This window comes from Rhodoferax sp. LS1P39 (assembly GCF_056521425.1).
Map to the genome: position 1 here is coordinate 55,366 of NZ_JBWMAV010000003.1, position 56,375 is coordinate 111,740.

At 64.0% G+C, this 56,375-nt stretch carries 52 protein-coding genes and 6 tRNA genes (2 of these 58 only partly in view); 22 read left to right on the top strand and 36 right to left on the bottom strand.

Features of this window, described 5'->3' with window-relative positions:
• The 12 genes from AC097O_RS07125 to prfB form a co-directional block, all read right to left on the bottom strand.
• On the bottom strand, positions 1-554 hold the 5' portion of the coding sequence (locus AC097O_RS07125; protein WP_479592152.1) for a tryptophan--tRNA ligase. The gene continues 745 nt to the left of window position 1, outside the view; the window shows 554 of its 1,299 coding nt (coding positions 1-554); the start codon lies at positions 552-554; its stop codon lies off the left edge, out of view.
• Between the two features lie 6 nt (positions 555-560).
• The gene (locus AC097O_RS07130) at positions 561-1,229 is read right to left on the bottom strand and encodes a site-2 protease family protein (RefSeq protein WP_479592153.1); all 669 of its coding nucleotides are present in this window, start codon (positions 1,227-1,229) and stop codon (positions 561-563) included.
• Positions 1,230-1,247: 18 nt separating this feature from the next.
• Complete coding sequence (locus tag AC097O_RS07135) at positions 1,248-1,883, bottom strand: L-threonylcarbamoyladenylate synthase (RefSeq protein WP_479592154.1); 636 nt, start codon at positions 1,881-1,883, stop codon at positions 1,248-1,250.
• A gap of 12 nt (positions 1,884-1,895) precedes the next feature.
• Positions 1,896-2,786, bottom strand: coding sequence for a DMT family transporter (locus AC097O_RS07140; protein ID WP_479592155.1), 891 nt, complete (start codon positions 2,784-2,786; stop codon positions 1,896-1,898).
• On the bottom strand, positions 2,783-3,637 hold the full coding sequence (locus tag AC097O_RS07145) for a 3',5'-nucleoside bisphosphate phosphatase (RefSeq protein WP_479592156.1): 855 nt from the start codon (positions 3,635-3,637) through the stop codon (positions 2,783-2,785). The genes AC097O_RS07140 and AC097O_RS07145 overlap by 4 nt, the downstream gene beginning before the upstream one ends.
• 115 nt (positions 3,638-3,752) lie before the next feature.
• Positions 3,753-3,923: a 50S ribosomal protein L33 gene (gene rpmG, locus AC097O_RS07150; RefSeq protein ID WP_076198758.1), complete on the bottom strand. Its 171-nt coding sequence runs from the start codon at positions 3,921-3,923 to the stop codon at positions 3,753-3,755.
• A gap of 11 nt (positions 3,924-3,934) precedes the next feature.
• Complete coding sequence (rpmB, locus tag AC097O_RS07155) at positions 3,935-4,168, bottom strand: 50S ribosomal protein L28 (RefSeq protein ID WP_295958977.1); 234 nt, start codon at positions 4,166-4,168, stop codon at positions 3,935-3,937.
• A 241-nt stretch (positions 4,169-4,409) separates the two neighbouring features.
• Positions 4,410-4,485 (bottom strand) — tRNA-Thr (locus tag AC097O_RS07160).
• A 14-nt stretch (positions 4,486-4,499) separates the two neighbouring features.
• On the bottom strand, positions 4,500-5,507 hold the full coding sequence (locus AC097O_RS07165) for a class 1 fructose-bisphosphatase (RefSeq protein WP_479592157.1): 1,008 nt from the start codon (positions 5,505-5,507) through the stop codon (positions 4,500-4,502).
• 14 nt (positions 5,508-5,521) lie between these two features.
• Positions 5,522-8,209 (bottom strand): aminopeptidase N, encoded by a 2,688-nt coding sequence (pepN, locus tag AC097O_RS07170; RefSeq protein ID WP_479592158.1) that lies wholly within the window; start codon positions 8,207-8,209, stop codon positions 5,522-5,524.
• Positions 8,199-8,888, bottom strand: a complete 690-nt coding sequence (locus AC097O_RS07175) for an HAD family hydrolase (protein WP_479592159.1) — start codon at positions 8,886-8,888, stop codon at positions 8,199-8,201. Before AC097O_RS07175 ends, pepN begins: the two co-directional genes overlap by 11 nt.
• A protein-coding gene (prfB, locus tag AC097O_RS07180; RefSeq protein ID WP_479592160.1) for a peptide chain release factor 2 occupies positions 8,888-9,992 on the bottom strand; the annotation gives its coding sequence in 2 pieces (ribosomal slippage) (positions 8,888-9,910 and positions 9,912-9,992; 1,104 coding nt in all). Before prfB ends, AC097O_RS07175 begins: the two co-directional genes overlap by 1 nt.
• Before the next feature lie 306 nt (positions 9,993-10,298).
• Between prfB and AC097O_RS07185 the strand changes: the two genes are divergently transcribed.
• Entirely contained in the window at positions 10,299-13,235 is a 2,937-nt protein-coding gene (locus AC097O_RS07185) for a bifunctional diguanylate cyclase/phosphodiesterase (protein WP_479592161.1), read from the top strand.
• Here AC097O_RS07185 and AC097O_RS07190 read toward each other — a convergent pair.
• Together AC097O_RS07190 and AC097O_RS07195 are read right to left on the bottom strand one after the other, a co-directional pair.
• Positions 13,232-14,800, bottom strand: a complete 1,569-nt coding sequence (locus AC097O_RS07190) for a methyl-accepting chemotaxis protein (protein WP_479592162.1) — start codon at positions 14,798-14,800, stop codon at positions 13,232-13,234. The genes AC097O_RS07185 and AC097O_RS07190 overlap by 4 nt on opposite strands.
• 143 nt (positions 14,801-14,943) lie before the next feature.
• A complete protein-coding gene (locus AC097O_RS07195; RefSeq protein WP_479592163.1) occupies positions 14,944-15,858 on the bottom strand; it encodes an alpha/beta fold hydrolase in 915 nt (304 codons plus the stop codon).
• A 71-nt stretch (positions 15,859-15,929) separates the two neighbouring features.
• Between AC097O_RS07195 and AC097O_RS07200 the strand changes: the two genes are divergently transcribed.
• The 3 genes from AC097O_RS07200 to plsY all read left to right on the top strand — a co-directional run bounded on the left by AC097O_RS07200 (position 15,930) and on the right by plsY (position 18,247).
• Positions 15,930-17,003 carry an aldo/keto reductase gene (locus AC097O_RS07200; RefSeq protein ID WP_479592164.1) on the top strand — a complete coding sequence of 358 codons (1,074 nt, stop codon included), beginning with the start codon at positions 15,930-15,932 and terminating at the stop codon, positions 17,001-17,003.
• Positions 17,004-17,081: 78 nt separating this feature from the next.
• Positions 17,082-17,573 (top strand): aminoacyl-tRNA deacylase, encoded by a 492-nt coding sequence (locus AC097O_RS07205; protein ID WP_479592165.1) that lies wholly within the window; start codon positions 17,082-17,084, stop codon positions 17,571-17,573.
• 38 nt (positions 17,574-17,611) lie between these two features.
• Positions 17,612-18,247 carry a glycerol-3-phosphate 1-O-acyltransferase PlsY gene (gene plsY, locus AC097O_RS07210; protein WP_479592166.1) on the top strand — a complete coding sequence of 212 codons (636 nt, stop codon included), beginning with the start codon at positions 17,612-17,614 and terminating at the stop codon, positions 18,245-18,247.
• Between the two features lie 137 nt (positions 18,248-18,384).
• Here plsY and AC097O_RS07215 read toward each other — a convergent pair whose 3' ends face one another.
• From AC097O_RS07215 to AC097O_RS07225, 3 genes are all read right to left on the bottom strand, one after another.
• Positions 18,385-19,362 (bottom strand): HD-GYP domain-containing protein, encoded by a 978-nt coding sequence (locus AC097O_RS07215; protein ID WP_479592167.1) that lies wholly within the window; start codon positions 19,360-19,362, stop codon positions 18,385-18,387.
• A gap of 62 nt (positions 19,363-19,424) precedes the next feature.
• The gene (locus tag AC097O_RS07220; RefSeq protein WP_479589267.1) at positions 19,425-20,066 is read right to left on the bottom strand and encodes a retropepsin-like aspartic protease family protein; all 642 of its coding nucleotides are present in this window, start codon (positions 20,064-20,066) and stop codon (positions 19,425-19,427) included.
• On the bottom strand, positions 20,066-20,551 hold the full coding sequence (locus AC097O_RS07225) for a YajQ family cyclic di-GMP-binding protein (RefSeq protein ID WP_315202446.1): 486 nt from the start codon (positions 20,549-20,551) through the stop codon (positions 20,066-20,068). The genes AC097O_RS07220 and AC097O_RS07225 overlap by 1 nt, the downstream gene beginning before the upstream one ends.
• Positions 20,552-20,625: 74 nt before the next feature.
• Between AC097O_RS07225 and murB the strand changes: the two genes are divergently transcribed.
• Together murB and AC097O_RS07235 are read left to right on the top strand one after the other, a co-directional pair.
• Positions 20,626-21,666, top strand: a complete 1,041-nt coding sequence (gene murB, locus AC097O_RS07230; protein WP_479592168.1) for a UDP-N-acetylmuramate dehydrogenase — start codon at positions 20,626-20,628, stop codon at positions 21,664-21,666.
• A gap of 14 nt (positions 21,667-21,680) precedes the next feature.
• The gene (locus AC097O_RS07235; protein WP_479592169.1) at positions 21,681-22,100 is read left to right on the top strand and encodes a 5-carboxymethyl-2-hydroxymuconate isomerase; all 420 of its coding nucleotides are present in this window, start codon (positions 21,681-21,683) and stop codon (positions 22,098-22,100) included.
• A gap of 12 nt (positions 22,101-22,112) precedes the next feature.
• Here the strand turns inward: AC097O_RS07235 and ppnP are convergent, their stop codons facing one another.
• Positions 22,113-22,430: a pyrimidine/purine nucleoside phosphorylase gene (ppnP, locus tag AC097O_RS07240; protein WP_479592170.1), complete on the bottom strand. Its 318-nt coding sequence runs from the start codon at positions 22,428-22,430 to the stop codon at positions 22,113-22,115.
• 94 nt (positions 22,431-22,524) lie between these two features.
• Complete coding sequence (locus tag AC097O_RS07245; RefSeq protein WP_479592171.1) at positions 22,525-22,875, bottom strand: ArsC family reductase; 351 nt, start codon at positions 22,873-22,875, stop codon at positions 22,525-22,527.
• 215 nt (positions 22,876-23,090) lie between these two features.
• Here AC097O_RS07245 and folC point away from each other — a divergent pair, with 215 nt between their 5' ends.
• From folC to rlmD, 9 genes are all read left to right on the top strand, one after another.
• Positions 23,091-24,380: a bifunctional tetrahydrofolate synthase/dihydrofolate synthase gene (gene folC, locus AC097O_RS07250; protein ID WP_479592172.1), complete on the top strand. Its 1,290-nt coding sequence runs from the start codon at positions 23,091-23,093 to the stop codon at positions 24,378-24,380.
• A gap of 8 nt (positions 24,381-24,388) precedes the next feature.
• Positions 24,389-25,120, top strand: coding sequence for an SPOR domain-containing protein (locus AC097O_RS07255; protein WP_479592173.1), 732 nt, complete (start codon positions 24,389-24,391; stop codon positions 25,118-25,120).
• Between the two features lie 12 nt (positions 25,121-25,132).
• Positions 25,133-25,618, top strand: coding sequence for a CvpA family protein (locus tag AC097O_RS07260; RefSeq protein WP_315191765.1), 486 nt, complete (start codon positions 25,133-25,135; stop codon positions 25,616-25,618).
• Positions 25,619-25,645: 27 nt separating this feature from the next.
• On the top strand, positions 25,646-27,172 hold the full coding sequence (purF, locus tag AC097O_RS07265; protein ID WP_479592174.1) for an amidophosphoribosyltransferase: 1,527 nt from the start codon (positions 25,646-25,648) through the stop codon (positions 27,170-27,172).
• Between the two features lie 14 nt (positions 27,173-27,186).
• Positions 27,187-28,569 carry a glutamate--tRNA ligase gene (gene gltX, locus AC097O_RS07270; protein ID WP_479592175.1) on the top strand — a complete coding sequence of 461 codons (1,383 nt, stop codon included), beginning with the start codon at positions 27,187-27,189 and terminating at the stop codon, positions 28,567-28,569.
• 81 nt (positions 28,570-28,650) lie between these two features.
• Positions 28,651-28,726: transfer RNA gene (locus AC097O_RS07275), tRNA-Ala, on the top strand.
• A gap of 49 nt (positions 28,727-28,775) precedes the next feature.
• Positions 28,776-28,851 (top strand) — tRNA-Glu (locus AC097O_RS07280).
• 57 nt (positions 28,852-28,908) lie between these two features.
• Positions 28,909-28,985, top strand: a tRNA-Asp gene (locus AC097O_RS07285).
• 84 nt (positions 28,986-29,069) lie between these two features.
• Positions 29,070-30,497, top strand: coding sequence for a 23S rRNA (uracil(1939)-C(5))-methyltransferase RlmD (rlmD, locus tag AC097O_RS07290; protein WP_479592176.1), 1,428 nt, complete (start codon positions 29,070-29,072; stop codon positions 30,495-30,497).
• Here rlmD and AC097O_RS07295 read toward each other — a convergent pair.
• The gene (locus AC097O_RS07295; protein WP_479592177.1) at positions 30,494-30,874 is read right to left on the bottom strand and encodes a hypothetical protein; all 381 of its coding nucleotides are present in this window, start codon (positions 30,872-30,874) and stop codon (positions 30,494-30,496) included. The genes rlmD and AC097O_RS07295 overlap by 4 nt on opposite strands.
• A 116-nt stretch (positions 30,875-30,990) precedes the next feature.
• Positions 30,991-31,692: a Bax inhibitor-1/YccA family protein gene (locus tag AC097O_RS07300; protein WP_479592178.1), complete on the bottom strand. Its 702-nt coding sequence runs from the start codon at positions 31,690-31,692 to the stop codon at positions 30,991-30,993.
• Between the two features lie 210 nt (positions 31,693-31,902).
• Here AC097O_RS07300 and AC097O_RS07305 point away from each other — a divergent pair, with 210 nt between their 5' ends.
• Positions 31,903-32,310, top strand: a complete 408-nt coding sequence (locus AC097O_RS07305) for a GlcG/HbpS family heme-binding protein (RefSeq protein ID WP_479592179.1) — start codon at positions 31,903-31,905, stop codon at positions 32,308-32,310.
• A gap of 42 nt (positions 32,311-32,352) precedes the next feature.
• Here the strand turns inward: AC097O_RS07305 and AC097O_RS07310 are convergent, their stop codons facing one another.
• The gene (locus tag AC097O_RS07310; protein WP_479592180.1) at positions 32,353-33,297 is read right to left on the bottom strand and encodes a choline sulfate utilization transcriptional regulator; all 945 of its coding nucleotides are present in this window, start codon (positions 33,295-33,297) and stop codon (positions 32,353-32,355) included.
• 108 nt (positions 33,298-33,405) lie between these two features.
• On the opposite strand from AC097O_RS07310, the gene betC reads away from it, so the two are divergent.
• A complete protein-coding gene (gene betC / locus AC097O_RS07315; protein ID WP_479592181.1) occupies positions 33,406-34,926 on the top strand; it encodes a choline-sulfatase in 1,521 nt (506 codons plus the stop codon).
• A gap of 195 nt (positions 34,927-35,121) precedes the next feature.
• On the opposite strand, the gene hemP is transcribed toward betC, so the two are convergent.
• Positions 35,122-35,346, bottom strand: coding sequence for a hemin uptake protein HemP (hemP, locus tag AC097O_RS07320; protein ID WP_479592182.1), 225 nt, complete (start codon positions 35,344-35,346; stop codon positions 35,122-35,124).
• 316 nt (positions 35,347-35,662) lie between these two features.
• On the opposite strand from hemP, the gene AC097O_RS07325 reads away from it, so the two are divergent.
• The 3 genes from AC097O_RS07325 to AC097O_RS07335 all read left to right on the top strand — a co-directional run bounded on the left by AC097O_RS07325 (position 35,663) and on the right by AC097O_RS07335 (position 42,182).
• Entirely contained in the window at positions 35,663-35,980 is a 318-nt protein-coding gene (locus tag AC097O_RS07325; protein ID WP_479592183.1) for a hypothetical protein, read from the top strand.
• Positions 35,977-36,567, top strand: a complete 591-nt coding sequence (locus tag AC097O_RS07330; protein WP_479592184.1) for an SCO family protein — start codon at positions 35,977-35,979, stop codon at positions 36,565-36,567. The genes AC097O_RS07325 and AC097O_RS07330 overlap by 4 nt, the downstream gene beginning before the upstream one ends.
• 122 nt (positions 36,568-36,689) lie before the next feature.
• On the top strand, positions 36,690-42,182 hold the full coding sequence (locus AC097O_RS07335; RefSeq protein WP_479592185.1) for a discoidin domain-containing protein: 5,493 nt from the start codon (positions 36,690-36,692) through the stop codon (positions 42,180-42,182).
• Between the two features lie 71 nt (positions 42,183-42,253).
• Here the strand turns inward: AC097O_RS07335 and AC097O_RS07340 are convergent, their stop codons facing one another.
• From AC097O_RS07340 to AC097O_RS07400, 13 genes are all read right to left on the bottom strand, one after another.
• Positions 42,254-42,667: an ExbD/TolR family protein gene (locus AC097O_RS07340; RefSeq protein ID WP_479592186.1), complete on the bottom strand. Its 414-nt coding sequence runs from the start codon at positions 42,665-42,667 to the stop codon at positions 42,254-42,256.
• Positions 42,668-42,670: 3 nt separating this feature from the next.
• Positions 42,671-43,387 (bottom strand): MotA/TolQ/ExbB proton channel family protein, encoded by a 717-nt coding sequence (locus AC097O_RS07345; protein ID WP_479592187.1) that lies wholly within the window; start codon positions 43,385-43,387, stop codon positions 42,671-42,673.
• A 43-nt stretch (positions 43,388-43,430) separates the two neighbouring features.
• Positions 43,431-44,126, bottom strand: coding sequence for an energy transducer TonB (locus tag AC097O_RS07350; RefSeq protein WP_479592188.1), 696 nt, complete (start codon positions 44,124-44,126; stop codon positions 43,431-43,433).
• A 122-nt stretch (positions 44,127-44,248) separates the two neighbouring features.
• Positions 44,249-44,518: a (2Fe-2S)-binding protein gene (locus tag AC097O_RS07355; protein ID WP_479592189.1), complete on the bottom strand. Its 270-nt coding sequence runs from the start codon at positions 44,516-44,518 to the stop codon at positions 44,249-44,251.
• An 83-nt stretch (positions 44,519-44,601) separates the two neighbouring features.
• A complete protein-coding gene (locus AC097O_RS07360) occupies positions 44,602-45,714 on the bottom strand; it encodes an alpha-hydroxy acid oxidase (RefSeq protein ID WP_479592190.1) in 1,113 nt (370 codons plus the stop codon).
• Positions 45,711-46,394, bottom strand: a complete 684-nt coding sequence (locus tag AC097O_RS07365) for a Fe2+-dependent dioxygenase (protein WP_479592191.1) — start codon at positions 46,392-46,394, stop codon at positions 45,711-45,713. Before AC097O_RS07365 ends, AC097O_RS07360 begins: the two co-directional genes overlap by 4 nt.
• 89 nt (positions 46,395-46,483) lie before the next feature.
• Positions 46,484-48,760, bottom strand: coding sequence for a TonB-dependent receptor (locus tag AC097O_RS07370; RefSeq protein WP_479592192.1), 2,277 nt, complete (start codon positions 48,758-48,760; stop codon positions 46,484-46,486).
• A gap of 304 nt (positions 48,761-49,064) precedes the next feature.
• The gene (locus AC097O_RS07375; RefSeq protein WP_479592193.1) at positions 49,065-50,159 is read right to left on the bottom strand and encodes a DUF1513 domain-containing protein; all 1,095 of its coding nucleotides are present in this window, start codon (positions 50,157-50,159) and stop codon (positions 49,065-49,067) included.
• Positions 50,149-51,156: an imelysin family protein gene (locus tag AC097O_RS07380; RefSeq protein WP_479592194.1), complete on the bottom strand. Its 1,008-nt coding sequence runs from the start codon at positions 51,154-51,156 to the stop codon at positions 50,149-50,151. The genes AC097O_RS07375 and AC097O_RS07380 overlap by 11 nt, the downstream gene beginning before the upstream one ends.
• Before the next feature lie 10 nt (positions 51,157-51,166).
• Entirely contained in the window at positions 51,167-52,603 is a 1,437-nt protein-coding gene (locus tag AC097O_RS07385) for a di-heme oxidoreductase family protein (RefSeq protein WP_479592195.1), read from the bottom strand.
• A 4-nt stretch (positions 52,604-52,607) separates the two neighbouring features.
• Entirely contained in the window at positions 52,608-53,756 is a 1,149-nt protein-coding gene (locus AC097O_RS07390) for an imelysin family protein (RefSeq protein WP_479592196.1), read from the bottom strand.
• Positions 53,757-53,871: 115 nt separating this feature from the next.
• Positions 53,872-54,804: an exopolyphosphatase gene (locus AC097O_RS07395; RefSeq protein WP_479592197.1), complete on the bottom strand. Its 933-nt coding sequence runs from the start codon at positions 54,802-54,804 to the stop codon at positions 53,872-53,874.
• 76 nt (positions 54,805-54,880) lie between these two features.
• Positions 54,881-56,029 (bottom strand): alpha-hydroxy acid oxidase, encoded by a 1,149-nt coding sequence (locus AC097O_RS07400; protein WP_479592198.1) that lies wholly within the window; start codon positions 56,027-56,029, stop codon positions 54,881-54,883.
• Between the two features lie 131 nt (positions 56,030-56,160).
• Between AC097O_RS07400 and AC097O_RS07405 the strand changes: the two genes are divergently transcribed.
• Both AC097O_RS07405 and AC097O_RS07410 read left to right on the top strand, forming a co-directional pair.
• A tRNA-Arg gene (locus tag AC097O_RS07405) sits at positions 56,161-56,237 on the top strand.
• 90 nt (positions 56,238-56,327) lie between these two features.
• A tRNA-Arg gene (locus AC097O_RS07410) sits at positions 56,328-56,375 on the top strand; it runs 29 nt beyond the window's last position.

Consider the following 56,375-nt stretch of genomic DNA (forward strand, 5'->3'; position numbering starts at 1 on the left):
TAGTCACCCTTGTAGGCGTGGTTGAAGCGCTGGGCGATGTCGCGGGCCATCTCGATGTGCTGGATCTGGTCACGGCCCACCGGCACCTTGTGCGCGTTGAACATCACGATGTCGGCGGCCATCAGCACCGGGTACATGAACAGCCCGGCGTTGATCTCGGCATCGGGGTCGGCCTGGGCAGCAACGTTCTTGTCCACCGAGGCCTTGTAGGCATGGGCGCGGTTGAGCAGGCCCTTGGCCGTCATGCAGGTCAGCAGCCAGGTGAGCTCGGGGATCTCGGGGATGTCGGACTGGCGGTAGAAAGCCACGCGGTTCGGGTCCAGTCCGGCGGCCAGCCAGCTGGCGGCAATCTCCAGGGTGGAACGCTGGATGCGCGCCGGGTCGTCGGTCTTGATCAGCGCGTGGTAGTCGGCCAGAAAGTAGAAGCTCTCGACACCGGTGGCCAGGCTGGCGCGCACCGACGGGCGGATGGAGCCCACGTAGTTGCCCAAATGGGGTGTGCCGGAGGTGGTGATGCCGGTCAGGACGCGGGTGATCTCAGGGGAGGTAGTCATAAACAATTAGCGGATCAGGAAGGACAGCGGGCTCAGCAAAATCTCCAGCAGGCCAAAGGTCAGGCCCATCACCGGCTGCATCCACAGCGTGCTGACGATGCCCGCAATCACCAGGCCCATGACGATGAAAAAGCCCCAGGGCTCGATGCGCGACACCAGTACCGCCTGGCGGTAGGGCAGCAGCCCCACCAGAATGCGGCCCCCGTCCAGTGGCGGCAGCGGGAACAGGTTGAAGGCGAACATCACCACATTGACCAGCATGCCCGCCTTGCACATCTTCAGGAAAAACGGTTCGGTAGTGCCGGTGGCCACCAGCAGATACATCAGCACGCCCCACAAAAAGGCCTGGATCAGATTGGCCCCCGGGCCCGCCAAGGCCACCCACACCATGTCGCGCTTGGGGTTGCGCAGGTTGCCAAAGTTGACCGGCACCGGCTTGGCGTAGCCAAACAGAAAGGTGCCCGAGGTGGCGAAGTACAGCATCAGCGGCATCAGGATGGTGCCGACCGGGTCGATGTGCGACACCGGGTTGAGGGTGATGCGGCCCAGCCGCGCGGCGGTGTTGTCGCCAAAGTAGCGGGCCACATAGCCGTGGGCGGCTTCGTGTGCCGTGATGGCAAACAGCACGGGCAGGGCGTAGACCATGACGGTCTGGATCAGGTTGGCAATATCCACGGGGTTTTCTTTAAAAAATTACAGGCCGATGGCGGCCAGGTCACCGCGCCCTTGGCGGACCAGCACCGGGTCGCCGCCAGTGCCCATCTCGGTCAGGTCGATCACGGTGGTGGGCTCCAGCGGGCAGGCACCGGCATCCAGTACGGCGGCAATCTGGTGTTCGAACAGGTCGCGGATGGCGTGCGCGTCGTTCAGCGGCTCGGTCTCGCCCGGCGGAATCAGCGTGGTGGCCAGCAGCGGCGCACCGTGCAACTCCAGCAGGGCCTGCAGGGTTTTGTGGTCGGGCACGCGCAGGCCGATGGTCTTGCGCGAGGGGTGGCTCAGGCGGCGCGGCACTTCCTTGCTGGCTTCCAGAATGAAGGTGTAGGGGCCGGGCGTGGCGGCCTTGAGCAGGCGGTATTGCTTGTTGTCTACCCGTGCGTAGTTGGCCAGCTCGCTGAGGTCGCGGCACAGCAGGGTCAGGTGGTGCTTGTCGTCCACACCGCGGGTGCGGCGCAGCAGGTCCGCGGCGGCCTTGTCGTCCAGGTGGCACACCAGCGCGTAGCTGGAGTCGGTGGGCACCGCCACCAGTTTGCCCTGGCCCAGCAGGGCCACGGTTTGCTTGAGCAGGCGGATCTGCGGGTTGTCGGGGTGGATTTCGAAGTGCTGGGCCATAGGGTTGTGATTTTAAGATTCGGTGGGTAGCACGGTGATGCGGCTTTCCCGCACCGTGAGCCAGGCCCCGGCGGCACCGCACACGGCCACCAAAATGATGCCCAGCGTGGCCCACAGGTCGGGCACGTGGTCAAACACCAGCCAGCCGCCCAGCATGGCAAAGCCGATCTGCACATACAAAAACGGCATCAGCGTGGCCGCCGGGCTGCGGGTGTAGGCCAGGATCAGCAGCAGGTGGCCCACGCTGGCGGTTACGCCCATCACCACCATACCTAGCCACAAATGCCAGTCGGTGATGGTTTCCCAAAAGAAGGGCACGGCCAGCGAGGCCACCAGGGTGCCAATCCAGCCGGTGTAGAAATGCATGGTCAAGGGGTCTTCGGTGCGGGCCAGGCGGCTGGTCAGCACCTGGAACCAGGCATTGCAGGCCACCACCGCCAGCGGCAGCAGCATGGCCCAGGCAAAGGTGTCGCCGCCGGGCCGGATGATCACCATCGTGCCCACAAAGCCGCCCGCCACCAGCATCCAGCGCAGGCCCGACACGCGCTCGCCCAGCACTGCGGCTATCAGGGTAATGACCAGCGGGGTGATCATCACGATGGCGGTGAACTCGCCGACCGGCATGAATTTCAGGCTCAGAAACGCAAACACGCTGGTCAATAGCAGCAGCACGCCGCGCAGAAGCTGAAATTTGGGGTGGGCAGTGCGCAACAGGGCCTGCCCGCGCAGGGGCAGCATGGTGGCGCTGGTCACCACGGCCTGGAAGGCGTAGCGGAACCACAGCGCCATCAGCAAGGGCACGCTGGCGGTGGTCCATTTGGTGGTGGTGTCCAGCACGGCAAAACACGCCACCGCCGCTACCACCAGCGCAATGCCGGCCAGCGCAGAGCCGGGGCGGCTCACTGGATGCGGTCCGCCAGCAGTTCCCACACGGGTGTGAGATCGCCTGGCAGGTAGGGCAGGGTGCCCAGGTCGGTGTGGCTTTCCAGTGGGCTGTGGAAGTCGCTGCCGCGCGAGGCGGCCAGGCCGAATTCACGGGCCACGTCGGCGTATTCGGTGTATTCGGCCACCGTGTGGCTGCCGGTGACCACCTCTACGCCCTGGCCGCCGTGGGCCTTGAATTCGCTGAACAGCGCGTACTCTTCATTGGCGGTAAATTTGTAGCGGCCTGGGTGGGCAATCACGGCGATGCCGCCGGTCTGGGTGATCCAGCTGACAGCATCCTTCAGCGCCGCCCAGCGGTGCGGTACATAGCCGGGTTTGCCTTCGGTGAGGTATTTGCGAAACACCTCGTAGGTGTCGGTGCAGGCACCCGACTCCACCAGAAAGCGGGCGAAATGGGTACGCGAAATCAGCTCGGGGTTACCAACGAACTTGAGCGCGCCCTCAAAAGCGTTGGGAATGCCCACAGCCGCCAGGCCCGCCGCCATTTCCATGGCGCGCGGCCCCCGGCCATTGCGCGTGGCCAGCAGGCCCTGGCGCATCAGCGGGCTGTCAGCATCAAAACCCAGCCCGACGATGTGCACGGTTTCACGCGCAAAGGTCACCGAAATCTCGGCCCCGGTCAGGTACTTCATGCCATGGGCCTTGGCGGCTGCGGCGGCACGCTGCTGGCCGCCCACCTCGTCGTGGTCGGTCAGGGCCCACAGCTCGACGCCGTTGGCGCTGGCGCGGGCCGCGAGTTGTTCGGGAGTGAGCGTGCCGTCGGAGACGACCGAGTGGCAATGGAGGTCGGCGTTGAGTATGGAGGTCACGGATCGATTTTAGGCGGTATGGGTTTTCCCTGCCCCTGGGTGGCCATTCGGCCGCGCATAAAAAAACCCGCCGGATGAGGGCGGGTTTTTTGGAGGGTACAAAGACCCGTCTGAATTACTTCAGCTTGATTTCTTTGTAGTCCACATGCTTGCGAGCTTTGGGATCAAACTTGCTGATCAACATTTTCTCGGGCATGGTTTTCTTGTTTTTGGTCGTGGTGTAGAAGTGACCAGTTCCGGCTGTAGATTCCAGCTTGATTTTTTCGCGTCCGCCTTTGGTTGCCATGATTCAGCTCCTTATGCTTGGCCACGTGCGCGCAGATCGGCGAGCACAGAGTCGATACCGTTTTTGTCGATCAAACGCAGACCGGCGTTGGAGATGCGCAAGCGGATCCAACGGTTTTCTGTTTCGACCCAGAAGCGGCGGTATTGCAGGTTCGGCAGGAACCGACGTTTGGTTTTGTTGTTGGCGTGGGAGACATTGTTCCCCGTCATCGGGCCTTTGCCCGTTACTTCGCATACGCGTGCCATGAGGACACTCCAATCAGAGCCGGGGCAGCAGACAAGCCATCCCAGCCAATTAACGGCAGAAGCCGCACCTCGCCATCCATGAAGGTGGCGGTAATGTAATTTACCGAGCCGTGCCGCTTTTTGACGAGCAACAAAATTCAGTAAAGCCCGCGATTATAGCCTTATATCTAATTTAGACGTTAGATGGACCATAGACATGAAAAAGCCCGCTGCTTTTGACAGCAGCGGGCTTTTGGGTATGTGGTGCCGGAGAGATGAATCGAACACCCGACCTTCTCATTACGAATGAGCTGCTCTACCGACTGAGCTACACCGGCACATTAGCCTCGAATTATAGCTTGCCGAAATAGGCCTCTGCCTGGGCGACTTCATTTTTGGAGCCCAGCACCACGCTCACGCGCTCGTGGAGCTTTTGCGGCACGATGTCGAGGATGCGCTGGGTGCCGGTGCTGGCGGCACCACCGGCCTGCTCGACCAGCCAGCCCATGGGGTTGGCTTCGTACATCAGGCGCAGCTTGCCGGGCTTGCCGGGCTCGCGCTTGTCCCAGGGGTAGAGGAAGATGCCGCCGCGCGTCAAGATGCGGTGCACGTCGGTAACCATGCTGGCAATCCAGCGCATGTTGAAGTCTTTGCCGCGCGGGCCTTCCGCGCCTTGCAGGCAGTCATCGATGTAGCGTTTCACTGGCGCGTCCCAGTGGCGCATATTGCTCATGTTGATGGCAAATTCTTGCGTGTCTGCCGGGATCTGGACGTTTTCGTGGGTCAGGAAGAACGAGCCCTGTTCGCGGTCCAGGGTGAACATGGCGACACCGTTGCCCACCGTCAGCACCAGCGTGGTTTGCGGGCCGTAGAGGCAGTAGCCTGCGGCGACCTGGTTCTTGCCGGGCTGGAAGAAGTCTTGCTCGACCACGGCTTCATCGCCCTTGGGCTTTTTCAGCACGCTGAAGATGGTGCCGATGCTGACGTTCACGTCGATGTTGCTGGAGCCGTCCAGGGGGTCGAAGAGCAGCAGGTATTCGCCCTGTGGGTAGCCGTTGGGCACGGCGTGGATTTCTTCCATTTCTTCCGAGGCCATGGCTGCCAGGTGGCCGCCCCATTCGTTGGCTTCGATGAGTACTTCGTTGGCGATGATGTCCAGCTTTTTCTGGATTTCGCCCTGCACGTTTTCCGATTCGGCCGAGCCCAGCACGCCGCCGAGCGCGCCTTTGTTGACGGCGTGGCTGATGCCTTTGCAGGCGCGGGCCACGACTTCGATCAGCAGGCGCAGCTGCGACGGGATCAGCCCGTCCACGCGTTGCTGTTCAACCAGGTAGCGGGTGAGAGAGATGTGTTGCGACATGGGATTCCTTATGTTTAGTCGGCGATTGCGCGGGAAACCACCTCGCGCACGTCGTTGCTGAGATCGGCCTTGGCGGCCACGCGGCCCAGCGCTTCGCGGGCGGCGGTGCGGTAGGGTTCGGCCAGGTTTTTCCAGCGGTCCAGGGCGCGCGCCAGGCGGGCTGCCACTTGCGGATTGATGCCGTCGAGCTCGATGACGCGCTCGCTCCAGAATACATAGCCTGCCGCATCCTTGCGGTGGAAAGCCCCGGGGTTGGCGCTGCAGTAGCTGAACACCACGCTGCGGGCGCGATTCGGGTTGCGCAGGCTGAAGTCGGGGTGCTTGAGCAACTGGCGCACGGCGGGCAGGATGTCGCCATTGCGGTCGGTAGCACCGGCTTGCAGGGCAAACCATTTGTCCAGCACCAGCGGCTCGTCCTTAAACAGGGCGTGGAAGCGGGGCAGGGCCTGCGCCGCCAGCGGGTGGCCGCTGGAGACCAGGGCGCTGAGCGCGTTGAAGCGGTCGGTCATATTGCCCGCGTCTTTGAAGCGCTGCAGCGATTTGCCGGGCCAGACCGCGTCGCCGCTGGCCTGTGCGGCCAGGCACAGCTGGCTCAGGGCCATGCCGGTCAGGGCGCGGCGGCCGCTGGACAGCGGGTCGGGCGAGTAGGCCCCGGTATCGCTGTAGGTGGCGTAGACCCAGGCCCAGTCTTCTGCCAGGGCCTGCGCCAGCTGGCTGCGCATGGCTTCGCGCACTGCGTGGATGCGCTGCGGATCGACCACGTCCAGCTGCTCGGCCAGGTAGGTTTCGGACGGCAGGGTCAGCACCAGTTCCTTGAAGGCGGCATCCAGATCGGGGTGGCGCAACACGCTGCGCATGGCCTCGATATAGGCATCGTTTAGGGGTTTAGCGCTTGTATTATCTGCGCTTCCAGCTATTAATGTAATAGCAGATCGCACAGCCAGGCGTTGCCCGGCTTCCCAGCGGTTAAAGGCATCGGTGTCATGCGCCAGCAGGGTGAGCAGTTGTGCGTCGGTGTAGTCGAACGCCAGCACCACCGGGGCCGAGAAGCCGCGCAGGATGCTGGGCACGGGCTCGGCATCCAGGTTGACGAAGGTCAGCGTTTCCTCGGCCTGCGACATCACGAAGGTGTAGGGCGCGGCAAGCGTGGAGCCGTCGGCGCTGTGCAGCGCGAGTTCGGTGCCGTCTTGCGCCAGCAGGCCCAGGCCAATCGGGAGCACGAACGGCTCTTTGGCAGCCTGGCCTGGGGTGGGTGCGCAGCTTTGCGCCAAGGTAAGCGTGTAGCTGCGCGAGGCTGCGTCATACACGCCAGAGGCCTGCACGCGCGGCGTACCGGCCTGGCTGTACCAGCGCTTGAACTGGGGCAGCAGGCGCGCCAGGTCGGACTGCGGGTTGGCATCGGCAATCGCCTGGGCGAAATCGTCGCAGGTTACGGCCTGGCCGTCGAAGCGCTCGAAGTACAGGGTCATGCCCTTGGCGAAGCCGTCACGCCCCACCAAGGTTTGCATCATGCGCACCACCTCGGCACCTTTTTCGTAGATGGTGACGGTGTAGAAGTTGTTGATCTCGATGTAGCTGTCGGGCCGCACCGGGTGGGCCATGGGGCCTGCATCTTCGGGGAACTGGGCGGTGCGCAGCACGCGCACGTCTTCGATGCGCTTGACGGCCTTGGCGGACGGGTCGCGGCACAGGTCCAGGCTGAATTCCTGGTCGCGGAAGACCGTCAGGCCCTCTTTGAGGCTCAGCTGGAACCAGTCGCGGCAGGTGACGCGGTTGCCGCTCCAGTTGTGGAAGTACTCGTGGCCCACCACTGACTCGATGTTGGCGAAGTCGGTGTCCGTGGCGGTGGCCTGGTTGGCCAGCACGTACTTGGTGTTGAAGATGTTCAGGCCCTTGTTTTCCATCGCGCCCATGTTGAAGTCGCTGGTGGCGACGATCATGAAGCGTTCCAGGTCCAGCGGCAGGTTGAAGCGGGCTTCGTCCCAGGCAATGGAGGCCATCAGCGAATGCATGGCGTGCTCGGTCTTGTCCAGGTCGCCGGGGCGCACAAACACCTGCAGCAGGTGATCTTTGCCGTTGCGCGCGGTGATGCGCTGCTCACGGCTCACCAGTTGGCCAGCCACCAGCGCAAACAGGTAGCAGGGCTTGCGGAACGGGTCTTCCCACTTGGCGAAGTGGCGGCCATCGTCCAAGGGGCCCTGGTCTACCAGGTTGCCGTTGCTCAGCAGCACGGGGTACTTGGCCCGGTCGGCGCGCAGCACCACGGTGTAGGTGGCCATCACGTCCGGGCGGTCCAGGAAGTAGGTGATGCGGCGAAAGCCCTCGGCCTCGCACTGGGTGAAAAAGGTGTCGTTGCTGACGAACAGGCCCATCAGCTTGGTGTTCTTGATGGGGGCGCAGGTGGTGAAGATTTCCAGGTCGAAGCTGCCGTCCTCGGGCAGGTTTTCTAGCACCAACTGGCTACCCTCCAGCTTGAACGAGGCCCCGCCGCCATTGACCAGCACGCGGGCCAGGTTCAGCTCTTCGCCGTCCAGACGCAGCGCCTGTGCGGGCACATCGGGGTTGCGGCGCATGCGCATCTTGTTGAGCACGCGCGTCTTGGCCGGGTCCAGGTCAAAGCACAGCTCCACCGTGTCGATCCAGAAAGCAGGCGCGGTGTAGTCGGCCCGGTGGATGGCTGTCGCCTGTCCTTCACGGTACATGGAGGGTCTCCAAAAAATTCGATTGCAAAAGTTCTTCGTAATTGTGCACAGTGGCGATGACGTGCGGCCCGGCCAGCTCTTCGGGCGTGTTGCTGGTGCAGATGCCCACGGCCCGCATCCCGGCGCGGCGTGCAGCTTCTATGCCAAAGGGTGCGTCTTCGAACACGATGCAGTGCTCGGGCGCAATGCCCAAGCGCTGTGCTGCTGCTAAAAAGATAGCAGGCGTAGGCTTGCCACTGAGGCCCTCGTCACCGCGCGCAGTCGCATCGGGCGGCGGGTTCATCTGCAAATGGCCCAGGGCAAATTCCACATTGTGGATGTCGCCCGCCGTGCCCACCGCCACTTTCAGGCCACGCGCCCGGGTGGCCTGGTAGAAGGCGGTGAAGCCCGGCACTTCCTTGAAAATCGGCCCAAAGATGTCGCGGTAGAGCTGCTCTTTCTCGTGCACCAGGGCCCAGGCCTGGGCCTCATCCATGTCGGGCTGGTCGAGGATCAGGCGCACACACTCCAGGCCGGTACGGCCCGTGGTGCGGCGCATCAGCTCGCCGATCTCCATGGCCACACCGTGCTTCTGGGCAAAGTCCAGCCAGGTGGAGGTGTGGTGCGGCATGGAGTCGACCATGGTGCCGTCCATGTCGAAGATGATGGCTTTGGTGGGTTGCGAGAGAAGAGCTTGCATTACACGCCTTGCTTGAGAGAGGCTTCAATAAAGATGTCCAGGTCGCCATCCAGCACCTTCTGGGTGGCCGAGACTTCGACGTTGGTGCGCAAATCCTTGATGCGGCTGTTGTCTAGCACGTAGCTGCGGATCTGGTGGCCCCAGCCTACGTCGGTCTTGGTGTCTTCCAGTTTTTGCTGGGCTTCTTGCTGTTTGCGCAGTTCGAAGTCGTACAGGCGGCTGCGCAGGCGCTTCCAGGCCACGTCGCGGTTGCTGTGCTGGCTGCGGCCGTCCTGGCACTGGACCACGATGCCGGTGGGGATGTGCGTCAGGCGCACGGCCGAGTCGGTCTTGTTGATGTGCTGGCCGCCTGCGCCGCTGGCGCGGAAGGTGTCGGTGCGCACGTCGCTGGGGTTGATGTCGATCTCGATGGAGTCGTCCACTTCGGGGTAGACGAAGACGCTGGCAAAGCTGGTGTGGCGGCCGCCCGAGCTGTCGAACGGGCTTTTGCGCACCAGGCGGTGCACGCCGGTCTCGGTGCGCAGCAGGCCAAAGGCGTATTCGCCCTCGATCTTGATGGTCGCGCCCTTGATGCCGGCGGTGTCGCCGTCGGTGATGTCTTCCACCGTGGCGGTAAAGCCCTTGCGTTCGGCGTAGCGCAGGTACTGGCGCAGCAGCATGCTGGCCCAGTCGCAGGCTTCCGTGCCACCGGCACCGGCCTGGATGTCCAGGAAGCAGGGCAGGGGGTCGGCCGGGTTGTTGAACATGCGGCGGAATTCGAGGGCTTCAACCTCGGTGGCCAGCCCAGCGGTTTCGGTTTCGATGGTGACCAGGCCGTCTTCGTCGGCATCGATCTTCGACATTTCGAACAGTTCGGTGTTGTCGGCCAGCTCACGGGTGAGCTTGTCCAGCGACAGCACGACCGCGTCGAGCGACTTCTTTTCCTTGCCCAGCTCTTGGGCCTTTTTCGGGTCGTTCCAGACGCTGGGGTCTTCTAGCGAGGCATTGACGGTGCGCAGGCGTTCGGCTTTGGCATCGACGTCAAAGATACCTCCGGAGGTCTTCCGTGCGCACGCTCAGGGTGCTGAGTTGGTTGCCAATGGTGTTGATACGTTCTGCGTCCATGAGATTCTTCCTTGGGGTGTGTGCACGGGTCTGGGGCACGGCACGGGGGTGCAGCGCTGACAAGTGGGCATCGGGTGGCTAATCGCATATTTTCTCATGCCCCCGGGCCCGGTTCGAGGGGGCGGTGGCCTCCCGCAGGATGCAGCGCATCCGCCCGCCTGGGCCGGTGGTTTTTGCTTTTTAAAACCGTGCTGGGGGGCGGAATGGGTCACGGAAAATGGTTTTTTGAAACACAATGTATCTCCATAGTAGCGTGGTGTTGCCACACCCAGCCCCGCAATATGCGACCAGATGCCCGCCACCGCCATGCCCCGAACCAACGACCACCGTAGATTGAAAGTCCATATCCTGGCTTTGGGGCTGTTGGCGGTCCTGTCTTTGGTGGTCACCATGGCGATGCCGCCATGGACGAGCCTGACCCATGGCCACACGGACATGCTGTCGGTGCATATCCTGATGGAGCTGTTTGCCGTCCTCATTGCCATGCTGGTGGTTTCGGTGTCCTGGCACACCTTCGATGCACGGGAAGCGCGTTCGGCCAATATTTTGATGTGTGGTTTCCTGATCGTGGCCTGCTGTGATCTGGTACATGCACTGTCCTATGCAGGCATGCCGAACTTCCTGGCGCCGAGCGGCACGCCCCGGGCCATCTTTTTTTGGCTGATGGGGCGCAGCTTCGAGGTTGTCACCATGGCCCTGGTGGCAGTGGAGTGGGTGCCACCGCTATCGCGCAAATTCTGGCTGGCCCTGGGTCTGGGAATTTCTGCGGGCCTGGTCTGGTTTGGCTCTTACGCACTGGATGCCTTTCCAGTGACTTTTGTGCCGGGCCAGGGTGTTACCCCGTTCAAGGCGAACTTCGAGTACCTGCTGTGCTTGTTGAACCTGGCCGTGGCCTTGGTGCTGTGGCGGCGTGCAGAGCGCATCGGCTCGTCGCGCCTGTATCTACTGGCCTTGTCCAGTTTTGTGATGGGCGTGGGGGAGCTTTCGTTCACCGCCTATGTGGCACCGTCTGATTTTCAGAACATTTTTGGCCATGCCTACAAACTGGCTGCCTATGTGTTGCTGTACCAGGCCACCTTCATCACCAGCATCCGCCAGCCATTTGAGGATTTGCGGCAATCCGAAAACAGCTTGCGGGCGAGCGAGAACCGCTACCACTCGGCCCTGGCTTCCTTGTCGGAAGGTGTGGTGGTGCAGGGGGCAAACGGCACTGTTCTGACCGCCAACCGCGCCGCCGCGGCGATCCTGGGCTTGGCGGTGGAACAGCTCCTTGGGTTGAGTCTGGCGGACCCGCGCTGGCGCGCCATCCAGCCGGATGGCCTTCCTTGGCCCGCGGATGCCTACCCCTTTTTGGTGACATTGCGCACTGGCCAGCCCACATCGCAGGTCACCATGGGCATCTACAAACCGGATGGGGCCCTGGTCTGGATTCTGGTGAATTCCGAGCCGATGCACATTCCCGGCGAAATGGCGGTGCGGTCGGTGGTCACCTCATTTACCGACATCACTTTGCGCAAAGATGCCGAAACCCAGCTACGGATTGCGGCTATCGCTTTCGAGTCTCAGGAAGGGATGATGATTACCGATGCCCGGCATGTGATTTTGCGGGTCAACCAGGCTTTCGTTGAAAACACCGGTTATTCCGCACAAGAAGTGGTGGGCAAGACCCCGCGCATGCTGCAGTCGGGTCGGCATGACCGCGCTTTTTATGCGGCCATGTGGGAGGTGGTCCACCGCACCGGGGTCTGGCAGGGCGAGGTATGGGACCGGCGCAAGAACGGTGAGGAATACCCCAATTGGCTGACGATCTCTGCCGTTAAAGGGGCCGACGGCGTGGTCACCCACTATGTAGGGGCGAATCTCGATATTTCCCGGCGCAAGGCCGTCGAGGACCAGCTCCACCAACTATCGTTCTACGACCCCTTGACCCATCTGCCCAACCGCCGCCTGCTGCTGGACCGCCTGGGCCATGCCCTGGCCAGCTATGCCCGTAGCCAGCGCCCGGGGGCGGTGGTGTTGATCGATCTGGACCACTTCAAGACACTCAACGACACCCAGGGCCACGAGGTGGGCGACCGCCTGCTCACCCAGGTCGCCCAGCGGCTGCAATACGCGGTGCGCCAGGGGGATACGGTGGCCCGTCTGGGTGGAGATGAATTCGTGGTCTTGCTGGAAAGCTTTGATCCTGACAGCTTGCTGGCCACGCAGATCGAAACCCGGGCCGAGAAGATTTGCCTGGCCTTGGACCAGCCCTACCAGCTGGAGATCAAGCAGGATGACGGCCAGCGCCAGACCATCGAGTACCACTCCACCGCCAGCATCGGCATCACCCTGTTGGGCGACGCGAACAGCAATGTGGACGAGCTGCTGAAGCAGGCCGATCTGGCGATGTACCAGGCCAAAAACTCGGGCCGCCACGCCATCCGCTTCTTCGACCCCGACATGCAGGCCCGCGTGAATGCGCGCACCGTGCTGGAGACCGAGATGCGGATGGCGCTGCTCAAAGGGCAGTTCCTGTTGCACTACCAGCCTCAGGTGGACGGTGCGCAGCCGCGCCTCACCGGGGCCGAGGTGCTGGTCCGTTGGTTGCACCCCGAGCTCGGCATGGTGTCACCGGCCGACTTCATTCCGCTGGCCGAGGCCAGCGGGCTGATCCTGCCTTTGGGAGCCTGGGTGCTGAAGACCGCCTGCACCCAGTTGGCCGTCTGGGCGGGCCAGCCGCAGATGGCCGCGTTGACCGTGGCTGTGAACGTCAGTGCCCACCAGTTCGCCCAGGCCGACTTCACCGACCTGGTGCTGGACGTGCTGGCGCAGACCGGGGCACCGCCCCAGCGTCTCAAGCTGGAGCTCACCGAAAGCACCCTGGTCAACAACGTCGAAGCCATCATCGCCAAGATGCTGCTGCTCAAAGCGCACGGCGTGGGTTTTTCGCTGGACGACTTTGGCACCGGCTATTCCTCACTGTCCTACCTGAAGCGCCTGCCGCTGGACCAGCTGAAAATCGACCAGTCGTTTGTGCGGGACGTGCTGACCGATCCCAACGACGCGGCCATCGCCCAGATGATCGTCGCCCTGGGCGGCAGCCTGGGCCTGGCCGTCATTGCCGAAGGCGTGGAAATCGAAGCCCAGCGCCAGTTTCTGGCCAGCCACGGCTGCCACGCCTACCAAGGCTATTTGTTCAGCAAGCCCCTGCCTCTGGAGGCCTTCGAGGCATTGGTGCAACGCCGCTTGGGCACCTGCTAGGAAGCCGCCAAGGCCCGTGGCCGGTGGCCCGCAGCTTGCGGGGTCAACCGGAACACCGACACCGTGTGCACCAGCTCGGCCGCCTGGTGCTTCAGGCTGTCGGCGGCGGCGGCGCTTTGCTCGACCAGGGCGGCGTTTTGCTGGGTGGTCTGGTCGATCTGGGTGATGGCCTCGCTGATCTGGCCCACCCCCAGGGTTTGTTCGCGGCTGGCGGCGCTGATGTCGCCCATGATGTCGGTGACGCGGCGGATGGAGGCCACCACCTCCTGCATGGCGGCACCGCTCTCGTCCACCAGCGCCGTGCCCTGCGCCATGCGCTGCACACTGGTCTGGATCAGGCCCTTGATCTCGCGGGCGGCTTCGGCGCTGCGCTGGGCCAGCAGGCGCACCTCGCTGGCCACCACCGCAAAGCCCCGGCCCTGTTCCCCGGCGCGGGCGGCTTCTACGGCGGCATTCAGCGCCAGGATGTTGGTCTGGAAGGCAATGCCGTCGATCACGCCCACGATGTCGGCAATCTTGGTGGAGGCCTGGGCGATGCCGGTCATGGTGTCGGCGGCGCGGGTGAACACCTCGGAGCCGCGCACGGCCACGCTGGAGGCCTGCAGGGCCAGCTGGTTGGCCTGCTGGGCACCGTCGGTGTTTTGCTGGATGGTGGCCCCCAGCTCTTCCATGCTGGCGGCGGTCTGTTCCAGGGCCGAGGCCTGGGCTTCGGTGCGGGCGCTGAGGTCGTGGTTGCCCACCGCGATCTGCTGGCTGGCGCTGGAGACGCTTTCGGCGCTGGCGCGCACGCTGCCCACCACACGGGCCAGGCTGGCCTGCATGCCGTGCAGGGCGTTGAGCAGGTCAGCCAGCTCGTCCTTGCCTGCCACGGCCTGGGCGGCGGTCAGGTCGCCGTTGGCCACGGCCTGCGACACGCCCAGCGCATGGCCGATGCGGGTGGTGATGGTGCGGCTGAAGCGCCAGCTCGCCAGCATCACGGCCAGGCAGACCAGCAGCATCACGCCCAGGCTGATGGTGGTGGCGCGCTGGCCGTTGTGGGCGGCCAGGTCGGCCACGGCGCGGCTGTCGGCGGCAATGGCTTTTTCGGCCTCGTCCAGCAGCTTGGCGGGTTCGCGGTCCATGCCTTGCACCGCCTTGTCGCCCACCGTCGGGTCGAATTCGGCGGCCTTGAAGGCCTCGAACCCCTTGCGGTAGGCCGCGCCCATGGTTTGGTGGGCCTGCGCAAAGCGCTCGACCAGGCCGCGCGCATCGCCCGGCGGCAGGGCCTGCTGCAATTGGCCAGCGGCCTGGGCGATTTCGCCCTCTTTGGTTTCAAACGCCTTCCAGTAGCGCGCCAGTTGCTCGGGGTTTTTGCCGCGCAGCAAGACGTTTTTCCACTCCTGCACCTGCACCTTGAAGTCGTTGAGAAGGTCGCCGATGGCGCGCTCGTTGCTGTGGCGGTCTTGTACCGTGGTTTGGTAGGTGGCCAGCGACTGGTTCAGCTGGTAGATGCCGAACAGCGCGGCGCACAGCACCAGCACCATGGCGGCGGCAAACGCCAGGGGCAGTTTGAGACTCAGTTTCATACATCACCGCTTTGCAGCGCCCACGTGGCCAAGATGTTTACATCTTGACACAAACCGTGTGTATACGCCATCTACTGTGATGCTATTTAATTTATAGCTTCTCACGCCCTATCCATCAGCACGAACGGCCTGAAAGGCTTGAATCAATCGGCCAGAAACCCTTCGACCAGCCGCGCCAGGGCTTCGGGCTGGTCGTGGTGCAGCATGTGGCCCGCGTCCTGGATGGTCGCCACTGTGGCATTCGGCACCGACTGCAGGCGCGTGTGGTACTCGGCCAGCGTGTAGCCCTGGCCCCAGCGGGCCAGGCTGTCGTCGGAGGCTTCGACCGACAGCGTGGGCGCGGTGATACGCTGGTACACGGCCAGCGTTTCATCGACGCGGAACAGCTGGGCGTTGCGCAGCTTGTGGGCCGGGTCGCCCAGAATCTGCCAGGGCCGGGTGCCATCGTTCTGGATGGTGGGCTGCGACCAGTGCTGGGCCAGCCACTCGGCCTTGTCCAGGGGCAGGCGGGGGTTGGTCTTGACCAGGCGGTGGGCCACGCCGCGCAGGTCGGGGTAGGTTTTCAGGCGCATCTCGCCCTGGTGCAGGCTGTGCAGGCCGTCCATCCACTGGGCGAGGCGGCCCGGTGCCTGGGCTGGCGTGGTGGCGGGCATGCCAAAGCCTTCCAGGTTCACCAGGCGGCGGATGCGCTCGGGGCGCACACCCGCGTACAGCATGGCCACGTGGCCGCCCATGCTGTGGCCCACCAGGTCTACCGCCTGGCCGGGGGCGTAGTGGTTCAGCAGAAAGTCCAGGTCGGCCAGGTAGTCGGGAAACCAGAAGCTGTCGGCCCCGCCGCTGCCGGTCTGGCCAAAGCCGCGCCAGTCGGGGGCGATGGTGTGGCGGTCTTGCGCCAGGGCATCCACCATGAACTGGTAGCTGGCCGCCACGTCCATCCAGCCGTGCAGCAGCACCAGTGGCGGCTGGCCGGGCTGGGGCTGGCCCCACTGGCGGACATGGTAAGAAATGCTGCGGATGGGGATGAACTCGCTGCGCGAGGGGCGTTGGATGGCGTACATCCTCCAATATTAGCCACAGCCATGTTGTAGGATGGAAAATTACCCTCTGACACACCTCCGACCACCGCCCCATGAAAAAAATCCAACTCGGTCAAAGCGACCTGCAAGTCACCGCCGTTTGCCTGGGCACCATGACCTTTGGCGAGCAGGTGGGTGAGGCCCAGGCCCACACCATCCTGGACCGCGCGCTGGAGCGCGGCGTGAACTTTATCGATACGGCCGAGATGTATTCCGTGCCCGCCCGGGCCGAAACCTACGGTGCTACCGAAACCATCCTGGGCCACTGGTTCATGCAAAACCCCGGTGCGCGGCACAAGGTGGTGCTGGCCACCAAGGTGGCGGGCCCGGCGCGCGGCATGGGCTGGATCCGCAACGGCAGCCCCGACCTGACCCGCGCCGAGATCATCGACGCCTGCCACGGCAGCCTGCACCGCCTGCATACCGACGTGATCGACCTCTACCAGATCCACTGGCCGGTGCGCCACGTGCCCGCGTTTGGCGGCGTGTACTTTGATCCTGACAAAGACATGCCCGTCTCCAGCATCCACGAGCAGCTAGAAGCCCTGGCCTCGCTGGTCAAGCAGGGCAAGGTGCGGGCCATCGGCCTGTCCAACGAAACGCCTTTTGGGGTGCACGAGTTTGTGCGCCTGGCCGAGCAGCACGGCCTGCCGCGCGTGGCCAGCGTGCAAAACCCCTACTGCCTGGTCAACCGCACGGTGGAAAACGGCCTGGACGAAACCATGTACCGCCTGGGCGTGTCGCTGCTGGCCTATTCGCCGCTGGCTTTTGGCCTGTTGACCGGCAAATACGATGCAAATGGATTTACTAACAGCACCACCGGCCCGGATGCGCCACAGGGCCGCATGTCCCAGTTCGAGTCGATGCGCAAGCAGCGCTGGGGCCGCCCCGAGTCGCTGGAGGCCGCCCGCCGCTACAACGCCCTGGCCCGCGCCAACGGCATGACCCCCACCCAGATGGCGCTGGCGTTTTGCCACTCCAAATGGCAGGTGGCCAGCACCATCATCGGGGTGACCTCGGTGGCGCAGCTGGACGAATGCCTGGATGCCTGGGGCAAGACGCTACCGAGCGCGTTGCTGGCCGAAATCGACAAGATCCGCTGGGAACTGCGCGACCCGGCACAGTAAGCTGATTGCTATCATTTAAGTAGCTTCTCACGCTTATGGAATGGGCGGTGACGGCATATTTCTTATAAATTATTGGACATGGCCAAAACTGCGCACATTTCGGAAACCCCGGCCACCCAGTTCCTCAAGGCGCAGGGCGTGGCCTTCACTGAACACCCCTACACCTACCTGGAGCACGGTGGTGCCCAGCACAGCGCCGAGGTGCTGGGGCTGGACCCGTTTACCGTGGTCAAAACCCTGGTGATGGAAGACGAGCACGCCAAGCCGCTGATCGTGCTGATGCACGGCAACCGCGCGGTGTCGCTGAAGAACCTGGCGCGGCAGATCGGCTGCAAATCCGTCGCGCCCTGCAAACCCGAGGTGGCCAACCGGCACAGCGGTTACCTGGTGGGCGGCACCTCGCCGTTTGCCACCCGCAAAACCATGCCGGTGTACGTCGAAGCGGCGATTTTGGAGCTGCCCCGCATCGCCATCAACGGCGGGCGGCGCGGCTACCTGGTGGGGTTGAACCCGCAGGTGTGCGTGCAGTTGCTCAACGCAAAGCCGGTGGACTGCGCCATTCCGCTGTGACGAACAGGCAAAATGCGCCACCGTTTGGAGACATAGTTTTGACCACGATCTACCCTGTTTTAGCCACCCTGGCCGCCTACCTGCTGGGCTCGCTGTCGTTTGCCGTCATCGTCAGCCGGGTGATGGGCCTGAGCGACCCGCGCACCTTTGGCAGCAAAAACCCCGGGGCCACCAATGTGCTGCGCTCGGGCAGCAAGCCCGCCGCCATCGCCACCCTGCTGCTGGACGGCGTGAAGGGCTGGCTGCCGGTGGCACTGGTGGGCTGGTACGGCAAACCGTACGGGCTGGAAGACGGCACCATCGCCCTGGTGGGGCTGGCGGCGTTTCTGGGCCATCTGTACCCTGTTTTTTTCAAATTCGTGGGCGGCAAGGGCGTGGCCACGGCGCTGGGCGTGCTGCTGGGCATCCACCCGCTGCTGGGCCTGGTAGCCATGCTGACCTGGCTGCTGGTGGCCTTTGTCTTCCGGTTTTCGTCGCTGGCCTCGCTGGTGGCCACGGCCCTGGCCCCTGTGGTCTACGTGCTGGGCAGCGGTGGGGCCTGGTACAGCGAAACGCCGGTGCTGATCTCCATCTGCGTGATGGCCGCACTGCTGTTCTACCGGCACCGCGAAAACATCGTGCGCCTGCTGAACGGCAAAGAGTCTCGCCTGGGCAAAGGCAAAAAGCCGGCCTGATCGGCCGCGCCGTCGCTTCAGACTAGAACGGTCAAATTCCAGGGATACCGTGGAACCGGCTTTGCCGGGCCACTGGTATCGCCCCCTGCAAGGGGGTTGGCGGAAGACGCGAAGCGCTGAAGCCTGGGGGTGTGCCTTTACCTTGCAGCCCGGTCGGCGTAAATGCCCTGGCGCAGCAGGCTCTGGTGGTTGACGCGCACCTTCACCGCATCCTGCGTCAGCGCGGCCTGGATCAGCGGGCTGCTGGTGGCGGTGCGGTGCAGGCGCGGCGGCACAAAGGTGTCGCCATTGCGGTTCAGCAGCATGGCCACCAGAGGGTGGTTGGCCTTGGCGCTGCGGCGCAACACCACGGCGGTTTCGCCGCTGTCCATGCGCACATAGGTGCCGGGCGGGCACAGGCCAATGGCCCGCACCAGCGCAAAACCCACCGGGTCGTGCGCGCCCAGGGCGCTGGCCATGATGCTGCGCACCGAATCCGTCACGCTGCGCCCGGTGCGCGATTTGCGCGGGCTGACCATGGCCGCATAGCGGTCTACCACGCGCAGGGTGTGGGCCAGCCGGGGCACCAGGCCCAGGGCCTGGACATCGCTGCGCGGGTCGTGCGCGTGGTGGTGGGTGGCCACCACATCCAGCCAGTCGGGGTCGGTGATGCCCACCTCGGTCAGCACCTGGCGGCCGGCGGCGGCGTGGCTGCGGATCAGCGTCTGCTGCGCGTCGGTGGGTGGGCTGGTTTGCACGGCCAGGCTGTCCTGCAGCTGGGTCATGCCGATGTTCATGGTCATGGCGGCACACACCAGGCTGTTGCGTTCGCTGTCCACCAGGTGCAGTTCGTGGGCGGTGATGTGGCACAGCACGGCGCATACCAGGGCGTGCAGGGCGCTGTAGCCGACCGACGCATTGGTGGCCAGCTGGAACAGCAAATACAGCGCCGTGTCGGTGTCTTGGTGCAGCAGGTCTTGCATCCAGCGGTCGTACTGCCGGATTTTGGATTCAAAGTCGGGGATGTTGCGCGGATTGGCCAGCACCATGGCCAAGCCCGACTCCAGATCGGCCCACAGGCTGAGCAGGTCTTCGTAATCGGCTTCCTGCGGAGAGGGCACTTGGGTGGTGGGCATGTATCGGGGGCAGTCAGAGGTACAGGCCGAATTTAGCAGAGACGGGGCATGTGTACACGATCTCAGTATCGCCGTTCCAGCACCATCTGGTCGTTGATGCGGGTCATCTGGAACTGGGTCAGGAAGCTGTTGCCCAGCAGCACATAGGGCATGGACGCGGGCGTGACCACCGCTTCCACCCCCGGCAGCTCCACATCGCCGATGCGCACCGAGTTCAGCCGGATGCGCCAGCCGATGGAGTTGCCGTTGGCTGTGTTCATGCGGATCTGTTCGCCGTTCTTGTAGGGAATGCCCATGCGCTCGGCATCGTTCACGCCCAGGGCGACCGCAGTGGCCCCGGTGTCCACCATGAACTGCATGGCCTGGCCGTTGATCTTGCCGGGGCCCATGAAGTGGCCCTGGCTGTCGGCCATCAGCACGATCTTGTTGCCCGTGCCCTTGCCCTTGACGCTCACCGGCGACTCGCCCACGCGCAGGGTGGCGCGCTTGCCCGCAATCTCCACCACCGCCTCGTCGTTGGCGGCAGACAGCAGCTTCACCCCCAGATAGGTTTCGCCCGGTGCCACGCTCTTGGGCGCGCGCCCATCGACCAGCAGCAGGGCCTTGCCGCCCATCATGCCGCTCAGGGCGACGCTTTGGGCCTGCGCGCCCGCAACCATGGCCGTACAGAGCACGGTCAGGCCGAGGCGGTGCAGGGTGTGCATCAGTCGCGTTGGTTGTTGAAGCTCAGGGGCAGGTCGGTGATCTCTTTGCGGATCACCGCCATGGCCGATTGCAGATCGTCGCGCTTGGCGCCGGTGATGCGCACCGCATCGCCCTGGATGGCGGCGGTGACCTTGAGCTTGCTGTCCTTGATGGCGCGGGTGATTTTTTTGGACACCTCGGTCTCAATGCCGTTGCGCACCTTGACCACCAGCTTGACCTTGTCGCCGCCCATCTTTTGCACGTCGCCCTTGTCGAGGAACTTCACGTCCACGCCTTGCTTGGTCATTTTGTTGGTCAGTACGTCCATGATCTGGTCTAGCTGGAATTCGGCATCGCCGATCAGGGTGATTTCCTTGTCTTTGAGCTCGATGCTGGCCGAAGTGCCCTTGAAGTCGAAGCGGGTGGCGATTTCTTTGGCGGAGTTGTCCACCGAGTTGCGCACTTTGGGCAGGTCGGGTTCGCAAACGGTATCGAATGAGGGCATGGTTTTCTCGGAAATAGGGTGTGGGCGAGGGCTGTATTGGCAGATGGCCCGCCGCCCGGTGGGACAATCCAGGCATGTTAATCGAGAAAAATGTTCCCCTGCGCGGCTACAACAGCTTTGGCATCCACGCCCGCGCCCACACCCTGGTGCGCATCCGCAGCGAGGCCGACCTGCTGGCGCTGCGCTCCGATGCCACGCTGCAGGCCCAGCCCAAGTTCGTGCTGGGCGGCGGCAGCAACATCGTCATCACCGGCGATGTAAAGCCCGTGGTGCTCAAGGTGGAAGTGCCCGGCAAGCGCCTGGTGGCCGAGACCGACAAAGCCTGGGTGGTGGAAGCCGGTGCCGGGGAAAACTGGCACGACTTTGTGGCCTGGACGATCGACCAGGGCTACTGGGGGCTGGAAAACCTGGCCCTGATCCCCGGCACCGTGGGCGCTACGCCGGTGCAGAACATCGGTGCCTACGGCGTGGAGCTGCAAGACCGCTTCGAGGCGCTGGACGCGGTAGATCTGCAAACGGGCGACAGCTTCACCCTGAACGCCGCCCAGTGCGCCTTTGGCTACCGCGATTCGGTCTTCAAGCACCAGGGCGGCATGGGCCTGGAGGGCAGGGCGCTGATCACCCGCGTGCGCTTCCACCTGGCGAAAGCCTGGAAACCGGTGCTCGGCTACCTCGATCTGGAAAAGAAAATGGCCGCCACCGGCATCACCGCGCCCAGCGCGCGCCAGATCTTCGACTGGATCTGCGAAATCCGCCGCGCCAAGCTGCCCGACCCGCAGGTGCTGGGCAACGCAGGCAGCTTCTTCAAGAACCCCACCGTCAGCGCCGAGCAGTGCGCCGACATCATCGCTCGCGAGCCCCGGGTGGTCTATTACCAGCTGGACAACGGCACGGTGAAGCTGGCGGCGGGCTGGCTGATCGATGCCTGCGGCTGGAAGGGCAAGTCGGTGGGCAACGCCGCCGTGTACGACAAGCAGGCCCTGGTACTGGTGAATCGGGGTGGGCCTGCGCACCCTGCGACCGGCGGCGAGGTCATGACCTTGGCCAAAGCCATCCAGACCAGTGTGTACGAGCGCTTCGGCATCCGCCTGGAGCCCGAGCCGGTAGTCGTTTAACAGGGTAATTTTCTATGCCGCATCTCGTCATCCTCTACACCGGTCAACTCGACGCGCCCGCTGCCCAGGGCGGTAGCGACATCGGCCAGCTCTGCCGCAGCCTGGCCGACACCATGCTGGGTGTGCTGGACGATGCGGGCCAGCAGCTCTTTCCCACGGGCGGCACGCGCGTGCTGGCCTACCCGGCGGCGCATTACGCGGTAGCCGACGGCAATGGAGATTACGCGTTTGTCTACCTGAACCTGCGCATGGGCAAGGGCCGCAGCGAGGCCACCCAGCAGCGCGCGGGCGAGGCGTTATTGGCCTGTACCCGGGCGCATTTCGCGCCGATTTTTGACCAGCGCCCCATCGGCATCACGCTTCAGATCGACGTGGGCCCCGAGGTGTTTGACGGCAAATACAACAACCTGCACCCGCTGTTCCAGAAGAACTAGCGGGCGGCTGCTTTAGCCGAAATGGCAGATGTAGTGGTAGGGGGCGGTGACGCGGATCTGGAAGCTGGCGTTGCCTGGCACGCTGAAGGTTTCGCCTTCGCCCGACTTCACCCACACATCCGTGCCTGCCAGCATGTATTCGCATTCGCCGCCTACGCCTTCCATGATCTCGGGCGCGCCGGTGTTGAAGGTCAGCGTGGCGGGCAGGATCACGCCCACGCTCTTTTTGGTGCCGTCGGCAAAGCTCACGCCGTGGCTGATGCACTTGCCGTCAAAGTAGACGCTGGCCTGGGTGGTGACGGTGACGCTGGGGATGTGGGTGGTGGTCATGGTTAAAAACGGGTTTGCTATTGTTTATGTAGCTTCTCGTGCTTATAGAATAAGCGCTAGAAGCCAATTTGATTGCTAAAAATCGGGCAGAACACTATTGTAAGAGGGCCGCCCAGGCCTCCGGGCTGAAGCCCACCGTCAGCCCATCGCCGCCCCATTCCACCACCGGGCGCTTCACGGTGCTGGTGTGCGCCAGCATCACCGCCTGGGCGCTGGCGGCATCCACCACGCTGGCCTGGGTGGCAGCGTCCAGCTTGCGCCAGGTGGTGCCCTGGCGGTTCAGCACTTTCTCCCAGCCCAAAGCCTGGGTCCAGACCGCCAACCGGTCAGCAGGCACACCGGCTTTTTTGAAGTCGTGGAAGGTATAGGGCAGGGCCTGGGCAGTGAGCCAGGCACGGGCCTTTTTGACCGTGTCGCAGTTGGGGATGCCGTAGAGGGTAATCATGGGCAGATTATTCCATAAGGCCCACCAATAGCTATATATTCCGTAGCGGCTTATGCTTTCTGCATAAGCGGTAGATGCCTAAATTCCATATAAATTGCGTAAAAGCATCCCTTCCAGAAACACCGCAGAACTGGCTTTGCCAGGCTGCTGGTGTTGCCCCCTGCAAGGGGGTTGGCGAGAGCGAAGCGAAGCCTGGGGGTGAGACAATCTTCCCCATGCAAACCCTGAACGACTGGCTGGCGCACTGCGAGCGGCTCCACCCCACCACTATCGAACTCGGCCTGGACCGGGTGCGCACCGTAGCCCAGCGCATGGGCTTGGCGCTGACCTGCCCCGTCATCACCGTGGCGGGCACCAACGGCAAGGGCTCCACCTGCGCCATGCTGGAGGCCATCCTGCTGCAATCGGGCTACCGCACAGGGGTCTACACCTCGCCGCACCTGGTGCATTTTGAAGAACGTTGCCGGATTGGTGGCGAGATTGCCGGTGCTGCGGACTTTGTAGCGCACTTTGCAGCCGTGGAGAGCGCAAGAGGCGAAATTTCCTTAAGCTATTTTGAATTTTCCACCTTGGCGATTTTGGCGTTGATGGCGCAGTCCCAGCTGGACGTGGCGATTCTGGAAGTGGGCCTGGGCGGGCGGCTGGATGCCGTCAACATCATCGACACCGACTGCGCCATCATCACCAGCGTGGACCTGGACCACATGGAATTTTTGGGCACCACCCGCGAAGCCATCGGCTTCGAGAAGGCCGGCATCATGCGCGCGGGCAAGCCGGTGGTGGTCAGCGACCCCATGCCGCCGCAAAGCGTGCTGGACCATGCCCAAGCCATAGGTGCCGACCTGTGGCGTTTTGGTGAAGACTTCAATTTCTCGGGCGACAAGCAGCAGTGGGGCTGGGCCGGGCGCGGACGGCGTTACGCGGGCCTGGGTTACCCCGGGCTGCGCGGGGCCAACCAGCTGATGAACGCCTCCGGCGTGTTGGCGGCGCTGACCGCGCTGCGCGAGCAGTTGCCCATCACCGCCCAGGCGGTGCGCACCGGCTTGTCCATGGTCGAACTGCCGGGCCGCTTCCAGATCGTGCCCGGCCAGCCCACGTTGGTGCTGGACGTGGCGCACAACCCGCACGCGGTGGCGGCGCTGGCGGCCAACCTGGATGCCATGGGCTTTTACCCCACCACCCACGCGGTGTTCGGGGCCATGGCCGACAAAGACCTGCTGCCCATGCTGGCGCGCATAGGCCCGCTGATCGACCGCTGGTATTTCACCGACATGCCCACCCCCCGCGCGGCCACGGCGGCGCACTTGCAAACCCAGTGGCTGGCCCAAAATACCCGTAAAGATGCATCCAGTTCGGTGCACACGGACCCCATGCAGGCACTGCATGCGGCCATCGCTGCCGCAGACCCCGCTGATAGAATCGTAGTCTTTGGCTCGTTTTATACAGTGGGCGGCGTGCTGGAAGGCGGCATTCCCCGGCTGACCGCCAAACACCTCGGCTCCTGACACTCCGCATGGCTTTTTTCAAGTTTCGAACCCAGGGCGACGAACCGTCGGCAGGCCCCGCTGAAACCATCGACGGCATGCGCCGCCGCGCCCGGCACCGCCTGATTGGCGCGGCGCTGCTGGTGCTGGTGGGCGTGATTGGCTTCCCGCTGCTGTTCGATACCCAGCCGCGCCCGGTGGCGGGCGATATCGCCATCGACATTCCCGACAAAGCCAAGGTCAAGCCGCTCAGCGTGGGCACGGTCAAGGTCGAAAAAGCGGTGGAAACCGATGCGCCCGTAGCGGTAGCTGCTGCTCCGCAAACCCCAGAACCCAAGGTATCGACCGAATCCAGCCTCGACCCCAAGGAAGAAGTCCTGGCACCCCGGCCCGCGCCCAAGGTTGAAAAACCGGTAAAGGCTGAAGTGAAGCCTGAGCCCAAACCTGAAGCTAAACCCGCCCACAAGCCCGAAGACGATGCCGCCAAGGCGCGCGCCTTGTTGGACGGCAAGGCCACGGCCGACGCAGCCGATGGCCGTTTCATCGTCCAGGTGGGCGCGTTTGCCGATGCCGACAAGGCCCGCGAAGCCCGTTCCAAGCTGGAGCGGGCGGGCTTGAAAACCTATACCCAGGTGGTAGATACCAAGGACGGCCCGCGGACCCGGGTGCGGGTAGGCCCATTTACGGGCAAGGCCGATGCCGAAAAGGCCGCCAGCAAGATCAAGGGCCTGGCTTTGTCCGCCTCGATCCTGGCTTTGTAGGTGTTGAATTCTGTGGCGCTGCTCGATTGGGCAGTGCTGGCCACTTTGTTGTTGTCTCTGGTGCTGGGCGCGGTGCGCGGCCTGGTCTACGAGGTGCTGTCGGTGCTGGGCTGGATAGCGGCTTTTGTGGCAGCGCAGTGGTTTGCCGCCGACGTGGCCGCCGCGCTGCCCATGGGCACGGCCTCGGCCACCCTGCGGTTTGCGGCGGGGTTTGTGCTGGTATTTGTGGCGGCAGCGTTTGCCGCGGGGTTGATCGCCCGTTTGATCAAAACGCTGGTGCAGGCCGTGGGCCTGCGACCGGTGGACCGCGTGCTGGGGGCTGTGTTTGGCCTGTTGCGCGGTGTCATTTTGGTGTTGATTGGCGGTGTCGTCGTCCACCTGACCGGCATGCACCAGGGTGCATGGTGGCAAGAATCGCGCAGCGCCGGTGTGGTCACCGAGGTGCTGCACACCGCCCGGCCTTTGTTGCCGGAGGCTTTTTCTCAATTTTTACCATGACGCAAGTCACTCGCTAGGGAATAAACCATGTGTGGAATCGTTGGAGTTGTCAGCAACGCCCCTGTGAACCAGTTGATCTATGACGCCTTGCTGCTGCTGCAGCACCGGGGCCAGGACGCAGCCGGTATCGCCACCCAGCTGGACCGCAAGTTCTTCATGCACAAGGCCAAGGGCATGGTGCGCGATGCGTTCCGTACCCGCGACATGCGGGCCCTGCCGGGTAACTGCGGCCTGGGCCAGGTGCGCTACCCCACGGCGGGCAATGCGTATAGCGAAGAAGAGGCGCAGCCCTTCTACGTCAACGCGCCCTTCGGCATCGTGCTGGTGCACAACGGCAACCTGACCAACGCCCACGCGTTGAAGGCCGAGCTGTTTACCACCGACCACCGCCACATCAACACCGAGAGCGACTCCGAAGTGCTGCTCAACGTGCTGGCCCACGAGATCGAAAAGTCCACCCGCGGCCTGCCGTTGTCGCCGATGGACGTGTTTGCCGCCGTGCGTAACGTGCACCGCCGAGTCCGTGGTTCGTACGCCGTGATCGCCTCCATCGCGGGCCATGGCCTGCTGGCGTTCCGCGATCCGTACGGCATCCGCCCGATGTGCATTGGTCGCGCCCCCGGCTCAGTGATGCTGGCCAGCGAATCCGTCGCCCTGGAAGGCACCATGCATACCCTGGAGCGCAACCTGGCCCCTGGTGAAGCCGTGTTCGTCGACCTGGAAGGCAATGTGCACGCCCAGCAGTGCGCCGACGCGCCCACGCTGAACCCCTGCATTTTTGAATACGTCTACCTGGCCCGCCCCGATTCGGTGATGGACGGCATCTCGGTGTACCAGGCGCGTTTGAACCTGGGCGAGACCCTGGCCAAGCGGGTGATTTCCACCGTGCCGCCGCAAGACATCGACGTGGTGATCCCCATCCCCGAGTCCAGCCGCCCCAGCGCCATGCAACTGGCGCAGCTGCTGGGTCTGCCGTACCGCGAAGGTTTTGTGAAAAACCGCTACGTGGGTCGCACCTTCATCATGCCCGGGCACGAAGTGCGCAAGAAGTCGGTGCGCCAAAAGCTCAACGCGATTGCCAGCGAGTTCAAGGGCCGCAATGTGCTGCTGGTGGACGACTCCATCGTGCGCGGCACCACCTCCAAAGAAATCGTGCAGATGGCCCGCGATGCCGGTGCCCGCAAGGTCTATATGGCCAGCGCCGCGCCGCCGGTGCGCTTTCCCAATGTCTACGGCATCGACATGCCGACCAAGGACGAGCTGGTGGCGCATGGCCGCACCGTGGAGCAGATCCGCGAGCTGATCGGCTGCGACGCGCTGATTTACCAGGACGTGGACGGCATGAAGCGCGCCATCTGGGCTGCTACCGACACATCCGCCGGTTCGCCCAATATGCCCATCAGCGGCTTCGATGCGTCCTGCTTTGACGGCGTGTACGTCACCGGCGACATCACCACCGACGACATCCAGCGCATGCGCGACAACCGCCCGGTAGAACAAGAGTCGGGTGGCGACAACTCCCGCCTGGCCCTGCCGAATGCCGAACCCGCCTAATTTCTGAGAGTGCTATGAAGACCCGTACCCGTTTCGCCCCATCGCCCACCGGTTTCATCCACCTGGGCAACATCCGTTCCGCTCTGTATCCCTGGGCCTTTGCCCGCGCCACCGGCGGTGATTTCATTCTGCGCATCGAAGACACCGACGTGGAGCGCTCCACCCAGGTCGCCGTGGACGTGATCATCGAAGGCATGCAGTGGCTGGGCCTGGACTACGACGAAGGCCCGTTCTACCAAATGCAGCGCATGGACCGCTACAAAGCCGTGCTGGCCGATATGGTGGCCGCCGGGCATGTGTACCCCTGCTATATGTCGGTGGCCGAGCTCGATGCCCTGCGCGACGCACAAATGGAAGCCAAGGAAAAGCCGCGTTATGACGGCACCTGGCGGCCCGCAGACGGCAAAACCCTGCCGCCCATTCCTGTAGGCGTGCAGCCCGTGCTGCGCTTCAAGAACCCGCAAGGCGGATCGGTGGTGTGGGACGACAAGGTCAAGGGCCGTATCGAGATCAGCAACGACGAGCTGGACGACCTGGTGATTGCCCGCCCCGACGGCACGCCCACCTACAACTTTTGCGTGGTGGTGGACGACCTGGACATGGACATCACCCACGTCATCCGGGGCGACGACCACGTCAACAACACACCGCGCCAGATCAACATCTTCCGCGCCCTGGGCAAAGAGCCACCGGTGTACGCCCATTTGCCCACCGTGCTCAACGAACTGGGCGAGAAGATGAGCAAGCGCAACGGTGCCAAGCCGGTGACGCAGTACGCCGTGGAAGGCTACCTGCCCGATGCCATGGTCAATTACCTGGCCCGCCTGGGCTGGAGCCATGGCGACGATGAAATCTTCAGCCGCGAACAATTCCTGCAGTGGTTTAACCTGGACCACCTGGGCAAGAGCGCGGCGCAATTCGATGAAGCCAAGCTGCGCTGGGTCAACGCCCAACATTTGAAGGCCATGGCCGACGACGCACTGGCGGCGCTGGTCGCCGTGCATCTGCAAGCCAAAGGCGTTGCCAGCGACGAGCGCTTGCCGGCCATCTGCGGCCTGTTCAAAGACCGCTGTGACACCACCGTGGTGCTGGCCGACTGGGCCGCTACCTTTTACGCCGATGTCACGCCCAAAGCCGAAGAGCTGACCCAGCACGTCACACCGGCCATCCAGCCTGCGCTGGCACTGCTGCGCGAGAAGCTGGCCGACTGCACCTGGGACAAGCCCAGCATCGCGGCCGCCATCAAGGAAGTGCTGGCGGCGCAGGGCCTGAAGATGCCCCAACTGGCCATGCCGGTGCGTGTGCTGGTGATGGGCACGGCCCAGACGCCATCGCTGGACGCGGTGCTTTTTTTAAGTTCTCGCGAAAAAGTTTTGCAACGCTTGCAAACATCGTAATTTGCGCGCTATAATTTGAGGCTTGGAAGGTTAACAACAAAGCAGAGCTTACAAGGCAAAGCAGAGTTGGAGACAAAGTTGGGGGGTATAGCTCAGCTGGGAGAGCGCTTGCATGGCATGCAAGAGGTCAGCAGTTCGATCCTGCTTACCTCCACCACTTCTTTCAAGTGTGGAAGTTATTTTTGATAACGTTGTTCCAAGGTTTTGACCCTATCGTCTAGAGGCCTAGGACACTACCCTTTCACGGTAGGTACCGGGGTTCGAATCCCCGTAGGGTCGCCAAGTTGTAGCGCTTGGGTATGTTGCTCGCAAGAGCCGTGTGCCGAAAGCTATCTACCAGGAGTGGTAGTTCAGTTGGTTAGAATACCGGCCTGTCACGCCGGGGGTCGCGGGTTCGAGTCCCGTCCACTCCGCCACAATGGAAAAAGCCTTCTAGGTCGCAAGAACTAGAAGGCTTTTTGCTTGGTGAAATTATTTTGAGATCCCCCAGGGACACCTGCATGACCGACACCACGGAAACCACGCTTCTCGATACGCCCCCCAACGGGCCGAATTACCCCGCAGACAGCTTGCTGGTCGAATCGCTCGACATCGAAGCCCAGGGCGTGGCCCATAAACCCGACGGCAAAGTCGTGTTCATCAAGGGCGCGCTGCCGTTTGAGGTGGTCACTGCCAACATCAACCGCAAAAAAGCCAGCTTTGAGCAGGCCACCGTGGGGGCCATCCACCGCGAGTCGTCCCAGCGCGTGCGGCCCGGCTGCCCGCATTTTGGTTTGCACGAAGGTGCGTGCGGCGGCTGCAAGATGCAGCATTTGCACGTGGGCGCGCAGGTGGCCATCAAGCAACGGGTGCTGGAAGACAACCTCTGGCACCTGGGCAAGCTCAAGGCCGACAGTATTTTGCGGCCCATCGAAGGCCCGGCCTGGGCCTACCGCTACCGGGCGCGGCTGTCGGTGCGCTTTGTGCGCAAAAAGGGCGAGGTGCTGGTAGGTTTCCACGAGCGCAAGAGCGGTTATGTGGCCGACATGAAGGTCTGCCCGGTGCTGCCGCCGCATGTCAGCGCCTTGCTGCTGCCGTTGCGGGCCCTGATTGGCGGCATGGACGCGCGTGAAACCCTGCCGCAGATCGAGCTGGCCTGCGGCGACACGGTCACGGCCATGGTGTTGCGCCACATGGAGGCTTTGAGCGCGGGCGATCTGGCGCAGCTGCGGGCGTTTGGCTCTTTGCACAATGTCCAGTGGTGGTTGCAGCCCAAGGGGCCGGACACCATCCACTTGCTGGAGGAGGGCGGCGACCAACTTAGCTACGCTTTGCCCGAGTTCGGCATCACCATGCCTTTCAAACCTACCGATTTCACCCAGGTGAACCCGCAGATCAACCGCGTGCTGGTGGTGCGGGCGCTGCGTTTGCTGGAAGTGCAAAAGACCGAGCGCGTGATCGACTGGTTTTGCGGCCTGGGTAACTTTACGCTGCCGTTGGCCACCCTGGCGGGCGAGGTGCTGGGCATCGAGGGCAGCGAGGCGCTGGTGGCCCGCTCACGCGAAAATTACAAGCTGAATCAAGCCCTAGCGCTCAATACATCAGCGCTGGCAGCTACTAAGTTTGTAGCGCGCAACCTGTTCGAGATGACCCCTGAGCTGCTGATGGCCGACGACAGTGCCGATAAGTGGCTGATCGATCCACCCCGGGAAGGTGCTTTTGCACTGGTACAGGCCTTGGCCGCGTTGCACCAAGACTTTTCGCTGCGCCAGGGCTGGACACCGCCGACGCGCATCGTCTACGTGAGCTGCAACCCGGCCACGCTGGCGCGCGATGCCGACGTGCTGGTGCACCAGGCGGGTTACCGCTGTGTGTCGGCGGGGATGGTGAATATGTTTCCGCACACCGCCCACGTGGAGAGCATGGCGGTGTTCGAATTGGAAGCTTAAGAAGCCTTGGCTTTGCCGCCGCGGGCCTCTTTGGCCTTGGGGGTGACTTCTTCCTTGGTGGCGGCCACGGCTTCTTCCGCCGGGGCTTCGCCTTCCACCGGGATTTTGACGACCGAGGCCACGCCCTCAATCTTGTTCTCGCGCATGTAGGCGTCCATGTCTTTCCAGCCCTGGAACACCGAGGCCTTGGCGGCTTTGGGGTTCAGGGTGTAACAGTCTTCGATGCCGCGCAGCGCGTGGCGGCAGGCACCACCCGTGGCTTTGGCATCGGCCTCGCGCGCGACCACCTTGGGGTCGGGGTAGACACCCGGGATCTCGCAGCCTGCCAGGAACAGGACGGCGCAAGAGACAAGAAGGTAGCGTGGAGATAGGGTCATATGTTGCAGACAGTAGCTTGGTTATCGGCTTCTGGCTTCAAAGATTCAACTTTACTTCGGATGCGGCCAAAGAAAAAGGCCCCGAAGGGCCTTTGGCTAAAGGGGTGGATACGCGCTTAGTCGCGCTCGCCGCCCATGATGCCCAGCAGGGACAACAGGCTCTGAAAGATGTTGAACAAATCCAGGTACAAGGCCAGGGTGGCGCTGATGTAGTTGGTTTCGCCGCCGTCGATGATCTGCTTCAGGTCGTACAGCAGGTAGGCGCTGAAAATGCCGATGGCGGCCACCGAAATGGCCATCATGCCGGCGGTAGAGCCCACAAAGATGTTGACGATACTGCCCACCATCAGCACCAGCACGCCCACAAACAGCCACTTGCCCATGCCGGAGATGTCGCGCTTGATGACGCTGGCCACGCTGGCCATCACCAAAAATACGCCTGCGGTACCGGCAAATGCGGTCATGACCAGGTCGGGGCCGTTCTTGAAGCCCAGCACCATGGCGATCATGCGCGACAGCATCAGACCCATGAAGAAGGTGAAGCCCAGCAGCACCGGCACGCCAGCCGCCGAGTTCTTGGTCTTTTCAATGGCGTACATGAAGCCGAACGCGCCGCCCAGGAAGACGATCAGGCCCAGCCCGCCGCCCAGGCTTTGGGTGATGCCGGTGGCCACGCCCAGCCAGGCACCCAGCACCGTGGGCACCATGCTCAGGGCCAACAGCCAGTAGGTGTTGCGCATGACGCGGTTGCGCTGTTCTTGCATAGCACCGGTGCTGGGGCTGATGCCAAAACCTGTGCTGGTGTAACGGTCGTTCATAGAGAAGCTCCTTCGGATACTGCAATGCAGATGGGGAAATTTTAGGGCGATTCAAGGACAAAGCAGAAATATGCCCGTGGGTGAGACCTATTTTTCCTGGGGGTACTGGACAAACCCGGGTCAAAAATGGCTGATTTTCATGTTGCACTGCGGCAAAAAATGCAGGCTGCCGTTATGCTCGAAGCTCTATTTATCCACCAGGAAGCTGCCTTGAAAACCAAATCCGTACTCGAATTCGCCGACGTGAAAACCATTGCCGATGCCGCCGTTGCTGAAGCGCTGAAGAACCAATGGGCGGTGACCATCGCCATCGTGGACGATGGCGGTCATTTGCTGTCGTTGCAGCGCCTGGACGGTGCGGCAGCACTCTCGTCGCACATCGCACCCGCCAAGGCCCACACCGCCGCGCTGGCCCGCCGCGAATCCAAGGTGTATGAAGACATCATCAACGGTGGCCGCACCGCCTTCCTGACCGCGCCCTTCATTGAAGGCATGCTGGAGGGCGGCGTGCCCATCATCAAAGACGGCCAGTGCGTTGGTGCGGTGGGTGTCAGCGGCGTGAAGTCGCCCGAAGACGCGCAAATCGCCCGGGCCGGTATCGCCGCCATCGGCTTGTAATTGCTCTGTTTTCTATAGCTGCTCGTGCCTATTCAATAAGCGCTAGAGGCCTTTTTCATCTAAAAATGGGCTGTGCAGCAATGCCTGCGCGCATTCGCCCACGATCCACTGCCGAAAGCGCTGCACCGGCTCGGGCGTGCGCTGGGCGGTGGGCTCCACCAAAAAGTAGCCGTGGGCCGTGGTGGTCGGCTGGGCGAAGGCGGCCACCAGCTGGCCGTTGCGCACCAGGTCGTCCACCAGCGGGGTCCAGCCCAGCGCCAGGCCTTGTCCGGCAATGGCGGCCTGGATCACCAGCGGGTAATTGTTCAGCGTGAGGTCGTGGCTTTCGCCGCTGGCAGCCACGCCATGCAGCGCCAGCCAGTTCTGCCAGCCCAGCCAGCGCAGGGGCTCGGCGCTTTCCAGGTGCAGTAATGGCAACTTGGCCAGATCGGCGGCCTGGCCGGCCAGGCCGTGGGCCGCCCAGAAGCCGGGGCTGCACACCGGCACCACGATCTCGGGGAACAAGGCCTGCGCCGTGCAGCCCGGCCACTGGCCTGCACCGAAGGCCACCGCAATATCCACCGGCTCGCCCCGGATGTCGAACGGGTCCTGGGTGGTGACGATGCGCACGTCCAGGTTGGGCACCAGCGCGCGCAGCGCCGCCAGCCGGGGCATCAGCCAGTAGGCGGCAAAACCGAAGTCGGTGGCCACGGTCAGCACCTGGCGGGCACGCCGCGCGCGGATGTGGGCGGCGGCCTCGCCAATGCTGCCCAGGCTGTCGCGCACCGCGTTGAAGAGCTGCAGGCCGTCGGCGGTGAGCGACACGCCCCGGTGCCCGCGCTTGAACAGCGGCACGCCCAGGTCTTCTTCCAGCAAGCCAATGCGCTGGCTCACAGCGGGCTGGCTGGTGCCCAGCTCCAGGGCGGCGGCGGTGAAGCTCAGGTGGCGTACCGCCGCCTCAAAAAAGACCAGGCTTTGCAGGGGCGGGAGTCGGCGTGGTGTTGCCATAACAAGTGTTTATGGATGTATAAGAAATGAAAGTCTTCACGTGCCGATAGCACCTGCGTAGACTGCATTTTTTGCATAAACCCCCATTATGTTTGGAATGAGAAAAGCATGGCACAACCGAATATCCTGATCCTGATGGCCGACCAGCTCACGCCCTCGGCGCTGGCCGCGTATGGCAACACCGTCAGCAAGACCCCGCACATCGACGCACTGGCCGCGGGGGGCGTGGTGTTTGAATCGGCCTATACCAACAGCCCGCTGTGCGCGCCGTCGCGTTACGTGTTCATGGCAGGCAAGCTGCCCTCAAACATTGGCGCTTACGACAACGCTGCCGAGATGCCGTCCGAGGTGCTGACCTTTGGCCACTACCTGCGCCACGCGGGCTACCGCACGATTTTGTCGGGCAAGATGCATTTCTGCGGAGCCGACCAGTTGCACGGCTTTGAAGAGCGCCTGACCACCGACATTTACCCCGCCGACTTCGGCTGGACCCCCGACTGGGACCAGCCCGAGGTGCGCCCTAGCTGGTACCACAACATGGGCTCCGTCACCGACGCGGGCACCTGCATCCGCAGCAACCAGCTCGATTTCGACGAAGAAGTGGTGTTCCTGGCGCAGCAAAAGCTGTTTGACCTGGCCCGCGACACCGATGCGCGGCCCTTTTGCATGGTGGTGTCGATGACGCACCCGCACGACCCCTACGCCATTCCGCAGCAGTACTGGGATTTGTACCGCGACGAAGACATCGACATGCCACGCGTACCGCCGATAGCCCCCGCGCAGATGGACCCGCACTCCCAGCGCCTGCGCCACGTGAGCGACATGGACAGCACACCCATCAGCGCTGCCCAGACCCGCCACGCCCGCCATGCCTATTACGGTGCGGTGTCGTACGTGGACGAGCAGATCGGCAAAATCCGCCGCACCCTGGAGCAGACCGGCCAGGCCGACAACACCATCGTCATCTTGATTTCTGACCACGGCGACATGCTGGGCGAGCGCGGGCTTTGGTACAAGATGAACTTCTTTGAAAACGCCTGCCGCGTGCCGCTGATCGTGCACGCGTCCAGCCGCTTCCAGCCGCACCGCGTGGCGGCATCGGTGTCGCTGGTGGATATTTTGCCCACCCTGGTGGACATGGCGTTTGAAGGCGCAGCCCCGGCCGCACCCGAGGCGCTGGATGGCCGCAGCGTCTGGCCGCACCTGATGGGCACCGGCGGGCACGACGAGGTGGTAGGCGAGTACCTGGGCGAGGGCGCGGTGGCCCCGCTGATCATGCTGCGGCGCGGCGTGCACAAGTTCGTGCATTCGCCGGGCGACCCGGACCAGCTGTTTGACCTGCAGGCCGACCCGAATGAGCTGAACAATTTGGCCACCGACCCTGCCGCGCATGACCTGTTGCAGGCCTTCCGCGCCGAGGTGGCTGGGCGCTGGAATATGCCGCAACTGCGCGCCGAGGTGGTCGCCAGCCAGCGCCGCCGCCGTTTCCACTACGCCGCGCAAAACCGGGGCGTGCCGCAGTACTGGGACCACCAGCCCTTCCAGGCGGCCAGCCAGCGCTATATGCGCAACCACATCGATCTGGATACTTTGGAGGCGCGGGCCCGCTATCCGGTGGTGAAGGCTTGAAATCAGGCGTGTGGGGAAAAAAAGCATGGCTAGTCGGCGCGGGGCCGAAACCCCTTGCCGTTGGCTAGCAAAAACGATCCTCTCAGACTCCGTGGCGGAGTCTGCGGATCGCCCCACGATGAAACCTACATGACTTACGCAAGTTCCCCCTGTAAGCCCGAAGGGCGATACAGGGGCGCCGCGTAAGTCATAACTTTATTTCGTCAAGATGAGTTTGCCCAGCTTGGTGTTCTGCAGGCGGTACACACAGCCGTTGTGCATGATCTCCACGGCCTTTTGGCCTTTGAGCAGATCACGGCTTTCCACTGCGGAAGTGGGTTTGGCAGCGGCCTTGCCCATGTCCATGCCCTGGAGCACGCTGTTGGCGTTCTCGCCCGAGGTGGGGTTGAACTGGGGGCGGGCTGAAAGGGTTGCGTACATGGTGGGCTCCTGTAAAAGGCTTGCGATGCGCTAATGATAACCATTCTCAATTGAATTGGGCGTTTCTCCGGGATTTTTTTTGTGAGACGGTGGTTGTGGACTCCGGGATGCGGTGGGTCTGTGGACGGCGTTGGTCTATGATTGCTATTTTTTAGATAGCTTCCAGTGCATGCCATACAAGCGTAAAGTGCCAATTTCGCTATGGGTTTGCGGGAGTGTTGCGTGTCTGGTGGCGCTGGCCACGGCGTGGTACAGCCGCGCGGAAGATGCGCAACGGGCAGAGCGTGGGCAGCAGCTGTTTGTGGGGGGGCAGCCTATGGCCGCCCGGTTGTACGGACAAACCACGTCCCTGCCGTCCCTGGCCAGCCGTTGCAGCAACTGCCATGCGGTGCAGCCCGTGGTGGCGCTGGACACGCAGGCCTTTGGCCCGCGGCTGGGCCGGGCGGCGCTGACCGAACCGGCAGCCCGCCGTGGCGGCCCGCCGTCCCGCTATACCCAAGATAGCTTTTGCCGTTTGCTCTCCGATGGGGTGGACCCCGCTTCTATCCTGTTGGCCGGTGCCATGCCCCGTTACACGCTCGCCCCAGCCGACTGCCAGGCGCTGTGGCAGTACCTGATGCAAGCCCCACCATGACCGCAAAAACGATAGACTCTGCCCGCCGTCGCTATGCCCTGGCCACCGCCGGTACCCTGTTCGGGGTGCCGCTGTGGACACAGGCCCACCAGGGTGCGGGCATCGTCCGACCACCCCAAAGCCTGCCACCGCTGCAGGTGGCCCCGGTTCGGGGGGCGCCCACAGCGCTGGCAGAGATGCTGGCGCGGCGCATTACCGCCGTCCAGCTCATGTTTACCGGCTGTAGCGCGACCTGTCCGCTCCAGGGCGCGCTGTTTGCGGAGTTGCAAACGCAGCTGGCCGGGGCTCCCGCCGAACTGCAATTGCTGTCGATCAGCATCGACCCCCTGGGCGACGACCCCAAAGCCCTGGCCGCCTGGCTGCAGCGCTTTGGGGCCCAGCCCCGCCGCTGGACGGCAGCGCTGCCGTCCGTGCGCGACGTAGACCGGCTGCAGGATTTCTTCAATGGCCGGGCGGTCGGCCCCGACCGCCATACGCCCCAGGTGTACCTGTTCGACCGCAGTGCGCGGCTGGTTTTTCGCAGTGTGGACTTTCCCAACCCTGCGGAAATCGGGCGGTTGATGGCAGAGCTGGTGGCATTGCGGTGATTTACACATCAGCTTAAAAATAGATTTGTACACAAAACACTACAATATTTTTTGTTATAGACAAAAGGTGTTGTATGTATACGTTGTCTTCCTTTGGGGAGAGATGCGGTAGGCTGGTTCCGGTGCTGGTGCTGGCCTGGGGTTTGGCGGCCTGCGGTGGCGGTTCCACGGACATGGTAGAAGCGGGCCGGGCCAAGGCCGCCGGTGTACCGATTGCCGCAATCAACCAGGCCCGGTGGGGCCCCAAGATCAATGTCAGCCTGGTCCCGGTCTCGGCGGCCAATTTGCCCAATGGGAATGTGATGCTTTGGGCGGCCAATGGCGAGTTTTCGTTCAGCGACGATGATGCCCGGGCCTACACCACCACCTTCAATCCCAGCACCGGCGGGTTTACCAAGCGCTTTGTGAATGCGACCGGCAGCAACCTGTTTTGCCCCGGCACCAGCATGCTGGCCGATGGGCGGCTGCTGGTCAGTGGCGGCTCGCAGGCGGGCAATACCACCATCTACAACTACGCCAACGACACCTGGGTGGCGGGAGCGGCGCTCAAAATCACCCGCGGCTACAACGCCAACGCGGTGCTCCAGGACGGGTCGGTCTTCACCCTGGGCGGCTCCTGGAGCGGTGGTGTCGGCGGCAAGCACGGTGAAATCTGGACCGAGGCCACCGGCTGGCAGCGCCTGACCGGTGTGCCAGTGGACGATATGGTCGGCCCCGACCCGGTAGGGGCATCCCGGGGCGATAACCATATGTGGTTGCTGCCTACCGGCAACGGCCAGGTGCTGCACGCAGGCCCGAGCGCCAAGATGCACTGGATCGACACCCGCGGCAATGGCAATGTGCGCTCGGCAGGCAACCGGGGCGACGATGCCTACAGCATGAACGGCAACACCGTGATGTACGACATCGGCAAAATTCTCAAAGTGGGGGGGGCGACCGCCTACAGGGATGGCATTGCCAACGCCAACAGCTACGTGATCGATGCGAACGCGGGCGTGCAGGTGCGCAAAATCGCCTCGATGGCCTATGCGCGGGCTTCCCACAACAGCGTGGTGCTGCCCAATGGGCAGGTGGTGGTGATTGGCGGCCAGAGCTTGATGGTGCCCTTCACGGACAACACGGCGGTGCTGGTGCCTGAACTGTTCGATCCGGTCACCGAAACCTTCACCGCGCTGCCGCCCATGACCGTGCCGCGCAACTACCACAGCGTGGCCCTGCTGCTGCCCGATGGCCGGGTGATGTCGGCCGGTGGGGGCCTGTGCGGGGCTGGTTGCGCAGCCAACCACCCGACCATGGAAATTCTCAGCCCGCACTATCTGTTCAACGCCGATGGCAGCCCGGCCACGCGCCCGGTGATCACGACAGCCCCCGCCTTTGCCAACTACGGCACCGTGGCGAACGTCAGCACCGATGCCCCGGTGACCGCGTTTGCGCTGGTGCGCATGTCTTCCACCACCCACACGGTCAACAACGACCAGCGGCGCATTCCCCTGAGCTTCACGCCGACGGGGGCCAACAGCTACGCGCTGAACATCCCCACCAACCCTGGCTGGGCCCTGCCGGGCTATTACATGCTGTTCGCGATGGACAGCGCAGGCGTGCCTTCGGTGGCCAAGACCTTTTTGCTAAGCCAAACCTCGGCCCCGTTGATCACCCCGGTAGACGACCAATCCTCCAGCCTGGGCAGCACGGTCAGCCTGGCCGTGCAGGCCCGCAACCCCACGGGTGCGGCGCTGGTCTACCGTGCCACCGGCCTGCCCCCCGGGCTGGTGCTGGACACCGCCACCGGCACCATCCAGGGCACGCCCAGCGTGCTGGGCCGCTATGCCGTGTCGGTGGAGGTGGGTAACGGCATCCACCGCATCGCGACCGAGTTTGTCTGGACCGTGCGTGAGCCGGGGCTGGTGCAGTTTGTCAAGCTGGAGGCCCTGGGCGAGGTGAACAACGGCCCCTGGTCGTCGATGGCCGAGTTCAACCTGCTGGACGAGGCGGGCGTGGCCCTGAACCGCAGTGGCTGGAGCATTTGGGCCGACAGCCAGCATACCGACGGACAACAAGTGGCGCTGGCCATCGACGGCGATCCGAAAACCATGTGGCACAGCGCCTGGGGCACCAGTGCACCGCTGCCGCACAGCGTGGTGGTGGATCTGGGCAGCGGCCAAAAAATCAGCGGTATGCGCTACCTGCCCCGACAGGATGGCGGCAACGGCACGATCAGCCGCTTTCGGGTCTATGTCAGCGCCGACGGTGTCAACTGGGGTACGCCCGTGGCCCAAAGCAATCTGGTCGACTACGGTGCCAATAACGCGGAAAAGACGGTGTATTTCAACAATGTCGCGGCAGGCAAACCGGCCAGCCAGTCCAGCACCGCCGGTAGCGCCATTGCGGCGCTGGTGGTTGACCGCAACCAGGATGGCGTGCTGGCCAATGGCGGACTGGGCCTGACCGGTGCCGACACCAATGCCTGGTGGGAGGTGGACCTGGGCAGCATCCACAGCCTGACCAGCCTGCGGCTGTGGAACCGCACCGATTGCTGTGCCGCCAACCTGGCCAACTTCTACGTGCTGGTATCCAGCACCCCGATGGCCGGGCGCACAGTGGAGCAGTTGCTGGCCGACACCACGGTATGGCGCTCGCCCTTGAATGCCACGGCACCGCGCTCGCTGGCACTGCCAGTCAACACCCGTGGCCGCTATGTACGGGTGCAACTGGTCGGCACCAAAGCCTTGGGCCTGGCCGAGGTGGCGGTGTATGGCTTGCCCACCGCCAACCGGGCACCCAGCCTGGCCACTCCCACGCCATCGCCCGTGACCCTGGGCCAGGCCGTGACCCTGAACCTCAGCGCCAACGATCCCGACGGCGATGCCCTGGCGTACACCGCTACCGGTCTACCGCCGGGCTTGGTGCTGCAGCCCGCCTCGGGCGTGGTCAGCGGTACCACCGCCGCCGTCGGCAGCTACAACGTCACCGCCACGGCCACCGACCCAGCGGGGCTGCAGGCCTCGGCCAGCTTTGTCTGGACGGTGTTGAGCCCGCCGGTCGCCATTGCCCCGATTGCTGCTGTCCCCAGCACCAGCAACACCAGCGTGGCCTACACCGCCACGGCGGCGGGCAGCGGGCCTTACCAGTACCAGTGGGACTATGGCGACGGCAGCCCGGTCACGCCGTTTGGCCCCAGTGCCAGCACCACGCACACCTATGCGGCCCCGGGCCTGTACACCGTGCAACTGACGGTACGCAGCAGCGACGGCACCACCAGCACCCGCAGCTTTGTCCAGGCGGTGGCGGCTGCCGCCGTGCCCGGCGCGGCCAAAGCCTCGTCCAACCTGCTCTGGGAGCCGCGCAGCGGAGCCAGCGCCCGCCTGTGGGTGGTGAACCCTGACAACGACACGGTGTCGGTCTTCGACACCGCCACCAACGCCCGGGTGGCCGAGGTGGCCGTGGCCGCCCAGCCCCGCACCTTGGCCCTGGCGCCGGATGGCCGGGTCTGGGTGGCCAACCAGGGCGCAGCCAGCATCAGCATCCTCAGCCCCAGCACCTTGACCGTGGTACAAACCGTGCCCCTGGTGCGCGGTAGCCAGCCCTATGGTGTGGTGGTGGCGGCCGATGGTTCTGCCTACGTGGCGCTGGAAGGCCTGGGCCAGCTGCGCAAGCTGTCGGCCACCGGAGCGGCCCAGGGCACGTTGAACGTGGGGCCCAACCCGCGCCATCTCGCCCTGGGTGCCGACGGCAACACCCTGCTGGTGTCGCGTTTCATCACCCCACCCCAGCCCGGCGAAGCTACCGCCACGGTGCAGACCACCCTGGCGGGTGCCAAACAGGGCGGTGAGCTGGTGGTGGTGGACCCGGCCACGCTGGCCATCCGCCGCACCGTGGTGCTACAGCACAGCGACAAATCCGACAGCTCCACCCAGGGCCGGGGCGTACCCAACTACCTGGGCGCTGCCGCCCTGTCACCCGACGGGGCCAGCGCCTGGGTGCCGTCCAAGCAAGACAACATCCAGCGTGGCAAGCTGCGCGATGGGCAGGAACTGGATTTCCAAAGCACCGTGCGGGCCATCTCCTCGCGCATCGCGATGGACAGCCTGACCGAAGACTATGCGGCACGGGTAGACCATGACAACGCGGGCCTGGCCAGTGCCGCTGCCTACCACCCCAGTGGGGCCTATGTTTTTGTCACGCTGGAGGCCAGCCGCCACCTGGCGGTGCTGGATGCTACGGGGCGGCGCGAGCTGTTCCGGGTGGACACGGGCCGCGCCCCGCAAGGCGTGGTGGTGTCGGCCGACGGCAAAAAGCTTTACGTCCACAACTTCATGGACCGCAGCGTCGGCGTGTACGACCTGTCGCCCCTGGCAGGCTTTGGCCGCATGGAGCTGCCCCTGCTGGCCACCCTGGGCAGTGTGGGTACCGAGAAGCTGGCTGCCGATGTGCTCAAGGGCAAGCAATTCTTCTACGATGCCCGTGACACCCGGCTGGCCCGCGACGGCTACATGAGCTGCGCCGCCTGCCACAACGACGGCGGGCACGATGGCCGCACCTGGGACTTCACCGGGCGCGGCGAAGGCTTGCGCAACACCATCCGCCTGCGCGGCCGGGCCGGTGGCCAGGGCCCGCTGCACTGGAGCGGCAACTTCGACGAAACCCAGGACTTTGAAGGCCAGATCCGCACCCTGGCCCAGGGCACGGGCCTGATGGCCGATGCCCAGTTCAATACCGGCACCCGCAGCAGCCCCTTGGGCGCTGCCAAAGCCGGTGCCAGCGCCGACCTGGATGCCTTGGCGGCTTACATGGCTTCGCTGAACACGTTCGAACCCAGCCCCTGGCGCAACAATGGTGCCCTGACCAGCGCCGCCCTCACCGGCCAAGGCGTGTTCAACGCCCAGTGCGCCAGCTGCCACGGCGGAGCCACGTTCACCAACAGCACGGCGGGCCTGCTGAAAAACGTGGGCACCCTCCAACCCGGCAGCGGCAAGCGCCTGGACGGGGTGCTGGCCGGCATCGACATCCCCACGCTGCGCGATGCCTGGCTGACTGCGCCGTATCTGCACAACGGCTCGGCCGCCACCCTCGACGATGCCGTGCGCGCCCACACCACCCTGGCTTTGGGCGCGGCCGACGTGGCATCGGTCAGCGCCTTCGTGCAGCAGATCGGGTCCGAGGCGGCGGGGGTGGCCACGGGGCGCTACGTCAAGTTCGAGGCGCTGGGCGAGGTCAACGGCAACCCCTGGAGCAGCATGGCCGAATTCAATTTGCTGGACAGCAACGGGGCGGTGCTGGGCCGCACTGGGTGGACGGTGGTGGGTGACGGCTCCGAGGTGGTAGGTGAAAACGGCAGGGTGGCCAACATCCTCGACGGCAACTACAGCACCATCTGGCACACGCCGTGGTACACCACCAGCCCCAAGCCGCCGCACTGGGTGGTGGTGGATATGCGCGCGGTGCAGTCCATCACCGGTTTCCGCTACACACCTCGCGCGGGCGGCGGCAACGGCACGGTGGCGGCCTACCGCCTGTTTGTCAGCATGGACGGCGTGGCCTGGGGCAGCCCGGTGGTGCAGGGAAACCTGAAAAACCTGGGCGCGGCCAACCTTGAGAAAACCGTGGTTTTCAAGTAGTTGCTATCAAAAAAATAGCTACTCGTGCTTATGGAATAAGCGCTAGCAGCTATTTTTATGCCTAAATTTATTTACGGTGCCTTGGGCTCGGTGATGAAGCCAATCTTCTTCACCCCCGCCTGCTGGGCCGCCGCCATCACCTGGGCCACGCGTTCGTAGCGCACGTCCTTGTCGCCACGGATGTGCAGCTCGGGCTGGGGTTCCTTGGCGGCTTCGGCTTGCAGCATGGGGACCAGGGCGGCCTCGGCGACCGGGTTCTCGTTCCACCAGTAGTCGCCCTTGGCATCCACGCTCAGGCGCACGGTTTCGGGCTTCACGTCCTGCACCTGGTTGGTGGCGCGGGGCAGGTCGATGTTGACAGCGTGCTTCATCACCGGGATGGTGATGATGAAGATGATCAGCAGCACCAACATCACGTCCACCAGGGGCGTCATGTTGATCTCGTTCATCACCTCATCGGGTTCGTCCTGGGTTCCGAAAGCCATGGTTTAGCTCCCTTTTTTCATGGGCACGACGTTCGCTGCGCCGCTGGTGCTCACACGGGCACCGGTGACGAAGAAGGCGTGCAGGTCGTGGGCAAAACTGTTGAGCTTGATCAGGATGGACTTGTTGCCGCGCACCAGGGCGTTGTAGCCCAGTACCGCCGGAATCGCCACCGCCAGGCCCAGCGCGGTCATGATCAGCGCCTCGCCGATGGGGCCTGCCACCTTGTCGATGGTGGATTGGCCCGACAGGCCGATGCTCAAGAGCGCGTGGTAAATGCCCCAGACCGTGCCAAACAAGCCAATGAACGGGGCGGTGGAGCCCACCGATGCCAGGATGGCCAGGCCGGACTGCAGTTTGGCGGTGAACTCGTCCATGCTGTTGCGCAGGCAGCGCGTAACCCAGTCGCTCACGTCCAGGCTGTCGTGCAGATGGGCCTTGGTGTTGCGGTGGTGGGCGGTGGCTTCGCGGCCTTCCAGGGCCAGCTGGCGAAACGGGTTGGTCGGGTCATCGCCCAGCTTTTTCAGGCCGGTGGCGAAGTCTTCGCTGTGCCAGAAGTCGGCCGCGCTGGTGCTCAGCTTCTTGAACTTGAAGACATCCAGCGCCTTGATGATGATGACGATCCACGAGGCCAGCGACATGGCCAGCAGGATGACGGCCACGGATTTGGTGACGAAGTCGCCCTGCGTCCAGACGTTGGCGATACCGAATTGCGATTCCATTGAAAACTCCAGAGATAAAGATGCGTTGAATAAAGCGTTGAAATTAGCTGAGGCTGAAGGGCATGGGAACAATCACCCAGGCCGCTTCGGGTACGCCGTCGCGTTTGCCGGGCACAAACCGCCATTTGGCGATGGCGGCCAGCGCCGCCTGGTCCAGCCGCTCAAAGCCGCTGGACTTCTTGATGTCCACACTCATTGCATTGCCTTCTGCGCTGACATGCACCAGCACGTGCACCGTGCCTTGCTCGCCCAGACGTCGGCTCGCAGTGGGATAGGCGGGCTTGGGGTTGTTCAGGTAGTTGGCATCGCTGGACGGCGCGACGATCTTCGGCGGCGCAGGCGGTGCGGCAGGCGGGGCCACCGGCGCAGCGGCTACCGCCACCGGCTCGGCGATCGGCGGGGCGGGCGGCTGCGGCGTGGTCACGCCGGTGGGCGCGTTGGCGGTAGGCGTGGGGTCGGCAATCGCCATGGGGCGCGGCGCGGGCGGCGGTGTGGGGGTGCGGGTTTTGACCACCGGCTGCTTGACCGGGGCGGGTGGCGGCGGTGGCGGCTCAGCGGGTTTGGGCGGCTCCACGATCTGGGCCAGTATTTCCACCGGCACCACGATTTCCACCACGTGCCGGATCAGCCCGCTTTGCAGGGCCCACAGTGCTGCGCCATGGAACACCAGCACGCTGCCCACGATGATGGCATTGCGGCTGAAGCGGGGCGCAGGGGGAAAGGGTGGGGGGGAGGACAAGGTGCTGTTCATAGGAAGTGGCCACAGGCAAGCATCGCCGTTCCTGCAAACGGACGCAAGGCACCGGGGTGCGGCTAAAGGTTAGTTACGAAAGGTCCACCAGGCCGAGCCTGTGACCAGGATCAGGCTGCCGCAAATTGCGCAGAGGTAGGTGAATGGACTGGCGCTGAGGAGTTCCATGCCTTGCTTTCCAAAATGGAGCTGGCGAGCTGGATGGCGGCGACCGGGTGCGACGCGTTGCACTGCGCCACGATGTCGCGTGCGCAGCCTTCGCAGCGGCCGCATTGGGTGGCCACACCCAGTTCGAGCTGGATGTCGTCAAACCCGAAACCGGCCCGCGCGTGGCGGGCAATTTCGCGGTCAGAAACCCGTTGGCAAACACAAACAATCATGGCGGCGAGCACATTGGCTGGCTGTTGAGAAGATGCGCCAATTATAAATACGAATCCGTCGCATTTGCAATAGCTATCTGGCATTACCCTTCAAACAACAGGGCGGGAGTGGCCTGCGCCAGGGTTTGGCAGCCGCACAAAGCCATGGCGATCTCCAGCTCGTCGCGCAGCAGGCGCAGCACATGGGCCACGCCCACCGCACCGGCGTTGGCCAGCCCGTATACATAAGGCCGCCCGATCAGCACCGCGCTGGCCCCCAGCGCCATGGCCTTGAGCACGTCGGTGCCGCGGCGGATGCCGCCATCCACCAGCACCGGCAGGTCGCCCACCGCGTCCTTGATGCGCGGCAGCACGGCGGCGGTGGCGGGCGCGGTGTCCAGCGTGCGGCCCCCGTGGTTGGAGACGATGATGCCCGCCACGCCCAGCGCAGCCGCCTGGCGCGCGTCGGCGGGGTGCAGGATGCCTTTGAGCAAAATCGGCAGCCGGGTCTGGGTTTGCAGCCAGGCCACGTCGTCCCAGGTGGGTGCATGGGCCAGCAGGCCGTCGAACAGGGCGCTTTGGCCGGGCTGCAGTGGCGCGGCAGGTGCCGACTGGAAACCCGCCAGGTGCACCGCCGACACGCCCAGCGGCAGCCTAAAGCCCACGCGGCGCTGCCGGTCGCGCGCGCCCTCGGTGGGGCCGTCCACCGTGAGCACCAGGGCATCACACCCGGCCCGCTCGGCGCGCTGCACCAGCGCCAGGGTGTGGGCACGGTCGGCCTGCAAATACAGTTGAAAACAAAATGGGCCTCTAGCGCTTTCAGATAGGGCGGTAGCAGCTATTGTTTCAATAGCAATACTGGAATTGGTGCTGAGCACCATGCCCGCGCCCAGTGCCGATGCCGCGTAGGCGCTGGCCAGCTCACCGTCCGGGTGGGCCATGCGTTGGAACGCCACCGGGGCCAGCAGGATGGGGTGGGCCAGGGTGCGGCCCAGCAACTGCACGCGGGTGTGGCCACCGGCCAGCGGCTGCAGCACGCGGGGCCAGAGCTGCCGCGTGTCCCAGGCGCTGCGGTTGGCCCGCACCGTGATCTCGTCGCCCGCACCGCCGCTGAAGTAGGCCCAGGCGTTCGCGTCCAGCACCGTTTGCGCGTGGTGGGCATGGTCTTCCAGGGTGACGATGCCGGGGGGGATTTTTTCAACCGTGGGGGCGTTCATGTGTCGGCCCACATGCGCAACAGGTTGTGGTATGTGCCGGTCAAACCGGTGGTCTCGGGCGTTTCACCGTGTTGCTGGCGCAGGCTGAGCAGGTGGGTGTCCAGGTCGAACAGCAGTTGGCGCTGTTCCTGGCTGCGCACCATGCTCTCGATCCAGAAAAAGCAGGCCAGCCGCGCGCCGCGCGTGACCGGCTCCACCTGGTGCACGCTGGTGCCCGCGTACAGCACCAGGCTGCCTGCGGGCAGCTTGACGCGCTGCGGCCCGGCGGTGTCGTGGACCACCAGCTCGCCGCCGTCGTAATCCTCTGGCGCGCTCAAAAACAGGGTGCAGGAGATGTCGGTGCGCACGCGCTGGCCGGTGTCGGGGGCGAAGCGCACCGCGTTGTCCACGTGCGGGCCGTAGAAGTTGCTGGCACCGCCGTAACGGTTGACGCGCGGGGTGAACACCCGCTTGGGCAGGGCGGCGGAGAAGAAGGTCGGGTTGCGGTCCAGCCCGCGCAGCAGCAGGGCGCGGATCTGGCTGGCGGCCTCGCAGTCGTGCGGTAGTTGTTCGTTGTTTTTGACGGCCTGCGCCTGGCTGCCCGCGCTGGCGCGGCCATCCGCCCAGGGGGCATCGGTCAGCAGGCTCTGGGCGTGTTGGACTTCTTCGGGGGTCAGGATGTGGGGGATGTGCAGCAGCATGGGGGAATTGTCATCGAACGTGAAAAAGCCGCCCCGGCCTGGAGGGCTGGGGCGGCTTGAGGTGCTAAGTGCTAGTGTTAACTGGCAGCCTAGAACTTCAGCTTGGCGGTCACTTGCATGGTGCGGCCCGCGCCCGGCACATAGAACGCGGGGTACAGCGCATCGGCGTACAGCTTGTTGGTGGCGTTGGTCACGTTGGCCTTGATGATGAACTTGTCTTCAATCACTGCGTACTCGGCCAGCAAGTCCAGCGTGGTGTAGCTGGGCGCGGAGAAGCCGGGGTTGCGCAGCGGCGTTTGTTTGCTGCGGAAGTTGACACCGCCACCCAGACGCAGTTTGGGCGTGATCTGGTAGGTGGTCCACACCGTGCCGCTGTGCTCGGGCGTGAGCGACGGACGGGTGCCCTGGCCTTCGGAGCCCGCCACACCCACGTCGATCTTGGCCGACGGAATCCACACGTACGAGCCAAACACTTCCCACTGCGAATTGACCAGGCCGCTCACGTCGGCTTCAAAGCCGGATGCATGGCGCTTGCCCGACAGCGTGATCAGGCTGGTGATCAGCGGATCGGTATTGCGCTCGTGCAGCTTGGTCGAGCGGAACACCGCCAGGCGGGTGCTGAAGCGTTTGTCTGCCGACTCGATGCGCGCGCCGAGTTCCAGGTTCTGGCTGCTTTCGGGCGGGATGTTCTGGTTGGACGCGCTCAGCGAGTAGGCATCGCCCGAGGTGTTGAACGAGGTGCCGTACGACAGGTGGAACGAATGCAGCGCGGTAGGCTGGTACATCGCGCCCAGGCGTTTGCTCCACTCGCCAATCTTCATCTTGTACGAGCCGGTGGTGGCACCGGTGGCAGCGGCGAAGGTGTCGTAGTCACCCGTCATGCGGTCGTAGCGCAGGCCGCCCAGCAGCTTCCAGTGGGGGGTAATCTGGACCAGGTCCTGGGCGTAGATGCCCACGCCATTGGATTCGAAGCCATTGCCGGGACGGTAGACGCGCAAGTCTTCGTTGAACGACGCGCCGTCGTTCGGGGTGCCTGCCGTGGTGCTGGGCTTGGTGGTGGCCACGCCGCCCTGGGCTACGGTTAATCCGGCCATGACGGTGCGCTTTTCTTGCGCAAAGTCGATACCGGCCAGCACTTCGTGGCCCACGCCCAGGGCTTCAAACTTGCTGCTGAAGTCGGACTGGACGTACAGGTTGTCCATCTGCTGCACTTTGGCCTGCAGTGAGCGGGTCATCACGGTGGATGGGTTGAAGGTGGCCAGCGACACGGCCTGGCCGCCCACTGCGGGCACGCGGATCAGGCTGGCACGCATGTCGCGGTTGTAGTCGCCCTTGCGGATCGAGGTCTTCAGCTCCGAATCGGGGCTGAAGCGGTGCAGGTGGCTGAGCGACACATAGGCCGCCTTGGTGTTGTTGTAGTCGCTGGCCATGCCGTAGTAGGCATCGGGGTCGAGCTTGGTGTTGAGGCCGGTTTCCGCCACGGTAGAAGCGGCGGTGGGGCGAATCCACGGCAGGCCGTAGTTCATGCCGTTCTTGTTGTTCAGGTAGTACAGGCCTGCCGAGAACTCGTCCGAGCTGCCGATGCCGAAGCGGTACGCCGCTGCCAGGCCTTGTTTGTCGATGCTGGAGCCCGCGCCGTTGTTGTCGGCGGAGTTGGTCATCAGGTTCAGGCGCAGGGCCGCGTCGTCGGCGGTCTTGATGTTGAAGTCACCGGTCAGGCGGCGGTACTTGCTGTTGCCCAGGGTCAGGTTGACTTCGCTGGCATCTTTCAGCAGCGGCTGCTTGTTGACCTGGTTGACCGCACCGCCGGTGGAGCCACGGCCAAACAACATCGAGGCAGAGCCGCGCAAAATTTCCACGCGGTCATCGTTGAAAGTGTCGCGCTCGTAGAAAGCCGGGTCGCGGATACCGTCCACAAACACGTCGCCGGTCGATTGCAGGTTGAAGCCGCGCATGCGGATGTCTTCCTCGCCGCCCTCGGCTGCCAGGAACGACACGCCGCCGGTGTGGCGCAGCACGTCTTTGACGGTGTCGTAGTTGCGGTCGGTGATCAGCTTCTCGGTGATCACGGTGATCGACTGGGGGATGTTGCGCAGCTCTTGCTGGCCCTTGCCGATGGTAGTGGTGGTGGCGCGGATGCTGTCTTTGCCCTCGGCCTGCTCTTTCACGGCCACCGGAGCCAGGGTCTTGGCCTTGTTGGCATCGGTTTCCTGGGCCATCGCACCCATGGAGCCCGCCAGCAGCATGGCACCCAGGGGCAGCATGGCATACGGTGTGACGGAATGTGCTACTGTTTTAGTAGCTGCTTGCGCCGATAGATTAGGCGCTAGAGCCGGTTTTTGCTTGAAATTTTTGCGTCGGGACATGGAGGTCAGCCTGGGAGGGGTTGCAGTAATTGGCTGGCTTACGCACTGAACGCTGAAGAGGTTCGAAATGCCGCGCTGGCTAGGTTGAGAAATACCGCACTATTGTAAATTAATGCGAATCATTCTTGTTACTGCTGCGCTTTAAACCCTGCGAGCACCCCGAAAAAAACAACATCCAGAACATTTCGTTGCAACTGCACAACGCGGTGCATTTCCAGATGCCGTTTATAAAATTGATAAGAAAAATGCCTCCAGCGCTTATTCCATAAGCACAAGCAGCTCTTTATTAAATAGCAAATGCTTGCTACACCAGCCACTTGCCATGGTTATCCCAGTGGACCTGGGCCAGTTGCCGCTCCAGGCTGTGGGCCGCCACTTCGCCGCGCACGCCACCCTGGGCACCGCTGGCCAGCCAGTCGGGGCCGTGGGCAGCCAGAGCACCGGCGGCGGGCAGTGGGAGCTGGCGCGGGTCGCCGCCCTGGGCCGACCACCAGGCCAGTTGCCCGGCGCGGGTGGCGCTGACCACAAAGCGGTCGTCCGCCGGGCTGTTGCGGCCCGGCACATAGGCCACGTCGCCGCCGTAGCCGCCCAGGGCCAGGGGTTCTGGCAGTGCTATGGTGCGCAGGCCATCTGCGTCCAGCAGCGCCAGCAACGGGGCGCTGCGGCGGGCGGCGGCATCGGCGTGCTCGGCCTGCATGGCGATGGCCACGGTGCCGTTGGGCGCGCGGGCCAGGTGGCGCAGGCTGAGAAACGGGTCGTTGGCGCGCCATGCCTGGCGCAGGCTGCCGGTGGCGGCATCCAGTCGGGCGATGGACGAATCCATGTGCCCCAGGTTGAGTTTGGTACGGCCGGTTTCGGGCAGGTTGAGCAGGCCGCCATTGGCCACCAGCAGGCTGCCGTCGGGCTCGACCAGCACCATGTGCGGGTCCAGGCCGCCGCTGGGGAATTCGCGGATTTTTTCCAGGCTCACCGGGTCGCGCACCGCGATGAACCCGGCCCCGGTGTCGGTGCTGGTCTCGGTGGTGTACAGGGCGCTGCCGTCCAGCGCATAGCTGGCGTGGCCGCAGAGCACGCGGTCGTCTTCGATGTCATGCCACAGCAGGGCACGGGCGCTGCGCGTGTCAAAGCGCAGCAGGGTTTCGCCAGGGCGGCGGGCCACGGCCAGCGCCTGGCCGGGCAGGCCCAGCGCCGGGTGCAGCATGAGCACCTCGTGGGCGCGCTTGGGCAGGGCCACGCCGCGCGGTGCGCTGCCCATGTGCCAGACACCGGCCCAGGCCTGGTCGTCAATAACCCACGATGTCAGCAAGCCGGGGGCGGATGCCGCATGGGCGGGCAGGGCGAGGCTGGCCGCTATCAGGGCCAACCAGTCGCGGCGGCGCAAGCCGGGGTTAATCACCATCGGACTCCGAGAAACCGACCATGGTTTTCAGCTCGGGGGCGACTTTGTCTTCGAGCAGCTTCTTGGCCTGGGCCAGGGCCTGCATGGCGGGGGTGACGCTGGCGGCGCGGGCCGGGTGGGCGGCTTGCATGCGGGTGTGCAGCAGGGCCACGGCGGCTTCCAGCTGGGCGGAGAGGGGCAGCTGGTTTTCACCCGCCAAGTAGCCGTTGAGGCTGCCTTGCTCCTGGCTGCGGCCCGTGCCGATTAAAAAGTTTTGTAGGCTGGCCCAACTAGCCTGCCATGCCGCCCGGGTGCTGCCGCTGGTGGCGCGCGGCCAGTCGCTGGCGCGGCCACTGCGGGCGGGTTTGCCCATCTTCTTCCAGCGCAGTTGCTCCAGCCCGCCCACGGCCTGGCTGAACCATTCGTTGAAGGCGGCCAGGGCGGTGTCGGGGGTCCAGGCGCGGGCGGCCAGGGCTTCAAAGTCGGCCAGCAGGGCCTGACCTTCTAAAGCGCAGCCCTGTGCCAGTGCCGCAGCGTAGGTGCACTGGGCGGCATCGGGATTGGTCTGCCACAGCAGGAACTCCAGGGCGGGCAGGCCTTTGGCGGGTGCGCCCAGGTCGTCCAGCGCGGCGGCGGTTTGCGGCGGGTTGGCTACCGCCGCATTGACCATGGCCGGTCGGGTGGGCCAGAAGTCGATGCTGCGGGCGCTGCGCCGCTCGATCAGCGGGCCTACAGATACGGCGCTGAGGCGCTCCCAGTCCAGCATGGCCGTGCGCCAGGTGCTGCGCGCAGCAGGCAGGTTGCAGCCCTTGGACAGCACCTCTGCCAGGGCGTTGCTGCTCTGGGCAAAGGCCTGCGCGGCAGGTACAAAGTGCAGTCGCAGGGCGTTGCGCACCCAGTCGGTCTGGGTGATGGCCGGGCTGGCAATGCGCTGTGGCAGGGCGGCCGCCCCGGCGGCGTGGCACAGGAAGCCAGCGCCCAGTGCCAGCCATTGGCGGCGGTCGATCAAAAGGGTCACGGCTGTCCAGTCAAAGGGAATTCACAAATTTCACCAGCGCGTCGCGGTCGGCCTTGGGCATTTTCAGCACCTGCTGGCGGGCCGCATCGGCTTCGCCACCGTGCCACAAAATGGCCTCCAGCGTATTGCGGGCGCGGCCATCGTGCAGCAAAAAGCTGTGGTTATTCACGTCAGGCACCAGCCCAATCCCCCACAGCGGCGGGGTGCGCCACTGCTGGCCGTTGGCCAGGCCGTCCGGGCGGCCATCGGCCAGGCCCTTGCCCATGTCGTGCAGCAGCAGGTCGGTGTAGGGGGTGATTTTTTGCCCGCGCAGCGCCGGGAAGGGCGATGCGCCGGTGGTGTAGCTGGGGCGGTGGCACACAGCGCACTGGGCCTGGGCAAACAGGGCCTGGCCGCGGCGCACATCCAGGTTGTCGTAGCCGCGCCGGGCGGGTACGGCCAGCGTGGCCTGGTACTGGATGACTTTTTCCAGCGTGGCGTTGTCGATCTCAGCCCCGCCCTTTTCTCCGCCTCTAGGAGCCGCCGCACAGTCTTTTTGCTTGGGCGTGCAGTCTTCGCGGGGAAATTTCTCGGAGGTGATGCCGATGTCGCCATTGAAGGCGGCTGCCGACTGGTGCGCCAGGCTGCCGGTGTTGGCCTTCCAGCCGAAGCGGCCCACCACCTCTTTGCCCGCAAACGGGTCGAACACGCGGTTGGCCATGCCTTTTATGCTGTCGCTGCGGGCGGCTTGCTGCTGCACGTTGGCCAGGATGTCGGCCTCGGTGATCGCGTCGATCAGGCCCACGCCGGGCATCTGCGGCGCGATGCGCGGACTGACCAGGGTGCCGGGCTGCAGGGGGCCGTAGCCCAAATGGGTAAAGCGGTAGTGCGGCTGGCGCAGGCTGTAGCGCGTGCCGTCGGCAAACTGGCCGGGCAGCTCGGTGTAGCGGATGCGCACCTGGCCCTCGGGGCGCACGCCTTGCGCGGCGGAGTTGGCGAACTGCTCGCCGTAGGTGGGTTCGTGCTGGGGCTGGCCTTGGGCATCCAGCACCGACAGGCGGAACAGCAGGCCAATGGGTTGCTCGGCAGTGACACCGTTTTTAAAGGTGTTGGGCGGTGCGCCGCGCCCGTCCTGTACATGGCAGCCGCCGCAAGAGCGGGCAATGAAGTGCGGCCCCAGGCCGTCGCGGGCCGAGGTGGAAGACGGGGCTTCGACCCAGTTGCGCCGGAAAAACGAGTTGCCGATGGCAAAGCTGGTTCGGGCTTCTTCGTCGAGGTTGGCGGCGGGGAACGAGAAGGCGTTCAGGCCTTCTTCAAACACGGTGGTGTCGCCGCCGGGCTTTTCTTCCGAGGTGTCTAGGGTGGGGGGTGTTGCCAGGGCTAACCACGCCGCCGCCATCCCGGCCGAGGCCAGGGCGGTGGTGGTGAGGGTGCGCCAGCTTTTTATTTGCAGGTTCGGCTGACGCATCGGCTTATTCTTTGGCGGGGTCTACCAGGGTGAGTTTGGTGATGCCCGCGGCCTTGGCTGCGTCCAGAAAGTCTTTGCTTTGCAGCTTGAGCGCGTCGGCCACGGCCTGCACGCGCTTGCGGCCTTCGGTGTCCACAATTTCGCGGTCAAACGGGGCTTTGATGGCTTCGGCGGCTTTGACGCTGGCGGCGATGTGGCTGCTGGTGCGCTCGGCGGTGGCGGCATCTTTCAGGGCCACCAGGTCGCGCAGCGAGGCGCCTTGCAACACGCTGCCGTCGGCGCGCTTGAAGCGGCCCAGCCAGACGTTTTCAATGCCGGTGGCGTTGGCCACGATGTCGCGGTGGGTGTTGTCGGAGAAGCACGAGTGCTCGTCTTCCTGGTTCTTGGAGGCCAGGGCCACTTCGATGCGTTCACCGGCCAGTTCGCCGCGCGAGAGCGAGCCCACGCCGACCAGCATGTTGCGCACGGCGCTGGTGCCGGACTTTTCAAACTTGGCGCGGTAGTTCTTGGCATCGGGTGCCCAGGCCTTGGTCAAGGTGGTCAGGTCGCTGATGAGCAGGTCGGACACCACCTGCAGGTAGGTGCGGCGGCGGTCGGCATTGGGGGCTTTGCCGTCTACAAAGTCTTCAAACGAACGGTTGCCGGGGCCGGTTTCGCTCAGGTCCTGGCCCCACAGCAGAAACTCGATGGCGTGCCAGCCGGTGGCAATGTTTTCTTCGCCGCCACGCTCGTTCAGGGTCGACAGGGCTTTGGCGGTGATCTTGGCCTTGGGGTTGTTGATGATGCCGGCCTTGGGCTTGCCTGCCACGGAGTCCACATAGGCTTCGTCCATGGGCCAGGCGTTGATGCGGCCTTCGGGGCCGTTTTTGTCGTCAATCGGGCCGGCGTAGAAGCGGAAGGCTTCGGTCTGGCCGTAGAACTCGCGGGCGGCCAGCCAAGCGGTGCGGGCCTTGGCCAGGCCTTCGGCGCTGGGGGCGGCGTTGAAGGCGGTGATGGCGGCCTGGAGTGCCTGGGCCGTGGTGAGGGTGTCTTCGTAGCTGGCGTAGACCAGCTTGCTGTAGTCGGCGGCCACGGCGGCTGCCGTGACGGGGGGGGGTTGGGCGTTAGCGGCAAACGCGGCTAGCAGGGCAGCACTCAGCAGAAAAGATTTCACGGCACAGGTCCTTGGTGTTCCCGCCCGCGAAACGCAAGAACTTTGCGGTTGACGCGGACAGGGCAAAAACCTATTGTAATGAGATTGATTCTCGATACGCGCCGTGCTGGCGGCTTTACCCGTCCAGATTGATCTGGGCGATGAGCTTTTGCAACACGGTGGCGGCCTGGTCATTTTCGACCTGGCAGGTGCCTGCCGCATGGTGGCCACCGCCGCCGTATTGCAGCATCAGTTCGCCCACATTGGTTTTGCTGCTGCGGTCCAGAATCGACTTGCCGGTGGCCAGCACGGTGTTTTGCTTTTGCACGCCCCACATCACGTGGATGGAGATGTTGCACTGCGGAAACAGCGCATACACCATGAAGCGGTTGGTGGCCCAGATGGTTTCTTCTTCGCGCAGGTCCAGCACCACCAGGTTGCCGTGTACCGTGGCGCAGCGCACGATCTGGGCCTTGGCCTTGTCGGCGTGTTCCAGGTAGATGTCGATGCGCTCTTTTACGTCGGGCAGCGACAAAATGTCTTCGATGCCGTGGTCGCGGCAGTACTGGATCAGATCCATCATCAGCGCGTAGTTGCTGATGCGGAATTCGCGGAAACGCCCCAGGCCGGTACGCGCGTCCATCAGGTAGTTCAGCATCACCCAGCCTTCGGGGTGCATGATTTCTTCGCGTACGTACTGGGCGGAATCGGCCTTGTCCACCGCGTCCATCATGTCCACGGTGATGTTCGGGAAGGCCTTGGCACCGCCGTAGTAGTCAAACACCACGCGGGCCGCCGACGGTGCGGTGGCATCGATCACATGGTTTTTGAGCCCGCTCTGGTTGCGGACGGTCTCCGACGCGTGGTGGTCAAACGCGATGTGGGCTCCCGGTACATAGGGCAGGTTGGTGGTGATGTCGCGGTCGGTGATGGTGATCTTGCCGTCTTGCATGTCCTTGGGGTGGACGAACTTGATCTCGTCAATCATGTCCAGCTCATTGAGCAGCACTGCACACACCAGCCCGTCGAAATCACTGCGGGTGACCAAGCGAAATTTTTCTGTGCCCATGGGGACCATCCTTTTTGCCGTGTTGGCGGTTACAAAATGTGTAACGATTATGCCGCCAAGGCCAAAGCTTGCATGGCTAAAACGTGCCGGGCAACAGAATGCTTTTGTCCACGGTGGCTATCTGCGTGTGGCCGCAAAAAGCCATGGTCACATCCAGCTCTTTGTGCAGGATCTCCAGGCATTTGGTGACCCCGGCCTCGCCCATCGCGCCCAGCCCGTACAGAAAGCTGCGCCCTATCATGGTGCCGCGCGCCCCCAGGGCCCAGGCCTTCAGAACGTCTTGGCCAGAGCGGATGCCGCTGTCCATCCACACCTCGATCTGTGAGCCTACTGCGTCCACAATCGCAGGCAGGGCCTCGATAGCGCTGGGGGCACCGTCGAGCTGGCGGCCACCGTGGTTGGACACCACCATGGCATCAGCACCGCTGTGGGCCGCCAGGCGGGCATCTTCTGCGTCCATGATGCCCTTGAGGATGAGCTTGCCGCCCCAGCGCTTTTTGATCCACTCCACGTCGTTCCAGTCGAGTTGGGGGTCAAATTGCTCCTTGGTCCAGGCGCTGAGCGACGACATGTCGCTGACGTTCTTGGCGTGGCCCACCAGGTTGCCAAAGCTGTGGCGGCGCGTGCCCGCCATGCCCAGGCACCAGCGCGGCTTGGTCATCAGGTTCAGGATGTTGGCCAGCGTGGGCTTGGGCGGTGCGGTCATGCCGTTTTTCAGATCCTTGTGGCGTTGGCCCAGCACCTGCAGGTCCAGCGTCAGCACCAGGGCCGAGCAGCCCGCCGCCTTGGCGCGGTCCATCAGCGCTTCCATGAAGGCGCGGTCGCGCATCCAGTACAGCTGGAACCAGAACGGGGCCTTGGTGTGGGCGGCAATGTCTTCCAGCGAGCAGATGCTCATGGTGGACAGGGTGAAAGGAATGCCAAACTTCTCGGCCGCCCGCGCTGCCAGAATCTCGCCGTCGGCATGCTGCATGCCGGTCAGGCCCGTGGGGGCAATCGCCACGGGCATGGCAGCATCCTGGCCCACCATCTTCACCCGGGTGCTGCGGTTGGCCATGTTGACAGCTACGCGTTGGCGCAGCTTGATCTTTTGGAAGTCGGCCGAGTTGGCGCGGTAGGTGCCCTCGGTCCACGAGCCCGAATCGGCGTAGTCGTAAAACATGCGTGGCACGCGTTTTTGCGCCAGAACGCGCAGGTCTTCGATATTGGTAATGACGTGGGGCAAAAGAGTCTCCTGAATGCCCTGGATGCTAGCGGGCTTGGTTGCCGCGTGGGTTGAAGAAATTTTGGCGCGCACCGCATTTTTCTCAACCAGCTTTACCGCAGGCCAAAATTCGTTGTAGAATTGTTGGCTTAGCGGCTGTAGCTCAGTTGGATAGAGTACTTGGCTACGAACCAAGGGGTCGTGGGTTCAATTCCTGCCAGCCGCACCAAATGTAGAAGCCCGTAAATGTGCCCATCATCGTCAAGGTGACGGGCTTTTTACTCGAACGGTGAAAATCCGTTGTAAAATCAATCTCTTAGCGGCTGTAGCTCAGTTGGATAGAGTACTTGGCTACGAACCAAGGGGT

Bases quoted from the DNA above. Each gene is read 5' to 3' on its own strand.
- folC (WP_479592172.1), top strand. From the start codon at position 23,091: ATGCAAACCCTGAACGACTGGCTGGCGCACTGCGAGCGGCTCCACCCC.
- rpmB (WP_295958977.1), bottom strand. From the start codon at position 4,168: ATGGCACGCGTATGCGAAGTAACGGGCAAAGGCCCGATGACGGGGAAC.
- AC097O_RS07175 (WP_479592159.1), bottom strand. From the start codon at position 8,888: ATGCAAGCTCTTCTCTCGCAACCCACCAAAGCCATCATCTTCGACATG.
- AC097O_RS07370 (WP_479592192.1), bottom strand. From the start codon at position 48,760: ATGTCCCGACGCAAAAATTTCAAGCAAAAACCGGCTCTAGCGCCTAAT.
- AC097O_RS07340 (WP_479592186.1), bottom strand. From the start codon at position 42,667: ATGGCTTTCGGAACCCAGGACGAACCCGATGAGGTGATGAACGAGATC.
- AC097O_RS07245 (WP_479592171.1), bottom strand. From the start codon at position 22,875: ATGATTACCCTCTACGGCATCCCCAACTGCGACACGGTCAAAAAGGCC.
- AC097O_RS07385 (WP_479592195.1), bottom strand. From the start codon at position 52,603: ATGCGTCAGCCGAACCTGCAAATAAAAAGCTGGCGCACCCTCACCACC.
- AC097O_RS07135 (WP_479592154.1), bottom strand. From the start codon at position 1,883: ATGGCCCAGCACTTCGAAATCCACCCCGACAACCCGCAGATCCGCCTG.
- AC097O_RS07345 (WP_479592187.1), bottom strand. From the start codon at position 43,387: ATGGAATCGCAATTCGGTATCGCCAACGTCTGGACGCAGGGCGACTTC.
- AC097O_RS07165 (WP_479592157.1), bottom strand. From the start codon at position 5,507: ATGTCGCAACACATCTCTCTCACCCGCTACCTGGTTGAACAGCAACGC.
- gltX (WP_479592175.1), top strand. From the start codon at position 27,187: ATGAAGACCCGTACCCGTTTCGCCCCATCGCCCACCGGTTTCATCCAC.
- AC097O_RS07330 (WP_479592184.1), top strand. From the start codon at position 35,977: ATGACCGCAAAAACGATAGACTCTGCCCGCCGTCGCTATGCCCTGGCC.
- pepN (WP_479592158.1), bottom strand. From the start codon at position 8,209: ATGTACCGTGAAGGACAGGCGACAGCCATCCACCGGGCCGACTACACC.
- betC (WP_479592181.1), top strand. From the start codon at position 33,406: ATGGCACAACCGAATATCCTGATCCTGATGGCCGACCAGCTCACGCCC.
- AC097O_RS07355 (WP_479592189.1), bottom strand. From the start codon at position 44,518: ATGATTGTTTGTGTTTGCCAACGGGTTTCTGACCGCGAAATTGCCCGC.
- AC097O_RS07220 (WP_479589267.1), bottom strand. From the start codon at position 20,066: ATGCACACCCTGCACCGCCTCGGCCTGACCGTGCTCTGTACGGCCATG.
- AC097O_RS07185 (WP_479592161.1), top strand. From the start codon at position 10,299: ATGCCCCGAACCAACGACCACCGTAGATTGAAAGTCCATATCCTGGCT.
- purF (WP_479592174.1), top strand. From the start codon at position 25,646: ATGTGTGGAATCGTTGGAGTTGTCAGCAACGCCCCTGTGAACCAGTTG.
- AC097O_RS07360 (WP_479592190.1), bottom strand. From the start codon at position 45,714: ATGAACGCCCCCACGGTTGAAAAAATCCCCCCCGGCATCGTCACCCTG.
- AC097O_RS07365 (WP_479592191.1), bottom strand. From the start codon at position 46,394: ATGCTGCTGCACATCCCCCACATCCTGACCCCCGAAGAAGTCCAACAC.
- AC097O_RS07190 (WP_479592162.1), bottom strand. From the start codon at position 14,800: ATGAAACTGAGTCTCAAACTGCCCCTGGCGTTTGCCGCCGCCATGGTG.
- AC097O_RS07255 (WP_479592173.1), top strand. From the start codon at position 24,389: ATGGCTTTTTTCAAGTTTCGAACCCAGGGCGACGAACCGTCGGCAGGC.
- AC097O_RS07215 (WP_479592167.1), bottom strand. From the start codon at position 19,362: ATGCCCACCACCCAAGTGCCCTCTCCGCAGGAAGCCGATTACGAAGAC.
- AC097O_RS07225 (WP_315202446.1), bottom strand. From the start codon at position 20,551: ATGCCCTCATTCGATACCGTTTGCGAACCCGACCTGCCCAAAGTGCGC.
- AC097O_RS07295 (WP_479592177.1), bottom strand. From the start codon at position 30,874: ATGACCCTATCTCCACGCTACCTTCTTGTCTCTTGCGCCGTCCTGTTC.
- AC097O_RS07205 (WP_479592165.1), top strand. From the start codon at position 17,082: ATGGCCAAAACTGCGCACATTTCGGAAACCCCGGCCACCCAGTTCCTC.
- hemP (WP_479592182.1), bottom strand. From the start codon at position 35,346: ATGTACGCAACCCTTTCAGCCCGCCCCCAGTTCAACCCCACCTCGGGC.
- AC097O_RS07375 (WP_479592193.1), bottom strand. From the start codon at position 50,159: ATGGTGATTAACCCCGGCTTGCGCCGCCGCGACTGGTTGGCCCTGATA.
- ppnP (WP_479592170.1), bottom strand. From the start codon at position 22,430: ATGACCACCACCCACATCCCCAGCGTCACCGTCACCACCCAGGCCAGC.
- AC097O_RS07195 (WP_479592163.1), bottom strand. From the start codon at position 15,858: ATGTACGCCATCCAACGCCCCTCGCGCAGCGAGTTCATCCCCATCCGC.
- AC097O_RS07395 (WP_479592197.1), bottom strand. From the start codon at position 54,804: ATGGGCACAGAAAAATTTCGCTTGGTCACCCGCAGTGATTTCGACGGG.
- AC097O_RS07200 (WP_479592164.1), top strand. From the start codon at position 15,930: ATGAAAAAAATCCAACTCGGTCAAAGCGACCTGCAAGTCACCGCCGTT.
- rlmD (WP_479592176.1), top strand. From the start codon at position 29,070: ATGACCGACACCACGGAAACCACGCTTCTCGATACGCCCCCCAACGGG.
- AC097O_RS07310 (WP_479592180.1), bottom strand. From the start codon at position 33,297: ATGGCAACACCACGCCGACTCCCGCCCCTGCAAAGCCTGGTCTTTTTT.
- murB (WP_479592168.1), top strand. From the start codon at position 20,626: ATGTTAATCGAGAAAAATGTTCCCCTGCGCGGCTACAACAGCTTTGGC.
- AC097O_RS07325 (WP_479592183.1), top strand. From the start codon at position 35,663: ATGGCCGCCCGGTTGTACGGACAAACCACGTCCCTGCCGTCCCTGGCC.
- AC097O_RS07235 (WP_479592169.1), top strand. From the start codon at position 21,681: ATGCCGCATCTCGTCATCCTCTACACCGGTCAACTCGACGCGCCCGCT.
- rpmG (WP_076198758.1), bottom strand. From the start codon at position 3,923: ATGGCAACCAAAGGCGGACGCGAAAAAATCAAGCTGGAATCTACAGCC.
- AC097O_RS07300 (WP_479592178.1), bottom strand. From the start codon at position 31,692: ATGAACGACCGTTACACCAGCACAGGTTTTGGCATCAGCCCCAGCACC.